At 53.1% G+C, this 57,191-nt stretch carries 51 protein-coding genes and 1 pseudogene (2 of these 52 running past the window's edge); 30 read left to right on the top strand and 22 right to left on the bottom strand.

Annotation, left to right across the window (positions count from 1 at the left end; all coding sequences use genetic code 11):
• Positions 1–702 carry the 3' portion of a transporter substrate-binding domain-containing protein gene (locus MWU62_RS01070; protein ID WP_247113018.1) on the top strand. It extends 123 nt beyond the left edge of the window, so 702 of the gene's 825 nt are visible here — the last part of the coding sequence; the start codon falls outside the window, past its left edge; it ends in the stop codon at positions 700–702.
• 45 nt (positions 703–747) lie between these two features.
• A complete protein-coding gene (locus MWU62_RS01065; protein ID WP_247113017.1) occupies positions 748–1,173 on the top strand; it encodes a hotdog fold thioesterase in 426 nt (141 codons plus the stop codon).
• 90 nt (positions 1,174–1,263) lie between these two features.
• Here the strand turns inward: MWU62_RS01065 and MWU62_RS01060 are convergent, their stop codons facing one another.
• Together MWU62_RS01060 and MWU62_RS01055 are read right to left on the bottom strand one after the other, a co-directional pair.
• Complete coding sequence (locus tag MWU62_RS01060; RefSeq protein ID WP_247113016.1) at positions 1,264–2,250, bottom strand: GGDEF domain-containing protein; 987 nt, start codon at positions 2,248–2,250, stop codon at positions 1,264–1,266.
• A 42-nt stretch (positions 2,251–2,292) separates the two neighbouring features.
• Positions 2,293–2,673: a rhodanese-like domain-containing protein gene (locus MWU62_RS01055; RefSeq protein ID WP_247113015.1), complete on the bottom strand. Its 381-nt coding sequence runs from the start codon at positions 2,671–2,673 to the stop codon at positions 2,293–2,295.
• Between the two features lie 113 nt (positions 2,674–2,786).
• On the opposite strand from MWU62_RS01055, the gene rarD reads away from it, so the two are divergent.
• Positions 2,787–3,677 (top strand): EamA family transporter RarD, encoded by an 891-nt coding sequence (rarD, locus tag MWU62_RS01050; protein WP_247113014.1) that lies wholly within the window; start codon positions 2,787–2,789, stop codon positions 3,675–3,677.
• A gap of 3 nt (positions 3,678–3,680) precedes the next feature.
• Here the strand turns inward: rarD and MWU62_RS01045 are convergent, their stop codons facing one another.
• Complete coding sequence (locus MWU62_RS01045; protein ID WP_247113013.1) at positions 3,681–4,562, bottom strand: LysR family transcriptional regulator; 882 nt, start codon at positions 4,560–4,562, stop codon at positions 3,681–3,683.
• A 95-nt stretch (positions 4,563–4,657) separates the two neighbouring features.
• Here MWU62_RS01045 and MWU62_RS01040 point away from each other — a divergent pair, with 95 nt between their 5' ends.
• The 9 genes from MWU62_RS01040 (at position 4,658) to MWU62_RS01000 (ending at position 15,074) form a co-directional block, all read left to right on the top strand.
• A complete protein-coding gene (locus tag MWU62_RS01040; RefSeq protein WP_247113012.1) occupies positions 4,658–5,527 on the top strand; it encodes a cation diffusion facilitator family transporter in 870 nt (289 codons plus the stop codon).
• 10 nt (positions 5,528–5,537) lie between these two features.
• Positions 5,538–5,744, top strand: coding sequence for a DUF3565 domain-containing protein (locus tag MWU62_RS01035; RefSeq protein WP_247113011.1), 207 nt, complete (start codon positions 5,538–5,540; stop codon positions 5,742–5,744).
• An 81-nt stretch (positions 5,745–5,825) separates the two neighbouring features.
• Positions 5,826–7,502 carry a methyl-accepting chemotaxis protein gene (locus MWU62_RS01030; protein WP_247113010.1) on the top strand — a complete coding sequence of 559 codons (1,677 nt, stop codon included), beginning with the start codon at positions 5,826–5,828 and terminating at the stop codon, positions 7,500–7,502.
• A gap of 129 nt (positions 7,503–7,631) precedes the next feature.
• Positions 7,632–8,696, top strand: coding sequence for a TRAP transporter substrate-binding protein (locus tag MWU62_RS01025; RefSeq protein ID WP_247113289.1), 1,065 nt, complete (start codon positions 7,632–7,634; stop codon positions 8,694–8,696).
• 175 nt (positions 8,697–8,871) lie between these two features.
• Positions 8,872–10,008 (top strand): spermidine/putrescine ABC transporter ATP-binding protein PotA, encoded by a 1,137-nt coding sequence (gene potA / locus MWU62_RS01020; protein WP_247113009.1) that lies wholly within the window; start codon positions 8,872–8,874, stop codon positions 10,006–10,008.
• Positions 9,992–10,852, top strand: coding sequence for a spermidine/putrescine ABC transporter permease PotB (potB, locus tag MWU62_RS01015; RefSeq protein WP_247113008.1), 861 nt, complete (start codon positions 9,992–9,994; stop codon positions 10,850–10,852). Before potA ends, potB begins: the two co-directional genes overlap by 17 nt.
• Positions 10,852–11,619 (top strand): spermidine/putrescine ABC transporter permease PotC, encoded by a 768-nt coding sequence (gene potC / locus MWU62_RS01010; protein ID WP_247113007.1) that lies wholly within the window; start codon positions 10,852–10,854, stop codon positions 11,617–11,619. The genes potB and potC overlap by 1 nt, the downstream gene beginning before the upstream one ends.
• Positions 11,616–12,656 carry an extracellular solute-binding protein gene (locus tag MWU62_RS01005; protein WP_247113006.1) on the top strand — a complete coding sequence of 347 codons (1,041 nt, stop codon included), beginning with the start codon at positions 11,616–11,618 and terminating at the stop codon, positions 12,654–12,656. Before potC ends, MWU62_RS01005 begins: the two co-directional genes overlap by 4 nt.
• A 153-nt stretch (positions 12,657–12,809) precedes the next feature.
• Positions 12,810–15,074, top strand: coding sequence for a GGDEF domain-containing protein (locus MWU62_RS01000; protein WP_247113005.1), 2,265 nt, complete (start codon positions 12,810–12,812; stop codon positions 15,072–15,074).
• Between the two features lie 39 nt (positions 15,075–15,113).
• Here MWU62_RS01000 and MWU62_RS00995 read toward each other — a convergent pair whose 3' ends face one another.
• From MWU62_RS00995 to MWU62_RS00970, 6 genes are all read right to left on the bottom strand, one after another.
• On the bottom strand, positions 15,114–15,557 hold the full coding sequence (locus tag MWU62_RS00995) for a universal stress protein (RefSeq protein ID WP_247113004.1): 444 nt from the start codon (positions 15,555–15,557) through the stop codon (positions 15,114–15,116).
• 35 nt (positions 15,558–15,592) lie between these two features.
• Positions 15,593–16,879: a TRAP transporter large permease gene (locus MWU62_RS00990; RefSeq protein ID WP_247113003.1), complete on the bottom strand. Its 1,287-nt coding sequence runs from the start codon at positions 16,877–16,879 to the stop codon at positions 15,593–15,595.
• A gap of 40 nt (positions 16,880–16,919) precedes the next feature.
• Entirely contained in the window at positions 16,920–17,513 is a 594-nt protein-coding gene (locus MWU62_RS00985) for a TRAP transporter small permease (RefSeq protein ID WP_247113002.1), read from the bottom strand.
• A 118-nt stretch (positions 17,514–17,631) separates the two neighbouring features.
• A complete protein-coding gene (gene dctP / locus MWU62_RS00980; protein WP_247113001.1) occupies positions 17,632–18,660 on the bottom strand; it encodes a TRAP transporter substrate-binding protein DctP in 1,029 nt (342 codons plus the stop codon).
• 103 nt (positions 18,661–18,763) lie between these two features.
• Positions 18,764–19,306, bottom strand: a complete 543-nt coding sequence (locus tag MWU62_RS00975; protein ID WP_247113000.1) for a YqiA/YcfP family alpha/beta fold hydrolase — start codon at positions 19,304–19,306, stop codon at positions 18,764–18,766.
• A 6-nt stretch (positions 19,307–19,312) separates the two neighbouring features.
• The gene (locus tag MWU62_RS00970; protein ID WP_247112999.1) at positions 19,313–20,305 is read right to left on the bottom strand and encodes an LLM class flavin-dependent oxidoreductase; all 993 of its coding nucleotides are present in this window, start codon (positions 20,303–20,305) and stop codon (positions 19,313–19,315) included.
• A gap of 78 nt (positions 20,306–20,383) precedes the next feature.
• Here MWU62_RS00970 and MWU62_RS00965 point away from each other — a divergent pair, with 78 nt between their 5' ends.
• A complete protein-coding gene (locus MWU62_RS00965) occupies positions 20,384–21,169 on the top strand; it encodes a putative 4-mercaptohistidine N1-methyltransferase (protein ID WP_247112998.1) in 786 nt (261 codons plus the stop codon).
• Positions 21,170–21,230: 61 nt separating this feature from the next.
• Here the strand turns inward: MWU62_RS00965 and MWU62_RS00960 are convergent, their stop codons facing one another.
• The gene (locus MWU62_RS00960; RefSeq protein WP_247112997.1) at positions 21,231–22,025 is read right to left on the bottom strand and encodes an enoyl-CoA hydratase-related protein; all 795 of its coding nucleotides are present in this window, start codon (positions 22,023–22,025) and stop codon (positions 21,231–21,233) included.
• A gap of 154 nt (positions 22,026–22,179) precedes the next feature.
• Here MWU62_RS00960 and MWU62_RS00955 point away from each other — a divergent pair, with 154 nt between their 5' ends.
• From MWU62_RS00955 to nhaD, 7 genes are all read left to right on the top strand, one after another.
• Positions 22,180–22,995 carry an ABC transporter ATP-binding protein gene (locus MWU62_RS00955; RefSeq protein WP_247112996.1) on the top strand — a complete coding sequence of 272 codons (816 nt, stop codon included), beginning with the start codon at positions 22,180–22,182 and terminating at the stop codon, positions 22,993–22,995.
• Positions 22,996–23,874: a branched-chain amino acid ABC transporter permease gene (locus MWU62_RS00950; RefSeq protein ID WP_200363163.1), complete on the top strand. Its 879-nt coding sequence runs from the start codon at positions 22,996–22,998 to the stop codon at positions 23,872–23,874.
• A gap of 1 nt (position 23,875) precedes the next feature.
• Complete coding sequence (locus tag MWU62_RS00945) at positions 23,876–24,919, top strand: branched-chain amino acid ABC transporter permease (protein WP_247112995.1); 1,044 nt, start codon at positions 23,876–23,878, stop codon at positions 24,917–24,919.
• Positions 24,920–24,955: 36 nt separating this feature from the next.
• Positions 24,956–26,164 carry an ABC transporter substrate-binding protein gene (locus tag MWU62_RS00940; RefSeq protein ID WP_247112994.1) on the top strand — a complete coding sequence of 403 codons (1,209 nt, stop codon included), beginning with the start codon at positions 24,956–24,958 and terminating at the stop codon, positions 26,162–26,164.
• Positions 26,165–26,172: 8 nt separating this feature from the next.
• The gene (locus tag MWU62_RS00935) at positions 26,173–26,982 is read left to right on the top strand and encodes an ABC transporter ATP-binding protein (protein ID WP_247112993.1); all 810 of its coding nucleotides are present in this window, start codon (positions 26,173–26,175) and stop codon (positions 26,980–26,982) included.
• The gene (locus tag MWU62_RS00930; RefSeq protein WP_247112992.1) at positions 26,979–28,781 is read left to right on the top strand and encodes an AMP-binding protein; all 1,803 of its coding nucleotides are present in this window, start codon (positions 26,979–26,981) and stop codon (positions 28,779–28,781) included. Before MWU62_RS00935 ends, MWU62_RS00930 begins: the two co-directional genes overlap by 4 nt.
• A gap of 141 nt (positions 28,782–28,922) precedes the next feature.
• A complete protein-coding gene (gene nhaD / locus MWU62_RS00925) occupies positions 28,923–30,431 on the top strand; it encodes a sodium:proton antiporter NhaD (protein ID WP_247112991.1) in 1,509 nt (502 codons plus the stop codon).
• 21 nt (positions 30,432–30,452) lie between these two features.
• On the opposite strand, the gene MWU62_RS00920 is transcribed toward nhaD, so the two are convergent.
• Positions 30,453–32,027 carry an EAL domain-containing protein gene (locus MWU62_RS00920; RefSeq protein ID WP_247112990.1) on the bottom strand — a complete coding sequence of 525 codons (1,575 nt, stop codon included), beginning with the start codon at positions 32,025–32,027 and terminating at the stop codon, positions 30,453–30,455.
• A gap of 363 nt (positions 32,028–32,390) precedes the next feature.
• Here MWU62_RS00920 and MWU62_RS00915 point away from each other — a divergent pair, with 363 nt between their 5' ends.
• Positions 32,391–33,959 (top strand): parallel beta-helix domain-containing protein, encoded by a 1,569-nt coding sequence (locus tag MWU62_RS00915; RefSeq protein ID WP_247112989.1) that lies wholly within the window; start codon positions 32,391–32,393, stop codon positions 33,957–33,959.
• Between the two features lie 101 nt (positions 33,960–34,060).
• Positions 34,061–35,356 (top strand): SO2930 family diheme c-type cytochrome, encoded by a 1,296-nt coding sequence (locus MWU62_RS00910; protein WP_247112988.1) that lies wholly within the window; start codon positions 34,061–34,063, stop codon positions 35,354–35,356.
• A 2-nt stretch (positions 35,357–35,358) separates the two neighbouring features.
• On the opposite strand, the gene MWU62_RS00905 is transcribed toward MWU62_RS00910, so the two are convergent.
• Complete coding sequence (locus tag MWU62_RS00905) at positions 35,359–36,384, bottom strand: helix-turn-helix domain-containing protein (protein ID WP_247112987.1); 1,026 nt, start codon at positions 36,382–36,384, stop codon at positions 35,359–35,361.
• Between the two features lie 140 nt (positions 36,385–36,524).
• Positions 36,525–36,851, bottom strand: coding sequence for a GreA/GreB family elongation factor (locus MWU62_RS00900; protein ID WP_247112986.1), 327 nt, complete (start codon positions 36,849–36,851; stop codon positions 36,525–36,527).
• A gap of 312 nt (positions 36,852–37,163) precedes the next feature.
• Here MWU62_RS00900 and MWU62_RS00895 point away from each other — a divergent pair, with 312 nt between their 5' ends.
• On the top strand, positions 37,164–38,210 hold the full coding sequence (locus tag MWU62_RS00895) for a tellurite resistance/C4-dicarboxylate transporter family protein (protein ID WP_247112985.1): 1,047 nt from the start codon (positions 37,164–37,166) through the stop codon (positions 38,208–38,210).
• On the opposite strand, the gene MWU62_RS00890 is transcribed toward MWU62_RS00895, so the two are convergent.
• The 5 genes from MWU62_RS00890 to MWU62_RS00870 form a co-directional block, all read right to left on the bottom strand.
• Positions 38,185–40,425: a cation-translocating P-type ATPase gene (locus tag MWU62_RS00890; protein ID WP_247112984.1), complete on the bottom strand. Its 2,241-nt coding sequence runs from the start codon at positions 40,423–40,425 to the stop codon at positions 38,185–38,187. The genes MWU62_RS00895 and MWU62_RS00890 overlap by 26 nt on opposite strands.
• 1 nt (position 40,426) lies before the next feature.
• Complete coding sequence (locus MWU62_RS00885; RefSeq protein WP_247112983.1) at positions 40,427–41,083, bottom strand: cytochrome c; 657 nt, start codon at positions 41,081–41,083, stop codon at positions 40,427–40,429.
• Positions 41,080–41,709 (bottom strand): cbb3-type cytochrome c oxidase subunit II, encoded by a 630-nt coding sequence (locus tag MWU62_RS00880; RefSeq protein ID WP_247112982.1) that lies wholly within the window; start codon positions 41,707–41,709, stop codon positions 41,080–41,082. Before MWU62_RS00880 ends, MWU62_RS00885 begins: the two co-directional genes overlap by 4 nt.
• A complete protein-coding gene (locus MWU62_RS00875) occupies positions 41,706–43,322 on the bottom strand; it encodes a cbb3-type cytochrome c oxidase subunit I (RefSeq protein WP_247112981.1) in 1,617 nt (538 codons plus the stop codon). The genes MWU62_RS00880 and MWU62_RS00875 overlap by 4 nt, the downstream gene beginning before the upstream one ends.
• Positions 43,323–43,567: 245 nt before the next feature.
• Positions 43,568–45,355, bottom strand: a complete 1,788-nt coding sequence (locus MWU62_RS00870; protein WP_247112980.1) for a hypothetical protein — start codon at positions 45,353–45,355, stop codon at positions 43,568–43,570.
• A gap of 130 nt (positions 45,356–45,485) precedes the next feature.
• Here MWU62_RS00870 and MWU62_RS00865 point away from each other — a divergent pair, with 130 nt between their 5' ends.
• Positions 45,486–46,544: an AraC family transcriptional regulator gene (locus MWU62_RS00865; RefSeq protein ID WP_281494725.1), complete on the top strand. Its 1,059-nt coding sequence runs from the start codon at positions 45,486–45,488 to the stop codon at positions 46,542–46,544.
• Here the strand turns inward: MWU62_RS00865 and MWU62_RS00860 are convergent.
• A complete protein-coding gene (locus MWU62_RS00860) occupies positions 46,534–47,349 on the bottom strand; it encodes an SDR family NAD(P)-dependent oxidoreductase (protein ID WP_247112978.1) in 816 nt (271 codons plus the stop codon). The two genes, MWU62_RS00865 and MWU62_RS00860, sit on opposite strands and share 11 nt — an antisense overlap.
• 141 nt (positions 47,350–47,490) lie before the next feature.
• Positions 47,491–48,465: a phenylacetic acid degradation operon negative regulatory protein PaaX gene (gene paaX / locus MWU62_RS00855; protein ID WP_247112977.1), complete on the bottom strand. Its 975-nt coding sequence runs from the start codon at positions 48,463–48,465 to the stop codon at positions 47,491–47,493.
• A gap of 515 nt (positions 48,466–48,980) precedes the next feature.
• On the opposite strand from paaX, the gene MWU62_RS00850 reads away from it, so the two are divergent.
• From MWU62_RS00850 to MWU62_RS00825, 6 genes and pseudogenes are all read left to right on the top strand, one after another.
• Positions 48,981–50,141 carry an ABC transporter substrate-binding protein gene (locus tag MWU62_RS00850; RefSeq protein WP_247112976.1) on the top strand — a complete coding sequence of 387 codons (1,161 nt, stop codon included), beginning with the start codon at positions 48,981–48,983 and terminating at the stop codon, positions 50,139–50,141.
• 75 nt (positions 50,142–50,216) lie between these two features.
• Positions 50,217–51,092 carry a branched-chain amino acid ABC transporter permease gene (locus MWU62_RS00845; protein ID WP_200363127.1) on the top strand — a complete coding sequence of 292 codons (876 nt, stop codon included), beginning with the start codon at positions 50,217–50,219 and terminating at the stop codon, positions 51,090–51,092.
• Positions 51,092–52,099, top strand: coding sequence for a branched-chain amino acid ABC transporter permease (locus MWU62_RS00840; protein WP_247112975.1), 1,008 nt, complete (start codon positions 51,092–51,094; stop codon positions 52,097–52,099). The genes MWU62_RS00845 and MWU62_RS00840 overlap by 1 nt, the downstream gene beginning before the upstream one ends.
• Positions 52,096–52,854, top strand: coding sequence for an ABC transporter ATP-binding protein (locus tag MWU62_RS00835; protein WP_200363123.1), 759 nt, complete (start codon positions 52,096–52,098; stop codon positions 52,852–52,854). The genes MWU62_RS00840 and MWU62_RS00835 overlap by 4 nt, the downstream gene beginning before the upstream one ends.
• Before the next feature lie 21 nt (positions 52,855–52,875).
• A pseudogene (locus MWU62_RS00830) lies at positions 52,876–53,325 on the top strand (hemerythrin domain-containing protein); the annotation flags it as partial.
• Positions 53,326–53,535: 210 nt separating this feature from the next.
• Positions 53,536–54,240: an ABC transporter ATP-binding protein gene (locus MWU62_RS00825; RefSeq protein ID WP_247113288.1), complete on the top strand. Its 705-nt coding sequence runs from the start codon at positions 53,536–53,538 to the stop codon at positions 54,238–54,240.
• Positions 54,241–54,350: 110 nt separating this feature from the next.
• Here MWU62_RS00825 and paaZ read toward each other — a convergent pair whose 3' ends face one another.
• Both paaZ and paaE read right to left on the bottom strand, forming a co-directional pair.
• Positions 54,351–56,399, bottom strand: coding sequence for a phenylacetic acid degradation bifunctional protein PaaZ (paaZ, locus tag MWU62_RS00820; RefSeq protein ID WP_247112974.1), 2,049 nt, complete (start codon positions 56,397–56,399; stop codon positions 54,351–54,353).
• 20 nt (positions 56,400–56,419) lie between these two features.
• On the bottom strand, positions 56,420–57,191 hold the 3' portion of the coding sequence (paaE, locus tag MWU62_RS00815) for a 1,2-phenylacetyl-CoA epoxidase subunit PaaE (RefSeq protein ID WP_247112973.1). Its footprint extends 305 nt past the window's final position; the window shows 772 of its 1,077 coding nt (coding positions 306–1,077); its start codon lies beyond the right edge, outside the window; it ends in the stop codon at positions 56,420–56,422.

Genomic DNA, 57,191 nt, shown 5'->3' with positions numbered 1-57,191 from the left:
AGTGGTAACCCCGAGTATCCGCCGCTACTTTGGGAAGACCCCCGGGAGCCGGGGACGCTTACGGGCGTTGCCACGGCATTACTGGCGGAAATACTTGAACCCCTTGGGCTCAAGCTTGAGGTTAAGAGCCTCGGCTCTTGGGCTCGGGTGCAGCGCCATGCCAGATATGGTGAGCTGGATATGATTGCCGGGGCTTTCATCACCCCTGAGCGCATCCAGTACATGGATTACCTATTGCCGCCGTTTACCCAACTTACGGTATCCGTGTGGGTACCTAAAGATAGAGCGTTCGAATATCGCCACTGGGCGGATCTGCAAGGCAAGCACGGAGGTACACTGATCAATAACAGCTTTGGGCAAGAGTTTGACAGCTTCGCCCAAAAGAGTTTGGATATAGTCGGTGTGCGGACAATCGAACAGTCGTTTGAAATGGCGCTTGCTAGGCGTGTTGATTACGTTTTGTATGAGCGGCTGCAAGGGCAAGTAAAACTGCAACGTTTGGGGTTTGCAGACGAGTTTGTCGCTCTGGATGTTCCCGTCAGTACCGAAGGATTGTTCTACACGTTTTCCAAAAAATCGCCGTGCAATACGTTTGAACTCCGTGAGCGAATTGCTGACCGCTTGTATACACTACTCAATTCTGGCCGCTTGGACTCGCTTATCAGCGAGTATACGGCCCGCTACATGTCCCTTCAGCCATAGGGCGACAGGGGTAATCTATCAAACTAGCTAGAGAGTTCTATCAGTATGGCAATCTGGACCCGTACACCGGATCTTGAGCAGTTGGCGAAAGCCAGTGCTAATACGGCAGTTTCCCACATGGGTATTGAGTACACGGAAATTGGGGATGACTACGTAACAGGCCGCATTCCCGTTGATGAGCGCACGGTTCAGCCGTTTGGTATTTTGCATGGCGGCTCATCAGTGGTTTTAGCGGAAACGCTTGGCAGCATGGCAGCAAACTGCTGCCTGAAAGACCCGTCCACTGTTGCGGTAGGGTTGGAAATTAACGCCAACCACATACGTCCTGTTACTAAGGGCTGGGTATATGGAACCGCCAGGCCTCTTCATATCGGCAGCTCTACCCAAGTATGGGAGATTCGTATGACCAACGAGGAAGGCAAAACCTCCTGCATTTCGCGTCTGACCATGGCAGTTACGCGTCGGCCCTAGTCCATAGACAGAGGAGTGAGTTCAAACATTCTTGCACTGACCCTTTTTAGCTAACCCCGCGGTTCTCTCAGGCCTTGCTTTGCGCTTGGCTTAGAATTGCGGGAAAAGGTGTACGCGGTTTCGACCATCGGACTTGGATAGATACATGGCTTCATCGGCGCGCGATAGCAACGACTCAAGCCGGTCATCGTCCGGCGTCAACATGGCAACACCGAAGCTTGCGGTTGGTCTAAGCTCCGTCTGCTTGTATCTTACCTTTAGGCTATCAAGTGCGTTGCGCAGCCGCTCAGCAAGTTCCATTGCGTGCTCCTGAGAAGACTCTGGCAGTAAGACGGCAAATTCTTCGCCCCCAATGCGCGCGGCGATATCCGACTCTCGCACTTCGGCTAGCAGCAAACTTCCCACTTCCCTGAGAACCGCATCCCCGGCTTCGTGGCCATAAGTATCGTTGATTAGTTTGAAGTGATCCAAATCAAACATGATCGCTGCGATAGGTGTGTTGCGCCGTTTTGCTTGCTTTAAGAACTGACCCCCAAGCTGAAAAAATGCTCGGCGGTTGTTCAGCTGTGTCAGTTCATCCTGCAGGGAAGTGGCTTCTGCCCTCTGTTGCGCATTCTGCAGGGCTATTTCCATGTTTTTGCGGTCAGTAATGTCGGTGGCAATTTCCAGGCGAACCAGGCGCCCGTCTGTCCATCTGATGGCCAGGTCCCGGCACTGGTACCAGTGTTTGTTTACCCTGTTTTGAAATTCCCATACATGGACACCGGTGGCGTTACCCGAGCTATCAACTAACAAGTGGTTTGTGCAGAAACTGCAGGGGCCATCGGCGTTTTGCAGCACTTGCCAGCACTTCTTCCCTTTCTCGACTTCATCCAGCATGTTTTTGCCATAACCATTCATATACAGCAACTCGTGGGTTTCGAAGTCTGCCACGTATACCAGAGCATCAAGACTATCGAGAATTTTCTGGAGCGCGGCACTGTCAGCACCAAGCCCTTTAGCAACCACAGGCTCCGCAGGGGCGGCGGGGCCAAGCTCCTTAACGGGAATCCTGTGATCGGCTTTATGAGTAGTCATTAGCGTCAGTTTGTGGCAATTTTGGGCGCAGTATAGCAATTATTAATCGAAGGAAGGCAGTTCCCGCTTGCTAACAGGCATACCGGCTTCTTGCCAGGCATCAAACCCGCCTTCGATAGATTGTACGTGCAGATAGCCCATTTCTTTCAGGGCTTTTGCACTCAAAGCCGAGCGACCCGAGGTTTTGCAATACAGCACAATTTTCATGTCCCGATTGGCAAGTGCCGGGTCGGCGCTGAACTTGAACTCCAGAGTTCCCCGGGATACGTGTGTGGCGTGGGGGATATGGCTATGCCGGTATTCATCTCCATCACGCACATCCAGTAGCAGATCTGCGGCTTGAATGGCGCTCTCGGCTCTTTCCAGAGGTATTTCTTCAATCTGCTGTTTTGCTTCTGCAACAAAATCCTGTGCGGTTTTCATAACAAGTTCTCTCTGCCAGGTGCGTGTTTGCCCAGACTAAGACATATTACCAAGGTGCGTAACCCTTCAGGTATGTTAAATTCGACACCAAAGCATGATAAGGAAGCTATTTAATGGCCCTGCCGGAAACCAGTAAAGGCGTCGCATACGGTTTGTCTGCCTACATTATGTGGGGCTGCTTTCCGTTGTATTTTGCGCTGTTCGACGGTGTGCCAGCCTGGGAAGTGGTGATTCACCGAGTGCTTTGGTCCTGCGTTTTTCTGGCGGTGGTTGTGACCTTCCTGAAGCGCTGGCCACCAGTAAAGGCAGCGTTGGCGCAACCCTCCAGGCTAGGGTATGTGCTTGGCTGTGCCGTGCTTATTGCGGTGAACTGGGGTGTGTACATTTATGCGGTCGAGAGCCGGCAGGTGCTGCAAGCCAGCCTTGGTTACTTTCTTACGCCTCTGGTGAATGTCGGGTTGGGCATGCTGGTGCTGAAGGAGAGTATTTCCCGGCTTCAGATAGTGGCTGTGGTGCTGGCAGCCATCGCGATTCTTTATCAGCTGTTTCTGCTCGGCGTGGTGCCTTGGATAACTCTGGTGCTAGCGTTCAGTTTCGGAACCTACGGCTTGCTCCGCAAGCAAGTGGCACTGGACGGGCTTTCCGGCCTGTTTGTGGAAACCCTTCTGCTTTTGCCGGTTGGCCTCCTTGCGCTTTCGGCACTCAGTTATGCCGGGATGTCTCACCTCGGGGAAAGTACCGCGACCACGCTCTTGCTGCTATCCAGTGGCATAGTGACAGCGGTACCTTTACTCGCCTTTGCCGGTGCGGCTCGCCGACTGCGGCTTTCGACGGTCGGCTTTCTTATGTACATCAACCCATCCATTCAGTTTCTGATTGCGCTGCTGGTGTTCAGCGAGCCGTTGAGCCCGGAAAAATTAATCAGCTTTGTGATGATCTGGATCGCACTGGGAATCTATTCCTGGTCGGCCTGGGCAGGGCGCGGCAAGCCTGCAGCAGCATGATGCCTATTCCATTGTTTCCAGATACTGCTCCAGTTCTTCCGCCAGCCAGCCTACAACGGCGCCGCCCTGAGCCTGTTCGGATTCCAGGGCGCTGAATACCTTCCACCAGCGTGCACTGCGGTGGTGAACAATCTTGAGTTTTTCCTGTTTCAGGGCATCCGCTATCAACGGTAGGGGTAGGTCTGCCCAGCCAGCACCATCAATCACTGCATCCCGGATCAGCTCGTACATGGTAAAGGCCAGGTAGTTGGCGGTTTCCGGCGACTCTGCCTCCAGCCGATCATTCTCCATAAACGCCAGGGTGACTTCGGTAAAACTGATGAGATCGTCCTGGGTGACTCGTTTCAGTTGGCTCAAGGGGTGGTCCGGTGCGGCAACGGTAAGCATGCGCACATCGGCGAGTTCCCGAAACCATTGGTAGCCCTCACTCGCCAGCGCAGGCATAAGTCCGTAGGCCACATCCACAGACTGGTTTTTTACCAGAGGCGGCAATTCCCTGGGGGTGGCCAGGTACACAGAAAGGCTGGTCTGGGGAAAGCGGATCTTGAGCCTGCGTAGCAAATCCCGCCATACCGGTTCTGGAATGGAATCGTCCCGGGCTATTCGCAAAACCGATTCGGCCCCGCTGAGGTGGTGCTGGCAGCGTGCGAAAATTTGCCCGGCGACCTGATCAAATCGGCGGCAGTCAGTCACTATGGCATGGCCGATGGTGGTCAGCTGCAGCTGGTTGCCGCTACGCTCGAAAAGTGCCACGCCAAGTTCGTCTTCCAGTGCCGCCAGGGCCGTGCTCACCGTGGTACGGCTTCGGCTCAGTTCCCGGGCCGCAGCGGCGATGGTGCCGTTGCGAACTACGGCCAGAAACACTCGTATTTGCGATGTTTTCAAAAGAAACCTCCTGCTCCGACGGTTTTTCCGTCGGTCACCGACTCACGCTGTCAGCTATGCAGCGATAATATGCCGGTAATTCACGGGAGATCAAAATGTTTAAGTTTATAGCGCGGGAAAACATGGCGCTGAGTTTGTCTGCGGTAGCCGCTGGCCTGTTTGCTCTGGCCGGTATTACTTGGGGTTTGTGGATTGATTCGCTGGTAATTCTGTTCGACGGCGCCTACTCACTGGTCAGCCTGTTGCTGTCGCTGTTGTCACTTTACGCTGCGCGCATTATTCGCCGCCCGGCCAGTAAGGAATACCCATTTGGCCGTGGCGCGGTTGAGCCGCTAGTGATTGCCATTAAAGGGTTGGTTATAACGCTCGTGTGTGTGCTGTCTTTGGCCTCTGCGGTTGCAGCGGTGCTTGATGGTGGCCGTGCGGTCAGTGCCGACAAGGCGTTGGTGTTTGCCGCTGTGAGTGTTCTTGGATGTGCTGCCGTTTGGGTTTATCTGAAGTGGGCCGAGCGTCGGGAACCTTCCGGGTTGCTTGTGGCCGAGCAGCGGCAATGGTTTATGGATTCTGTTCTCAGTGCCGCAGTGCTGATGGGGTTCGGAATTGCCTGGTGGTTGGAGCAGGGTAGCTTGTCGGCATGGTCGGTGTACGCAGATCCACTGATGATGATCGCAATATCCGCCTATTTCATACTGGTCCCGGTGAAAATGACTGTGGGTGCCGTGCGTGAGTTATTGCTGGCAGCGCCGCCGGCAGAGTTTGTTGAAGAGGTTCATGAAGCCATCAGTTCCGTTGGATTGGCTCCAGAGCAGGTAAAAATGGCGAAAGTTGGCCCCAACCTGATGATGGAAATCAGCCTGCCAGCGAATTGGTCAGGGCGCTCGGATCGCCTCAAGTGGCGGCTTTTAAGGAATCTTTCAGACCTTCCGGTACGCCCGGCGATTTTCATTCGCAGCCTGGTCAGTTAACTTGGGCGGTATGAAACAACCGATCACCGCCTACCACAAAGATGAAGAAGACCACTGGGTTGCCCGACTGGCCTGTGGTCACAATCAGCATGTACGCCACACTCCGCCCTGGGTGAATCGGCCTTGGGTAATCACCGAAGAGGGTCGTGCGTCCATGCTGGGTTTTGAGCTCGATTGCCGCAAGTGCGACGAGGGTGCACCTACAGACTTTGGATAAGCCGGTCGTTAAGTCGTATTCAAGATGTCGCAGTTTTGGTCGATAATAGGTGAACAAGAATTCATTATTAGGATCTGGCCAATGAAGTTTATGAACTCTCTGCGCATTCGCACCCGCTTACTTCTTGCTGTACTAATACCCGTGCTGGCTACCGCAGCCACAGTTTCATGGATTTCCATTAATCAAATTCAAGCTGGTGGTGCGGCCGAGTTAAAGCGGCTTGAGTTAAGCCTCATGGAGTCCCGAAAACAGGGGCTTAAAAACCTCGTTGATGCTGCGAAGACTATAGTGGATGAGGCTAGAAACAACCCCGGGCTGACAGAGCTGCAGGCGAAAAAAACAGCAGCAGACAGGCTTCGAGCCATCCAGTTTGAAAAAAATAACTATGTGTTTGCCTTCAGTCGCTCAGGGCAGGCAATCTCCTATTCGCCAAACCCATCTATCGAGGGAAAAAAAGCTGGCCCCACGTTCCTTAGCGTGTTGTCACAACTCTATAAAGCGCTAGAGTCCGATGGTTATTATGCATATGATTGGTCCAATCCGGCCTCGGGTAATGAAGAACACAAAATTAGTTATGCTGCCGAAGTACCGGAATGGGACTGGCTAATCGCGGCGGGTGTATATGTAACCGATATAGAGCGGCAAGTAGACTCCGCTCGTGTAGAGATTGAAGCAAGTATCGCTCGTACCATATGGTCTGGTATTTTGGTGACTCTGGCCGTTGTGGTTGTCTCATTATTGATCGGCGTATTTGTTGGTCGCACAGTCACGCGGCCCTTGAGAAACGTCAGCGATATAATGCAGGAAATTGCGGACGGTGATGGGGACCTCCGTCAGCGTTTGCCGGATGAAGGCGCTGACGAGCTGGCTGAGCTTGGCCGTCGCTTCAATGCGTTTGTTATCAAAATCCAAACAACCATTAAGGAAGTCGGATCTACCACTGATCAGGTCGCTTCTGCAGCTGAAGAGCTAAGCCGTGTCGCCCTTGAAACCCGATCATCAGTGCAGCAGCAGGGTGCAGAAACCGATCAAATAGCCTCTGCAATCAATGAAATGGCCGCCACCATCCAGCAGATTGCCGGTAATGCGAATGAAGTTGAGGGTGCGGCATCAGACGCTGATCGTATGGCTCGCGATGGCGGTGAAACAATTGCCAATGCACAGGTGGCCGTAACCAAGCTCTCCGAAGAAATTCAGGAAAGTGCTCAGAACATCAATGCTCTTGCTGAAAAATCGGATGATATTCAGCAGGTTCTAGATGTCATTCACGCAGTTACCGAGCAGACTAACCTTCTGGCCTTGAATGCTGCAATAGAAGCTGCCAGAGCAGGCGACCACGGCAGAGGGTTTTCTGTTGTTGCAGATGAGGTGCGTCAGCTGGCGAGGCGAAGCGCAGAATCTGCTGATCAAATACGGGAAATGATTGATGGCTTTGTTAGTGAGTCCTTGTCGGCTGTTGAACGGATGAACCGATCCCAGAGTCACTCAACCGAAACGGTCGAGCGTATCAACCATGCAACCGGTGCCCTGACCACTATCGAAAACTCAATTGGTCAGATTCACGATCAGGTTACACAGATAGCCACAGCCGCAGAGCAACAAAGCCAAGTAGCTGAGGAAATTAACCAGAATGTTGTGCGCATTGTCGAAGCAGCGCAGCGCAGCGATGCAGGCGTTAGCCAAACGAATGAAGCCAGTAGTGAGCTGGCGCGGTTGGGCGAGCGCTTGAGGGGGCTGGTTAGTCAGTTCAAAGTTTGACTGAGGTGGAGAAATTTAAAAGTATGGAGCGTTTTTGGTGCGCTCCCCATGGCGTAGAGATTGAACACGGGCTAGTATTGCGGATGTTCGAACGATAACAATGCAAAAATATAAATGGTGTTAATAATGATGACTCGCCTGTTCAGGATAGTAGCAGTAGCACTGCTAGTTTCTGTTAGTTCACTTGGCGTAGCTGCAGATAACTTCACGCTGCGACTCGCGCAAACCTGGGGTCCCAACTCTCCGATTCTTGGTGAAACTACCGAGAATATGGCCAAGATGGCTGAAGAAATGTCAGGCGGTCGCCTGAAAATCCGTATCGACAGTTCCAACAAGCATAAAGCGCCTTTTGGTATCTTTGATTTGGTGCGCAACGGCCAGTACGACATGGGCCATACAGCGTCTTATTACTATAAGGGCACGATTCCGAACGCCATGTACTTCACTACCGTACCCTTCGGTATGGTTGCTCCGGAAATGTATGCTTGGTTCTACCACGACCAAGGCATGGAGTTGATGCAGAAGGTTTACGAGCCATTCGGTTTATTGTCTTTCCCAGGCGGTAATACCGGTAACCAGATGGGCGGTTGGTTCAACAAAGAAATCAATTCCGTAGCCGATCTCAAAGGCCTGAAAATGCGTACCCCCGGATTTGCGGGCGAGGTTATGGCAGAGCTGGGTGTTGCTGTTACTAACCTGCCTCCCGGCGAGCTCTACACAGCGCTTGAGCGCGGCACGGTGGACGCTGTTGAATGGGTTGGCCCGGCTCTCGACTTCCCCATGGGCTTTCACCAAATCGCAAAATACTACTACTCGGGCTGGCAGGAGCCAGGCGCTGAAGTACAGTTCCTGATTAATGATAAAACATGGAACAAGCTGCCCAAGGATTTGCAGGCGATCTTGCGTATTGCCATGCGGACCGCAGCATACGATATGTACATTCAGACCACGCACGAAAGTGGCGTAGCCTGGGATCGCATGAAGGAAGATTACCCGAATGTGACCCACAAAACCTTCCCACCGGAAGTAATCGACGCGATGCGTGACGCCACCAACAAGTTGCTGGCTCAGGAAGCGGGGAAAGATGATTTGGCAAAGGAGATCATTAATTCCCAGCGCGATTACCTGAAGCAGGTTCGCCAGTGGACCAATATTTCAGATAAGGCCTACCTAAACAGTATTGCTACAGACTGATCTGACGCGTACACCCTGACTACTTCAGTGGTCAGGGTGCTTGCGTTGCGGGACTATTCTCGCATTTTCCTGCCTAAATTCTGCACAGTGCTTTTTATATCACCCACTTTCTGGAAAAATACGCCGCAACAGGGGCTTTTTCAGAGGCTCACTTACTTTATTTTGGGTAGGGTTGATGACTGAAACACTCCTATCGCTGAGCGGTATCAGCAAGCAGTTTGACGACAAAACCGTGTTGGATGAGCTGAGCCTCACTATTGATGATGGCGAGTTCATTACCCTTTTGGGGCCGTCTGGCTGTGGTAAAACCACGCTGCTGCGCATGATGGCTGGTTTTGAGCTTCCGGATCAGGGCACGGTTACGCTTTCCGGTGTCGATATCACTCAAACCCCACCGGAGAAGCGACCTCTTAATACGGTGTTCCAGAACTATGCGCTGTTTCCCCATATGTCGGTTTTCGACAATGTGGCCTATGGCCTAAAAATGGAAAAGCGGCCGAAAGCCGAAATACAGGAGCGAGTTGAAGAAGCCCTCGCCATGGTTCAGTTGGAGGATTTTGCTAAGCGCAAACCCCACCAGCTATCTGGTGGACAGCAGCAACGGGTTGCCATTGCTCGCGCCGTGGTGAAGCGCCCCAAAATGCTGCTATTGGACGAGCCTCTGTCTGCACTGGACTATAAATTGCGCCGTACCATGCAGGTAGAACTCAAACGCCTGCAGCGGGAGCTGGGTATAACCTTCGTATTTGTAACCCACGATCAGGAAGAGGCGCTGTCGATGTCTGATCGTATTGTGGTGCTCAAAGATGGCCGCATACAACAGCTCGGCACGCCCCGCGAAGTATACGAGCGTCCGGCAAATGTGTTTACCGCGCGCTTTGTGGGCCAGACGAATTTTTTCCCCGGGCGCGTGACTAAAATTGAGGGTGAGCGTATCAGCGTGGACGTGTTCGGCCTGAACCGGGATCTGAGCAAGCCTTCATTCCGTGTTGCTCTGAATCAGTCCTTGCACGTTTTGCTACGCCCGGAGGATATTCGGGTGCTTGCGCCGGATGATACCGAGGGCGTCGCAGGCAAGATTGTAGAGCGTAACTACAAAGGCAGTACTCTGGATTCGGTTATTGAGCTGGAAGACGGCAGCCATGTGATGGCCAGTGAATTCTTTGACGAGGACGACCCGGCATTCGACTACAGCATTGGCGAGCGGGTGCGCGTTAGCTGGGTAGATGGTTGGGAATGGTTGTTGGCGGAAGAGGGCGACGAGCCGTTGACCGACGAAGAGGAGCTGGCTGCCGATGATGCTGAGCATTAAGCAGCAGCCGTTCAGGGCGGCTGTTCTGGTGCTGGTGTGGGGGTGGCTTCTGTTCCTCGTGCTGGCGCCCAATATGCTGGTGGTGGGCGCGAGTGTGATGACCCGGAACCCCTCTACCTTTATCTCCTTTCCCTTAAATCTGGACGCTTACCGGCAACTGTTTAATCCGCTGTATTTGGAGGTGTTCCTTCACTCCTTGTATATGGCTGCCATAACCACACTGATTTGCCTGTTGATTGGTTATCCTTTTGCCTGGGCTTTGTCGCGAGTGGACAAGCGCCGACAGATGTTGCTGATCTTCCTGCTGATTGTGCCTTTCTGGACCAACTCGTTGGTACGTACTTACGCTCTGAAATTAATTCTGGCCACAAATGGGCTGCTCAACAGTGCACTTATATCCTTAGGCGTGCTCGATGAGCCAGCGCAGCTTTTGTACACCGAAGGTGCTGTTATTGTGGGTCTGGTGTATCTGCTTCTGCCCTTTATGGTTCTGCCTCTATACTCTGTGTTTGAGGACTTGCGGCAAGATGTTCTGCTTGCCTCTCACGATTTGGGCGCAGGCCGCTTGGCAACGTTTAAAAACATAATTGTACCCTTGACGCTGCCGGGGGTACTGGCGGGGGTTATGCTGGTATTGCTGCCTGCGATGGGGCTATTTTTTGTGCCTGATATTCTGGGTGGTTCACGCAATTTGCTAGTGGGCAACGTGATCAAAAACCAGTTTTTGGATGCCCGCAACTGGCCGTTCGGCGCGGCTGCCAGCATTGTATTGACCCTTACCATGGCATTGTTAATGTTTGCACATCGGCTGAGTAAGCGCCGCTTGGGCGAGGAGGGAGCCTAGTGCGTTGGCTTTCCCGTAGTTATTTGGCGTTGGTGTACTTGCTGCTGTACGTGCCGATTGTGGTGCTGATTGTGTTTTCTTTTAACGATTCGCGCACCGGGTTTAACTGGGGCGGCTTTAGCCTGCGCTGGTACGAATCACTATTCAACAACCACGCCATGGTGCAGGCCATGTGGAACTCGCTTTGGCTGGCGCTGACAGCGGCTACGGTTTCTACTTGTATTGGCGCGCTCACCGCACTGGCTTTGCACCGTTACCGCTTTCGTGGCAAAAAAGTTCTGAACGGCATGCTCTTTGTGGTCATGATGTCGCCTGAAATAGTGTTGGCCATTTCACTGCTCGGCCTGTTCCTGTTGCTCGGCCTGAAGCTTGGGTACGTATCGCTTCTGCTGGCGCACGTAACCTTCTGCTTACCGTTTGTAGTGATTACAGTTATGGCCCGGCTCAGTGGTTTCGATGAACGTTTGCCGGAAGCTGCCCGGGATCTTGGTGCCAGCGATTTCACAATGACTCGCACGGTTCTGATACCCGTTATTATGCCGGCGTTGATGGCTGGCTGGCTGCTCGGCTTCACGCTCTCCATGGACGACGTGGTAGTGAGCACGTTTGTGAGTGGCCCCAGTTACGAAATTCTTCCTCTGCGCATCTACTCCATGGTGCGTGTGGGGCTCAAACCCGAAGTAAATGCACTTGGCACTCTGCTACTGGTGTTCTCACTGGTCATGCTGATGTTGTCGCAATGGATTCTCTCAAGGAGCAAACAATGAAAAAACTCGCACTGGCTGGCCTGTTGGCCTTGAGCCTGACAGGCTGCAGTTCTGACGATCCGCAGGTACTGAACTTGTATAATTGGTCAGAGTACATGCCGCAGGAAGTGCTGACCCGCTTTGAGGAGGAAACCGGCGTTAAGGTGGTATACACAACCTACGACAGTAACGAAGCCATGTATGCCCGGCTGAAACTGCTAGATGAAAGCGCCGCTTACGATCTAGCGGTGCCATCGACCTATTATGTAAGCAAAATGCGTAATGAAGGCCTGCTTTTGCCTATAGATCACAGCAAAATCAGTGGCTTTGACCAGCTCGACCCCGAACTCACCGGCTTGAATATCGATCCTGAAAACCAGTATAGCGTGCCCTATTTGTGGGGAACGACGGGCATTGGCGTCGATACTGCCGATATTGAAGGTGAGCCAGTGACAGCTTGGGAAGATCTTTGGGATGAGCGCTTCAAAGGCCGGGTGAACCTGACCAACGATATGCGCGAAGTGTTTCACATGGGCCTGCGCGTTCTGGGGTACTCAGGCAACAGCACTGACCCGCAACAGATTGAAGAGGCTTATGAAAAGCTGACTGAGTTAATGCCCTCAGTGCGCACCTTTAACTCAGATGCGCCCCGTATGCCGTTCCTTGAGGGAGAGGCTGATGTAGGCATGATCTGGAACGGCGAGGCTGTTATGGGTAAGGGCAGCATGGAGGCGCTGGAGTATGTATATCCGAAAGAGGGCGTTATCGCCTGGTTGGACAGCTTTGTGATTCCCAAGAACGCTAAGAACCCGGAGGCTGCGCACCAGTTCATCAGCTTTGTTCTGCAGCCGGAAATCGCGGCGTTGATCAGCGAAGATATCGGGTACGCTACGCCGGTGTTATCAGCAAGAGAGCTTTTGGGTGATGAAGTCGCCGGGGATCGAGCCAGTTACCCTACGCCAGAAGACATGGTTAACGCTGAGTTTCAGACGGATATTGGTGACGAAGCTTTGCAGGTGTATGCCAAGTACTGGGAAAAACTGAAATCTGGTCTCTGATGCCGGACTCCCGATCTTGAAATGGCAGGGTCGCCCCCCCGACCCTGCTTATCGAACTATTTATTACTTTCAAGTGTCTTTGGTTTATACACGCGGAGGCGTTGGTGTTCTATACTCTTTGGTGTAGTTCCTAACGGCAGGATTCCAGTGTCAATGCCCGCACACTTTTTGAAAATCCTGATTGTCTTGCTTGGCGCTCTTTGTGGGTTTGGATCTTCTGCTGTTGCAGCACCACAGCCCGTGACTGAAGGCTGGGAATACCGCTGGGGAGACTTTCCTTACAAGGGCTCAGGCGTACTAGACTGGTCGGTTGCGCAGCAACCCGAGCAATGGCAGGTTATTGACTTCCCTTCTAATCCGCCCGGCCGCGATGGCCGAGACCAAGTGTGGTACCGGGTAACGCTTCCGGCCGGTGACTGGCAAAATCCTGTTCTATATATTCTCAGCGTCGATCTGATTGTTCAGGTTTGGCTGGATGGTGAAAAGATCTATCAGTACGGCACTTTCGACAAAGAGGGACGTGGCGAATTTGAAGGCTGGCCCTGGCATGAGATTGTGCTGCCGGAGGGTTACGAGAACACACCGTTATATTTCCGAGTGTTTTCTGATTACACGGATATTGGTCTCTGGGGCGAAATCAGTGTGATGGATCACTCCGAGCTTGTTCTTTATGTGCTCAAGAACTCTCTGGAAGCCTTGTTTGTTGCCGGGTTTACGCTACTGGTGGCCTTGCTTGCGCTGATGTTATCGCTGCTTCAGGGAGGCAGAAAAACCTTTTCCAGCATTGCCCTGTTCGCACTGGCTTCCTCGGTTATGCTTCTTGCCGAAAGTCAGGCTAGCCTGCTCGTTGTTCCTGCTCCTCTGCTTTGGGATTATTTGGCCGCTGGAAGCTACTATCTCCTGCCCGTAGCGCTGTGGCTTATGTTTGAACAATGGCTGGCGGATCAGCGGCTCCGGGCGATTGGCTGGGTTTGGCAACTACATCTCGTTTATGCGGTTGGTGCGATCAGCTTGGCTTTGGCAGGTGTTATAGACCTGTCGTCTACTTTCCCTCCTTTTGATGCTTTGTTCCTGCTATCTCTATGTTTGATGACACTCATTACAGTGCCCCATATTCGGACAATGACCAGAGAACAACAGGTTCTTGTGCTGGCGTCTGGTGTTTTTAGTGCGCTTTTGGTTGTTGATATGGCTGTGGCCCACGGGGTTCTACCTTGGGGGCAGGTGCCCGTGAGCTATGGTTTGCTGGTTTTTACCTTGGCCGTTGTGATCATTTCGCTAAGATATTATGCGATGACTCAGAGAGCCTTACATGAATTGACGGTGACACTAGAGCAACAGGTGGCCGAGCGAACTGCAAAGGCAGAAACACTTTTGCAGCGAGAACAGGCAAGGGCCAGCTTGTTGGCATTCGAAAATGAGAAAAGCCGAGTGTTTGCATCGGTTATTGCGGAACTGCAGACCTGTGTGAGCCTCGATCAGGCATTTCAGCTGCTCACTGAAGCTATGCCTCGCCTCTGTGATCCCATTAAAGGCATGATATATCGACGAACGGACAGCGGCCGTTACGAGCGACTTGCTCAATGGGGGTACGATGGTGTGCCTCCTAAGCTGGAATCAGAGCTGGCGACCCTCGACAGGTTCCCAGCTCCGGTTCGGCAACTGGCCAGTACTGTTGAAGAAGCGGAAGCGGCCTGCAAAACCTGTCAGGGGTTGGTGTGTTTCTCCATCAATGTAGAGTTTGTGAACCACGAAACGACGCAGGAAAGCTTATTACTTCTGGAAGCCGATAGCATCAACAATTCCGCGAGCACGGACGATGGCGCAGCAAGGCTCATATCCTCAATCAAGTTGGTAGCGGAGCGTATTGGAGTCACGCTCTCGGGCATTTCACTCAGGGAGAATTTGCAGCGATTCTCCTATGAAGATGCGTTAACGGGGCTAAACAATCGTCGATATTTCGACCAACTATTTGAACACGAGTCCTCCGTGGCTTTGCGCAAGAATTCGCCTCTGTCACTGTTGTTATTGGATATCGATTACTTTAAACGTTTTAACGACGCTCATGGTCATGAGGCCGGTGACGCGGCACTGCAAACCTTTGCTTCGCTTTTAGAGTCTCGTTTTCGTGGTAGCGATATTGTTTGCCGCTATGGTGGCGAAGAATTTGTGGTGATTCTGCCTGCTTCCGATTTGGCAGGTGCCAAAGAACGCGCTGAACAGCTGCGTGAGGCCGTACGAAATGAGCCGGTTGTCTATGAAGGGCAAAATCTGGGCTGTCTCACCATTTCCGTTGGTGTTGCTTCGTGGCCGGGCAGCACAGATAAACCTAGGCAACTGTTGCGGCTTGCAGACCAAATGCTTTACCGAGCGAAAACAGGCGGGCGAGATAGCGTTGAAGTGTTCTCTGAACTCTAGCCGACCTGCGCAGGGCTAAGCCAGCTAGAAACACACGACCTAGACCACCAATACAGGACATTTGGCGTGCGCGGCAACACGATGCGAAACACTGCCGAGGAACATACCGTCTTTGTCGCTGTGAGTGCCTCGAGTGCCCAAAACAATCAAGTCAGCTTCCTTATCCTGAGCAAATTTAATTATAACCTTCGAGGGACGTCCGGCTTTAACAAAGCCGCGAACGTTAGTCGCTCCATGCTCCTTGGCCATATCCTTGGCATGATTAACGACTTCTTTAGCGTACTCTGAAAGTACCTTATCTGGGATGTCCATATCATCGGGCCTACCGATAGACAGCGAAGCTTCAAACAGGCTGTGGTGCTTATAAACACAGAGAATAAAAATCTCTGCCTGCGGTAGAAGCTTCTGCAGCTCTATAGCCTTGTCCAACGCTCCAAGTGAAGTTTTGGAGCCGTCCACCGCTACCAGTATCCGTTTGAACATGGTTCTCTCCTTAAAAGTCCAGACCCGGTTGCGCGTTAGTCGGCAAACGCAATGTCACGCAAGAAAAGGGCAATCTGAGGAAACGCAATAATCAGACCGGCTGCAGCGATCAGCATGAAGATAAACGGTGGCGTACCCCGAATAACTTCCATATATGGCCGCTTAAAAATTGCAATGGCTGTGAAAATGTCGCAGCCGAAGGGCGGCGTTGCGGATCCAATCGCAACCTGCAGGGTAATAAGTACCCCCACCAGTACCGGGTCTAGTCCTGTTGCCTGAATGGCAGGAGCAAAAATTGGTGTTAGTACCAGAATGACGACAATAGGGTCAACAAACATACAGGCAACGAAGAAGGCAATGCAGATAGCGATAAGTACGCCTATTGGACCAGCTTCGTTTACACCAACAGATTCAAGAATAGCTTGGGGGATCTGGGCAAAGGAGATAATCCAGGAGAAACCGTTGCCCACAGCCACAAGGATAAATACCACAGCGGTAATCAGTCCAGTAGACTTGGCTATCTTGTAAACCTCACCAAGTTTCAGCGAGCGAAATACAACGAATTCCAGTAAGAAGGCATACAGCACGCAAACAGCTGCTGCTTCAGTTGGGCTAAAAATACCGCCATAGATACCGCCGACAATAATGACTGGAAAGAACAGTGGCCAGCTTGCATCTCGAATTGAGACTGCGCGCTCACGCCAGGTTGCCTTGGGTTCTGTGGGTACATTGTTTTTATAAGCGTAAAACAGGCAGTAGAGTGAGAACATAAACAGGATCAAGATACCTGGGCCAACACCTGCAATGAACAATTCCGCAATGGAAGTTTGCGAGATAACCCCGTAAATAATCATGCCGATACTGGGGGGAATCAGGAAGGCAATGTCACTGGAGTTGATGATAAGCGCCAGTGTAAAGGAGTCGGAATAACCGGCCTTGAGCATTTTAGGGCGCAAGGGCGAGCCAACGGCCACTACTGTTGCCTGAGTGGAGCCCGAAACTGCACCGAAGAGCGTGCAGGAGGTTGCGGTGCTGATAGCCAGCCCGCCTTTTATATGGCCGATAAAGGCCATAACCATATTAATGAGCCGGTCTGCAGATTGGCCGCGGGTCATGATGTCTGCGGCAAGGATGAACATGGGTACTGCAATGAGTGAGGCTGGTCGAATCCCACCCATCATCTGCTGAATGAAGGTGCCCATCTGGCCAAAGCCATCGAACATCATTACAAAGCCAACGACTGCGGCGGTCGTTAGCGGGATCATCATCGGGAAGCCAAGCAGCAGCAGCCCGATCATGATGAGCATTAATATAGTCGCCATAGGTATGCCCTTTTTTTATCGTTTCCGGAGTTAAACCGGATCAGACTTCCGATTCTGAATCTGCGTAACCATCGATAACACCGGTCGAGAGATAAACATCTTCACTGGTGAAGTTCTTAACAGCGGTAAGGAGGTATTGAATACCGGTCACTGCGAAACCCACGGGAACCCAGATATAAATCCACCAGATTTCAAACCCCAGTGCAGGCAAAATACGGCCCCGACTGTACAGTGTTTCTATGTAACCGTACGAGTGGTAGCAGAGGAAGAACATCACCGCTGACGTGAACAGGGCAATAAAAATCATAAGCACTTTGCGGCCCTTGGTTGGAAGCGCGTCGTAAACGGCAGACATACGTATGTGCCTTCCGTAGCGAGCGGCGTAGCCAATGCCGGCAAAGGTAACCAGAATAATCAGAATACGGTTTATCTCACCGGAGAAGAAGAACCCCTCTCCAAATACAAAACGCGCAACAACGTTAACGCAGGTGTTGATAGCCATGAGGATGATACCGGCAGCCAAAATCACGGCCTCGGCATTGGCAATCCACCCGTCTATGGTTCCCAGAAACCCGGGCAGACCGGACTCAAAAGTACCGGTGTCGTCTTCTAACTCCGGGATGTTTTCGGACATGGGTTCTGCTCCAGATCATGTCGCTCCCGACCGGACATTGAGGCTTGGCGGGGCGGGATTAGTTCATTGGAATACCCGCCGGTGGATACCGGCGGGCAGAAGACATGCAGTAGAAGTATTAGTTGCTCTGCACGTCTTTAAGGTCTTTCTTAAACTGGTTAAGCAGGTCTTTACCGCCTTGGCCAGTCATCTCAATGAACTTCTTCTCAACCTGCGGCGCCCGTGCCTTGAACGCTTTGATCTGCTCGTCATTCAGTCGCGTTACAGTAACTTCGTCACTGGCCGCTTGTATTTTTGCGAGAGCTTCGTCTGCTAAACCATCAATGTGAACGATGATTTTCTCAAAGGCATAATCTGCGGCGTCCTGAATAAGCTTTTTGTCTTTCTTAGGCAGACCGTCGTAGAAGTCTTTGTTGGCCATAGCCGCTGTAGTGAACCAGCCGTGACCGGTATAGACCAAATTCGGGGATACTTCATAGAGCCCGCCGGATTCGATCCAAAAAATTGGATTTTCCTGACCGTTGATCATGTTGGTTTGAAGTGCGCCGTAAACTTCACCCCAGGGCAGCGGCGTGGGTGTTGCGCCGAATGCGGAATAAGTTTCCGACAGCAATGGGTTGGTCATAACCCGAATTTTCTTATTCTTCATGCCCTCAGGAGTGGTGACTGGCTCGTCCAGAGTGATAACAAACTCACCCTCCGGGTACATCTGCAGAAGCTCAAGGCCGTTTTCAGCATAGAGCTTCGGAAAGTCTTCGTTGATGGCCTTACTTTCACGGAAGAATTCGATGACCGTATTTATGTCGGTGGGCATCAGATAAGGAATGAAGAAAATCTGTGCTTCGGGAATCAAGGCACCTGTGAAGCCAGGTGACTGGTTTACAAAGTTCAGGATACCGGCCTGAGTTTGCTCCATGATGTCATCAGACTCACCGAGTTCACCGAAACGATATATCTGTAGGGTGTGATCGGAATTGTCCTCGATATATTCCTTAAATTTGTATGCGTATACATCCTGTACGTCGCCTTCATATTCTTCGTGAGCATAGCGCCAGTTGGCGGCATTCACGGAGTTTGCTGCGGTCATAGCCGCGAAAGCGAACGCTGAAATTCCGGCCAGTTTCTTGAATTTACTCATGCTACTCATCGGGTTTTCTCCGTTCGTTTTTTTTCATACATTTATTGTTACATTACTAAAGACTGGCAAAACTTGTCGACTTTCGCAAGAAATTGACCGATTTGGTTTATTTTCAGACGGCTTCTGTTGAGCCAGAGCCAACCCTTAAAAGGAAGGTGCGGAACTCTTCCGTGATCCGCTCAAGGCTGCTTGCAAGGCGATGGCCATCGGGTAGCATCAGAATAGGGAGCGCCTGTTGCCGGGCCAGCTCTATCACTGGCATTGGCGGAACAACATCGTCATCCCATCCGTGGATAATCTGTACATGTTTGGCCTGAATACGAGGGCTGGATTGCGGGTAGTCAGGCATAGCCAAAGCGGGTGCGAGTAAAAAACATCCGAGAACAGCCCTCTGTGCACTGGTTTGGGCGCAGACCCAGCCACCCATGCTGGAGCCTGCAAGAATAATCCTGTCTGGATTCGCGCCACTGGCAGAAATCGCATCTTGCATTTGAGCAAGACGAATTTCCGGGTCTTTGCTACTGCGGTGATCAATGGCGTGGGCCTGAACCTGTTCAAAAGATTCAGCTACCGCTTTCAGGGCCTGAATTTTAGTGCCGCCAGGACCGCTCTCAAGGCCGTGAGACAGAAAAACGTGGGTGATGCTTGTTGGCATAGTGGCTTAACCCCTTCGGGTTTCATCAAGTATATCGAGCGCATGGCGGCGCTTTTCCGGATCATAAATGTCCACTGTGAACATCACCTCATCCACCGTTGCGCTCGCCAGCAATTCATCAAGCTGGCTCAGGATAGCTGTGGCATCGCCGAGCAGTTGAAGTGCCAGAAAATCCTTCACTCCAGCCCGCTCACCTGCATTCCACAATCCATCCATAGACTCAACTGGCGCCTTCATCCACAGAGGTTGTCCACGAAAAAGCGCGAGGATGCGCTGGTAACTGGTGGTTGCCAAGTGTCTTGCCTCTTCCACTGTGTCAGCAGGCACTGCGGGAACCGCCAGAATGGTGTAGGGGTGTTGCAGTTGTTCGGAGGGTTGGAAGTTGTCCCGGTACACCGCTAGGGCTTCGCGGTAAAGTCGCGGAGCAAAGTGCCCCGCAAAGGCATAGGGTAATCCCCGCATGGCCGCTAGCTGGGCGCTGTAAAGGCTGGAGCCGAGCAACCAAATGGGCACCTTGGTGCCAGCGCCGGGAATGGCTTTGACTGGTTGACCGGGCTTTAGAGGTCCCAGCAAAGATTGCAGCTGTGCCACATCTTCCGGAAACTGTTCGGCACCCAGACCGTCCCGGCGCAGGGCGCGCGCTGTAATCGGATCTGTGCCCGGGGCTCTGCCAAGCCCTAGGTCGATTCTGCCGGGGTACAGACTGTCCAGAGTTCCAAACTGCTCGGCAATCACCAGCGGTGGGTGGTTGGGCAACATCACACCGCCGGAACCGACTCGAATGGTTTGGGTTTTACCGGCAATATGGCCAATCAGTACCGAGGTGGCAGAACTGCTGATGCCCTCCATATTGTGGTGCTCAGCCAGCCAAAATCGTTTGAAACCCAGCTTTTCAGCGTGCTGGGCATAGGCCACGCTGTTCGCCAGCGTATTGCCCACGGAATCGCCTTCGCGAACCGAGGCAAGTTCGAGTAGTGAGTAGTCAGGTTGGTTGCTCATAATGCTAGGATAGCACTTGAAGCCGGTGCTACCCCAAACCATCTCAAATTGGGTGGGGCACTGATACCCGTGTAATGCATGCCCACTAATGTGAAGGAAGCGATCGTGCAGCAAAGCGCCTACTACGAAGACGACACTACGCTGGCCCAGTATCTGGAGTTCCACTTTGGTGAACAGTGGCACGGTGAGGCCAATTTCCCGAGGGGGCTGGCAAAAGTGGCGCTGGATGCCATGGATGGTCGCACTTTGGGTCGGGCTTTGGATATTGGCTGTGCCTGTGGGCGCACCACTTTTGAGCTGGCGCGGGCATTTGCCCATGTGGACGGTATCGATTTTTCCCACAAGTTCGTCGAGCAATGTCAGGTGATGGCCCGGGACAAGGTAGTTCGCTATGCCCGCCCGGAAGAAGGGGCGCTGGTGAGTTATCAGGAGCGCTCTTTGGCGTCACTCGGCCTTGAAGATACCGCAGGGAAAGTGGCCTTCCATCAGGGGGACGCCTGCGACCTGAATCCTGAATTCACCGGGTATGATCTGGTTCTGGCCGGTAACCTGATTGACCGGCTCTATGATCCCTCCCTTTTTCTGACCCGCATTCACGAGCGACTTAATGAGAACGGGCTACTGCTGATCGCCTCACCATACACCTGGCTGGAAGATCATACGCCAAAGGAAAAATGGGTGGGAGGCTTCGAGAAAGACGGGGAAGACTACACCACCCTCGACGGGCTCCGTGACATGCTGGCACCGCACTTCACGCTGGCACTGGAATCCAGAAGCCTGCCATTTGTTATCCGCGAGACGCGCAACAAGTTTCAGCACAGCTTTTCGGAGCTGACGCTTTGGCAGAAGGCTAGCTCCAGATAATACTTCTTCATGGTCTCGCCGAAGCGCGCAACCGCTTTGCTAACGCCCCAGAAAAGTGATTTTAGCTGCCGGAAAAAGCGGCGGGTCGCTTGGCGAGAAACGCCGATACACCTTCGTTAAAATCGCCTGTGTGCGCAATCTTGAGAAAGGCTTGCCTCTCAGCCTCAAGTTGTTCGGCCAGGGATCGACCACCGGCCTGATCAATGAGTTGGCGAAAGGCACCAAAAGCCTTGGTCGGGCCGCTGGCAACCTGCTTGATTGTGCTTGCCAGAACTTCGTCATAAGAATCTGAGGGCGCGACACGGGTTATCAAGCCCCAGCTTTGCGCCTCTTCAGCGGTAAGTTGTCGGCCAAGCATCATCATTTCAGCGGCCCGGGTAGCGCCTGCCTTGTGCGGCAGGAACCAGGTGCAGCCGCAGTCGGGCACCGCACCTATCCCGTTGTAGGCGATAAGAAACTTTGCCCGATCTTCCGCCACGATGATGTCTGCCATCAGCGCTAGGCTGAGCCCGGCGCCAGCCGCCGGGCCCCTCACTGCGGCAACCATCGGCGCATCGATGCTCCGCAATAAAAGAATCGCTTCGTTGAGGGGCACCAGCAACCCGTTAATAAAGTCTCTGTTCTGTTCCGGTGTGCCTACCATGCTGGCAACGTCGCCACCGGCCATAAAGGCTCTTCCGGCCCCTGTCAGTACGATGCAGCGTAACCCTGGCTGGCTGCGCAGTGTTTTTACTGCCGCCAAAAATGCCTCCGCCATGGGTATGCTGATCGCATTAAGTACTTCGGGGCGGTTAAAGGTCAGGGTTGCTACACCGGTTTGGGCGTCAAACTCAGAGATTAACGGGCTGATTGTCATGGTCCTGGATTCCGTCGTAAAGCCCGTTCAAAAATTCATTGAACAGACAGTCTTGGTTTTTATGTTGAAATTAGGCTACTTTATTCCTGCTCAGGAAGATAACCTGACGTTAACGTAAACAACAATAAACATAATCGCTCATGTGCGGGGAATAATGTCCAGTATCCTCGAAATAAGTAATCTTTCGCTTTCGTTCGGCGGTGTTAAGGCGCTGCAGGGTGTCAGTTTCCGCGTGCCAGAAAACACAGTAACAACTGTGATCGGGCCCAATGGCGCTGGCAAGACTTCTCTCTTTAACTGTATCTCCGGCTTCTATAAACCCCAGCAAGGCACTATCAGTTATCAGGGCAAGGCACTTACGGGGGTAAAACCACCGGTACGTGCTGCCATGGGTCTGGCTCGCACCTTCCAGAATATTGCACTATTTAGAGGCATGACGGTGCTCGATAACATCAAGCTGGGTGCTCATGTACACATGAAAAGCGGCCTGCTGGGCTCTCTGGCTTATTTCGGTGCTGCGCGCCGCGAGGAGATGGCGGTACGCGAGGAAGTGGAGCGCCATATCATCGATTTTCTGGAAATTGACCATATTAGGCGTCAGCCGGTTGCCAACTTGTCCTATGGCTTGCAAAAGCGCGTAGAGCTGGCCCGCGCTCTGGCTATGCGGCCCAAGGTGCTTTTGTTGGATGAGCCGGTTGCAGGAATGAACCGTGAAGAAAAAGAAGATATGGCCCGGTTTATTCTGGATATTCGAGAAGAGTGGGGTGTAACCGTGCTGATGGTGGAGCATGACATGGGCATGGTCATGGATATTTCCGATCACATCGCCGTGCTTAATTTCGGTCAAGTGATTGCAGAAGGCTTGCCTGCAGACGTGCAGAACAACCAGCAGGTTATCGAAGCCTATCTGGGCACTAGCGATATGGACAGCCTGCGTAAGAAACTGAACCCAGAACGCGAGGTAGCTTGAGTGGACTGGTTATTTTTCGGGGAAATCAGCCTCGCAGGCTTGGCGATGGGCGGTCTTTACGCCCTGATCGGGCTGGGTTTCGTAATCATTTATAAAGCGACTCGAGTCATCAACTTCGCCATTGGCGAGATCATGATGTTCGCGGCCTACCTGTTTCTAGCCTTTGCCGGAGGCATGGAAATGTCGCCTTGGGTCGCTCTGCCGCTGGCGGTTCTTGGCGGAAGCCTGCTCGGCGGCGTGATCGAAAAAGTTATGATCCGCCCGATGCTGGGGGAATCATCTATTTCCGTGGTTATGGTCACCATCGGAATCGCTAGTATTCTGGTGGGAGTGGTAGAGATGATCTGGGGGGCAGACCCCCAGCTCTTGCCAGACTTTCTGCCCCGCAAACCGGTTTTCATCGGTGAAATGTATCTGGCGCCAAAGATCGCCTACGGCTTTCTCATTGGTGCAGCAATGCTCATCATTTACCTGCTGTACTTCCGCTTTTCCCGGGGTGGCGTTGCGCTGCGCGCTACCGCTTCGGATCAGGCAGCCGCTTACTCCATGGGCATCAACGTGCGCAGGGTGTTTAATCTGGCGTGGGTGTTTGGTTCTCTCGCCGCGTCGCTGGCGGGTGTTCTGGTAGCGGCAACCGGTGGATTGAGCCCACAGTTTGGCGCCATCGGCCTGAGTGTTCTGGTGGTAGTGATTGTTGGAGGGCTCGACAGCATCGTTGGTGCTCTGGTTGCCGGTGTATTCATAGGTTGGCTGGAAACCGTTGCAGGCGCCTATTTGGGCGGCGAGTACCGTATGCCAGCAACTTTCGCGGTGCTGGCGGTCATTCTGGTTTTCCGTCCTTATGGCCTTTTCGGCACCCACGATATAGAGCGAGTATAAGATGCGCATTGGTGACGCAAAACAGAGCTATGAGGCCGATGAGGCTATCTGGAAGAGCTCTACCCAAAAAGTCTGGTTCGCTGTTTTACTGCTGGTGCTGGCAGTGTTCCCCTTTATGGCCGACGCCTATTTGTTGTATTTGGGCTGCATGGTGGGCATTGCGGTTATAAGCACCACGGGCCTTAACATCCTTACCGGTTTTACCGGCCTGATTTCTCTCGGGCAGGCGGGCTTTATGGGAGTGGGTGGCTATACGGTCGCTTGGTTGTCTGCGAACTCGGCCTTGCCTTTCCCTGTGACGCTTTTGCTCGCCGGGCTGCTTGCCGCAGCAGTAGGTATTCTCGTGGGACTTCCGTCTTTGCGTGTAAAGGGGCTTTATCTCGCGATTGCGACTCTGGCCGCCAGTGTATTTCTGCACTTTATCTTTGCCGAGTGGGAGTCTGTAACCGGCGGAATGGGCGGGTTAAGTCTGGAGCCTGCCCACTTGTTCGGGCTCAGCTTCCAAAGCGATTTTGAGATGTACTTCATCATTGTGCCGTTGGCGGTACTCATGGTTTTTGGTGCCACCAACATATTCCGAACCCGCACGGGCCGTGCTTTTATCGCAATCCGGGACCGGGATATTTCGGCGGAAATACTCGGCATTAACCTTTTGCGCTACAAGCTGATGTCTTTCGCTCTAAGCTCGTTTTATGCCGGTGTAGCGGGCGGCTTGTTTGCCTATTTTTACCGGGTGGTCACGCCAGAGAGCTTCCCGCTCTCGATGTCTATCTTTTATCTGGCCGCCGTGATTGTCGGCGGTATGGGCAATCTATTGGGCGGTATTCTGGGCGCGGCTTTTATGACGCTGATTCCTGAAGCTCTGAAACTGCTCACCGCAGCTTTAACGCCATTTTATCCGAACGCACCGATATTCATGTCACCCATGCTAGAGATCATTTTCGGTGTCCTGATTGTCGGTTTTCTTATTTTTGAACCGCATGGGCTGGCGGAGATTTGGCACCGCATTCGGCGCTTTTTCAGTTTATGGCCTTTTAAAAACTAGTGGATTAAACAACAAGAAGCCGCAAGGAGAAGTAACATGTTCAAAAGCATTCTCAACAAAAGCCGCAGGCTTGTAGGCATCGGTAGTATGGCCGCTGCTCTTGCAGCTGCGGCGCCTGTTATGGCTCAGGACAAAGAACCCATCGTGTTTGGTGGTTCCATACCTCTGTCTGGTGTGTTCGCCTTTGCTGGCGTGCATCTTCATGCAGGCCTTACGGATTACACAACCTGGGTCAACAGCGAAGGTGGGATTAACGGTCATCCGGTGAAGTATGTAATGGAAGATACCGGCTATGAGGTTGACCGTTCCGTAGCTGCCTTCAAGAAAATCACCGGCAGTAACAAAGTGCCGGTTTATTACGGTGACAGTACCGGGTTCATGAAAACCATTGCCTCCGAATTGAACAGCAGAGGCACTACGCTGATGAGCGGTGCGTCCTTTGCCACCGCGCTGACGGACAATGAGCAGTATCCGTATCAGTTCATCCCCGGCCCGAACTACAGCCAGATGTTCGGCATTATTCTTGAGTACATTGCTACCCAAGGAAAAGATGGCGACATGCCTACCGTTGCCTTTGTGTACAGCGATACCGAGTTCGGCAAAGACCCTGTTGAAAACGGCAAGGCCAAAGCTGCCGAGATGGGTATCAAAGTTGTAGAGGAAATCGTTACCAAGCCCGGCAGTGTGGATGTGTCTGCAGAAATCCTGAAGCTGCGCAGGGTGCGTCCGGACTTTGTGGTATTCCACGGCTATGTGTTGTCGCCCATAAACGAGTTCATGGTGCAGATGCGCCAGATGGGTCTGGATACCCAATTCATGGGTACCTTCTGGTCCAGTGACAAGCTGATTATCAACAAGATGGGCGCAGATGCTGACGGCTATATGGGCGTTATGCCTTACAACTATTATGACAGCGCCGAAAGCGGGCCAATGCTCGATGCACTGCGCGCTACGGCAGAAAAGAGTGATCCGGATGCGGGCTACCGTCCAACGGGTTATATGCAGGGCTGGTTCAACGCGATGGTCTGGACCGAAGTGGTCAAGCGCACCATGGACGCCGGTAAAGAGCTCACCGCTGAAAACATGGCTGAATCTCTAGCGTCTATCGAAAACTGGGATACCGGCGGCATTATCGGCATTCCGGTGACAGTGAAAGACATGTCCTTCCCGGTTGGCCGCATCTGGCGCGTAAACGCGAAAGAAGCTCGCTATGAGCCGGTATCTGACTGGATTCACCTCGACTGAGACGCTCTATGGAAGCCTTGCTGGAAATCGATAACATAGAAGTGGTTTACAACAAGGCGGTGCAGGTTCTCCGGGGCCTGTCACTGCGTGTTCCCCGTGGCGCCATTGTGGCGCTGCTGGGTTCCAACGGTGCTGGCAAGTCCACCACACTGAAAAGTGTGTCTGGGTTGCTTGCTTTGGAGGATGGCGAGGTGACTGCCGGAGAGATCCGCTTCAAGGGCCACCCATTGAAAGGAATGGCACCGGAAAAACTGGTACGTGATGGCCTTTTCCATGTTATGGAGGGGCGTCGCGTATTCGAAGATCTGTCCGTTGAAGAAAATCTCGTTGCAGCAACCTACGCCCTTAGCGGGCGTAAAACCTCGCTGAACGACTCTTATGAGCTGGTCTACGACTATTTCCCGCGCCTGAGAGAGCGCCGCAAGCAGCTAGCGGGCTATCTATCTGGTGGCGAGCAACAAATGCTGGCACTTGGTCGCGCACTGATTGCCCAGCCAGAGCTAATCATGCTGGACGAACCGTCGCTTGGTCTGGCGCCGCAGCTGGTGGAAGAAATATTCACTATTATCGCGCGAATAAACCGTGAGCAGGGTACGGCCATACTGCTAGTTGAGCAGAATGCGGCAGTGTCCCTAGCTATTGCTTCATACGGCTACATTATGGAAAACGGCAAAATCGTAATCGATGGCCCGGCAGACAAGCTTTCGTCCAATGAAGACGTTCAGGAGTTTTATCTGGGTGTTGGCGGCAAAGAAGGCGAAGCTCGAAGCTATCGGGACATCAAGCACTACAAACGTCGTAAGCGGTGGCTGTCATGAGCACACCGCAAATTCGTGATCTCACGCTGACACAAATGCTACGGGCCCATGCGAAAGAACGCCCTGACATGCTGGCGCTCAGGCAGAAAGATTTTGGTATTTGGCAGACCTGCTCCTGGCAGCACTATTATCAACGGGCGCGGCACTTTGGTTTGGGCCTACGAGCACTCGGTCTTTCAGAGGGTGGCCATGTTGCCATTATTTCCGAAAACAGGGTTGAGTGGGTTATCGCCCAGATGGGTATAGGTCTGGTGAAAGGGATCTGCGTGGGGGTTTATCCTACCAGTCCATGGAATGAAGTGGCCTATGTGCTTGAGCACAGTGATGCAGAAATGGTGGTGTGCGAAGATCAGGAGCAGACCGATAAGGTTCTGGAAGCCTGGCCCGAGCTACCTCAACTCAAGCACAATATTGTTATTGATCCGAAGGGGCTCCGGTCTTATCCGGAACCACCCTCATCCTTCGATGAGGTCGAGAAAATTGGGCGGGAATTCGAGAACAACCACCCTGGGTTGATTGATGAGTTGCTCGACAGCCAGCAGATGGACGAGATAGCCCTGATGATCTACACCTCGGGCTCTACCGGCCGGCCCAAAGGTGCGATGATCAGCTGGGGCAATCTGCATGCCGCTGCGCCCGGCCTAGTGGAGCTTTTAGGAGTGGACCAACACAGCACCAGCTTGTCCTATCTGCCATTGTGTCATGTGGCCGAACAGGCCCTGACTAATATAGCCCCTGTTTATGTGGGCAGCGCAGTGAGCTTTGGTGAAAGCCTGCGCACGATTCAAGAGGACCTTCGGGAAATTGCGCCGACATTTTTTCTGGGTGTTCCGCGAATTTGGGAAAAGCTCCATTCCTCCATCTACATCAAGATGCAGGAAACCGGACGCCTGCGGCAGGCTCTCTTTGCCCGCGCTATAAAAGCCTGTGAACCTATGGCAACCAAGCCCAAAACAAACTGGAGCCTTGGTGAACGGCTTACCTATAGCCTGTACTACTGGCTTGTATTCCGTGCTCTGCAGAACTTCATCGGTTTGCGCCGTTGCACCATCGCATTGACCGGCGCAGCCCCCATTTCAACGGGTATTCTGCAGTTCTTCCGCACTTTAGGAGTGCCTTTGGTTGAGGTTTTTGGCCAGACCGAAAGCACCGGTGTTGCAACCGCTCAACGCCTAGACAAAGTGTGCCTTGGCACGGTCGGTACGGCGGTTTCCGGGCTTGAGGTGGCATTGGGTGAGTACGATGAAATACTCATGCGGGGCGGCACAGTCTTTAAAGGCTACTACAAAAATGATGAAGCAACGGAGGCTACTCTGAGAGACGGCTGGCTGCACACGGGCGACGTGGGTGAGTGGCAGGATGGGCAGCTAAGAATTGTTGATCGCCTCAAAGACATCATGATTACCGCAGGAGGTAAGAACCTCTCGCCCACGGAGATTGAGAATACGATTAAGGCAAGCCCCTACATTAAGGAATGCATTGTCATCGGTGAGGCCCGGAAATATGTTTCAGCGTTAATTCAGGTAGATTTTGAAACTGCGGCAAAATGGGCGGAGCAGGAGCGGATTGCCTACACCACATTCCGCAGCCTAACCGAGCATGAGAAGGTGCAGGAACTGATTCAGGCAGAGGTGGATAAGGGTAACGGAAGACTACCACAAGTGGCCCAGATCAAGCGCTTCCACCTGCTGAGCAAAGAGCTGGATCACGACGATGACGAAGTGACTGCCACCATGAAAGTACGCCGTAGCAAAATCTTTGAGAAGTACGCGGAAGTGATTGAGTCGTTGTATAGCTGACCAAGCTTCAAATCAGTTTTGGGCAGAATAGGTAGGAGGGTAGCTGTAAACGACATTGATCAAGTCAACTTGACGGAAGCTATGGTTTGCCAGGTGCACTTTGATTGATAATGTGCGCCCCTAACTTTTGAGCCAGATGTCATGACCGAAAATCACAGTTCTGAAAAGCTTCCTGTCCGGCGTTGCTGCACGCAAGCAACCGCCTCCCGTAACCTCGTCGCGAAAATGACTTTGTTCATCTTCGCGATTTTTTCTTTTGGGTTTAGCGTATTTGCCAGTGCCGCCGAATCCGGCGCCCAGAGCCTGACCCACCATCCGGTGGGTTACATTGCGGTAGTTATCTTCGCTATTGCTTATGCGTTCGTTATGCTTGAAGAAAAGCTGCACCTACGCAAGTCCAAACCGGTGCTTCTGGCGGCGGGCTTAATCTGGTTTCTAGTTGCTGGCGCGGCTGCTATGAACGGCGATACCGAGAGCGCTAATGCGGCTTTGAAGCATAATTTGTTGGAATACTCTGAGTTGCTGCTATTTTTGCTAGTGGCTATGACGTACATAAATGCCATGGAGGAACGCCAGCTTTTCGACGCATTGCGTGGCTGGTTGGTTAGCAAAGGCTTTAGCTATCTCAGCCTATTCTGGATTACCGGTGTGTTGGCATTCTTCATCTCGCCCATTGCCGACAACCTAACTACAGCATTACTGATGTGTGCAGTGTTGATGAAAGTGGGTGAGGACAGCCCGCGTTTTATCGGCCTTGGTTGTATTAATATCGTAGTGGCGGCGAATGCTGGTGGAGCTTTTTCACCGTTTGGAGATATCACTACACTGATGGTCTGGCAGAAAGGCGTCGTGGAGTTTACTGAGTTTTTCCGATTGTTCATTCCTTCTGCTGTCAACTTTCTGGTGCCAGCCGTGATCATGAGTTTTGCCATTCCCAATGAGCCACCAAAAGATACATCAGACCCTGTGATCATGAAGCGCGGTGCCCGTCGCACCGTGGTGCTATTTCTCCTCACCATCACGACTGCGGTGCTGGGCCACAACTTCCTCCACCTCCCTGCGGTGGTTGGTATGATGATGGGTTTGGCTTACCTGCAGTTCCTGAGCTACTACCTGCAACTAAGCTTCAAGCGGGGTGTGGCCCGCGAACGGGTTTGGGCTGAAAACCACAAGAATACTCGTCTTCTTGAGCGGCTCGACAAAGCGGTACCCTTCGACATTTTCAACCCGATGGCGCGCACAGAGTGGGATACACTGCTGTTTTTCTACGGTGTGGTGCTTTGTGTAGGCGGGCTTGGTTACATTGGATATCTCGCCGAGGTATCCCAGATTCTGTATAGCGACTGGAACGCCACGGGCGCCAACATTGCGGTGGGTGTTATGTCTGCCATCGTGGACAACATTCCGGTGATGTTCGCCGTGCTCTCGATGGAACCTGACATGTCGCATGGGCAGTGGCTACTAGTTACGCTTACGGCTGGCGTTGGTGGCTCTATGCTGTCCATTGGCTCTGCCGCTGGCGTAGCGCTGATGGGGCAGGCGCGGGGCTACTACACTCTCATGTCGCACCTGCGGTGGACACCGGTTATTGCACTGGGGTACGCCGCGTCGATTGTCACGCACATGTGGTTGAACGCTAACCTGTTTTGATTGTTCTCATACGGAGCCCGCTTAGGGCTCCGCTGTTGACGCTGTTGACGCTGTTGCGTACACGCGCTGCTCTAAATCTGCTGCTGTCATGGGCTTGCCAAACGCCCAGCCCTGCGCGAATCTGGCTCCCATTCTACGAACAATGGCGGCATGAGCTTCCGTCTCGACCCCTTCGGCGACGACCTCCATGCCCAACTCGCTGGCAATACGGACCATCAACGGCACCAGCACTGCGCCAAGGCCTCCAGAGTCGATATCAAACACAAAACTGCGGTCGATTTTTAAGGTGTTGCAGCCCAGATCACGCACTTTGGATAGGTTGGAGTAACCAGTGCCAAAGTCATCTACAGCCAGCTCAAATTTCTGCTGCTTGATCCAGTCAAGGCAGGCTCTGGCTGTTGCCGAGTCGAGCTGCTCATCCTCGGTGATTTCAAATGTAATATGAAAGCGAGATGCAGCAAGTGCCAATGAAATATCCGCGCCTTGTACCCGGCTTTGAGCGATATCGGAAGGGAATAGATTGATGTTTACTTTGAAACCTTCGGGTAAGCCCGGTCTAAGGCTCAAATCCTCTAAGGTCTTTTGCATGATCAATTGGGTAAACGGCCAACTAAGCTTGGCTCGGGCCAGTGCAGGGATAAACTCATCTGGATATATAGCGCCGTAGGCGTCTTTGAACCGGGCTAGAACTTCACACCCGATAACCTCTCCGCTCTCCAAATCAACAATCGGCTGATACAGTGGGAAGTAGGCGCTTTGCTTTACGCCTCTAATTATTCGATTCTCAGTGCCCAGTCGTTTTTTAAGAAAGGGCCTGATTAAGAGGCTGGCCCCGACACTCAAAGCGATACCAATCAATAAAGCATAGGCCGCAAAAGCTTGATTGCGCTTGATAACGTCTTGGTGCTTCGTTTCCATGCCTGCACAGTAGGGGATGGTCGTGCTGCAGGCTTCCGAATAGGTGGATGTGAGAGTCACAGCCTGCGCTGATTTTTCAGCCAAATTTCGAAATAGCCCCGTGTCACCATAGGTGTGCATAGTTTCGGATCGATTGTTGCGGTATACAAGCTCCCAATGGGTGCTTATGGCTGCCTGTTGTTCCAACCATCGAGTGTCAAAAACAACGTTGAACTGGCCTCTTTCTGCAACTGTGGCGGTAATCTCGCCATCAAAAAGAACAAGGCGAGCGTTTGGCCAATGTTTGATTCCTCGCTCGTTAATGAAATCCCACGGAGCTTGCTTGACCGGTGTTTCAAGAACTCCCTGACCCGTTGTGCAAACTAAAAGGTCGTCTTTGATAAACCCGATGTCTCTTATGCGGCTGGCGAAAAACAGTTCCTTTCGCATAATGCTAAGCAGCTCATCTGTGCAGCTATCGACAGCAAGAGCATTCAGTCGATCGATGATTTCGATACTCTCGGCCCCGATTTTTTCAGCTTCGGAAATCAGAGCGTTCAGCTTTTCATAGTGCGATGTCAGCAGGCCTTGAACCACCAAGGCGAGAATTAAAACGAAATAGACAAAAAAGGTGCCGATGCCGACTAATATACTGATGAGGGCGTTGGCCCAGCGAGTTTTTTTAGCAGCATCGAACATCTGGCAGCGAATTCCTTGCAGACTTTCCAACACTATAACTGATCGCTTTTGCTTGTCACATGCCTCTCTCCGCTAACGCTCCAGGGCACTACCTTCGACGAGTTTCAATAACGTAAACCTACCCTCGAAAACCTAAACAAAAACTTAAAAAGCCCTCATTTAAAGAATTCGTCAGTGAAAAAAGTTGCCGTGAAAGCCATGTGGCACAGTGCATTGAAGGAATTGCACAGAGGCTTGGTGTTTCTGATTGTCGTTTGTCCTCGCTTTGCTTACTGCTCATGAATAATGTTGGTGTGGCGCGTTGTTCATTTTTATCAAGAACGCGCCTGCGAAAAACTAACAATAAGCAAGAAGGGGACACCTATGCGTCATAGAACGAAGCTCTCAAAAATTTTCACGATCTCAGCATTAGCCAGCGGGTTACTGTTGGCAGGTTGTGGGGATGACGGCAAAGACGGTAAAGATGGCGAAGATGCCCAAAGCGTTGTTGGAACAACCACCTCCGGATTTGCAATTCCGGACGGTGCCATCTTCGTAGCCCCGGATGCGGCAGATGGCGAGAATATTACCGAAGCGCTTTCTTTAGCTTTGTTTGAGGCCCCGGAAGATGCATTGGTAGTGCTGCCGAAGGGCCGGTTTGTTGTGACTGAAAGTATTGTTGTGAACAGCGCAAGAGGCCTTACGATTGCTGGCCACGGTATGAATGAGACGATTCTCGATTTCAGTACATCCAATGGCGACGACGCGTTTCGTTTTCAGGGCGGTAACGGCATTACCGTTCGCGATTTAGCTGTTTACGAGGCGCCCAAAAATGGCATCAAAACGACCAACGTAAACGGTATTCACATCACCAACACCGCGACCGTTTGGGAAGGCGAGCTGGAATCAGATAACGGCGCCTATGGCCTGTACCCCCTTAAAAGCCAGAACGTGCTGATGGAAAACAACTACGCATATGGCTCGGCGGATGCGGGCATTTATGTTGGCCAGTCAGAGAACATCGTGGTGCGTAACAATACGGCGAAAAATAACGTTGCCGGTATTGAAATTGAAAACTCCAGCATGGCCGATGTTTACAACAATATTGCCGTTGGAAACTCTGGCGGTATTTTATCATTCGATCTGCCGGGGCTGGACAAGGCCTATGGCAGCAATGTGCGGATTTTCAATAACCAGATTTACGCAAACAACGCCGATAACGTAGGTGCCGGTGTGGTTGGCGCTGTGCCGCCGGGTACGGGGGTGATTATCCTAGCCTCCAGTGATGTGGAAGTTTACAACAACCAGATTACGGACAACGACACCACCGCAGTTGCTATCACCAGCTACTTCTTAATTGAGGATGATGTGGCGAGCTACCCGACGAGCTTCGGCGCTACCATAGTTGATGGTTGGAGCCCAATACTGAAGAACGTCTATCTGCACGACAACACGATCGCTCGTAATGGCGGAGCCCCGCGTGGGGACCTGCTAGCACCTATTATTGGTGGCTACACCTCTGATCAGAACAGCACAGGCATGGCGCAGACCTTCCCGGCTATCCTCTATGATGGTATTGGCGAGTTGCTGTCAAACACCACTGATCTTGCCGGGTTCAATATGATTGTGGGGGCAGATGCCGCTGCCGACGGCGTGAACTACGATCCTTATGGTCCTGAAGACCGGATTTGTGCGAACCGCAATATCAACGGTAATCCGGCGCCTCAGTATGAGGAAGTTAACACTGGTCTGGTTTATCCAACCAACCCTGCGGACCTGACACAGTTTGATGCTGAGGGTAATCCGCTGCCTCACTTGTTGATTGATCAGATGGTCAATAATACCTACCTCAACTGCACCCAGCCGCGCCTGTCGCCTGCGGTGGTGAACTTCAGAAATAATATCTACGGTTGTACTGGGGATGATTTGGCGGAAGCGGCCTGCGCACTTTAATCAGGCCCTTTGAGCATTAATCGACCTTGTAAGAGAGTCAACACGGCGTATGACCGGGGAGCTTTGCCCCGGTCATACGCTGCGGCACGAGAGCATTACCTATGAGAAGTAACAATAAAACGACAATAGCAATTATGGCAGCCTCTCTGTTTTTAGCAGCGTGTGGCGGCAGCAGCAGTGACAGTAGCGGCGGTGCTCCCGATGGTGGTGGCACACCTCCACCTGCCAGCAGCGCACTGAATGCCGGAGCGGGCGCGCCGACGGGGGCAGATGGAAGCTGCGATGCGACCATCTCCGGAGTTAATTGGAACGCGCTGATGAGTGAGGCGTGTCCCAAGCTTTCGGACTACAACCTGTTTACCAATGCCAGTGACCCAACTGCGGCACCAACTCAGGGCGGTGTCCCTTATGACTTGTCTACGGCTTTGTTCTCTGACTACACCAGCAAGTACCGTTTTATATTTGTGCCTGAAGGCAAAACGGTTAGCTACAACGCTTCGGAAGTGCTCGATTTCCCGGTAGGAACGGTCATCACCAAAACCTTTGCGCTACCTGAAAACACCGCCTTTCGTGATGGCGATGAACAAGTCATTGAAACTCGGTTGCTGATCCATCGCACCAGTGGTTGGGTTGCGCTGCCTTATTACTGGTCGTCAGAATCCGACGCCACTCTGGCCATCGCCGGTAAGCGCCTGAACGGCCTCACAACCATTAACAATCAGGGGCAAGAGATTACGTTTGATTATTCGGTGCCAAATGCTGCAGATTGCAGTTCGTGTCACTCTATTGTGCCCAATCTGGCAGGTTCGGGTGACGACCGCGGGCAGATTTTCCTACCTATTGGCCCGAAAGCACGCTATCTGAACAAAGACTTTACCTATGCAGATGGAACCGTATACAACCAGCTGCAATATTTAGCGGAAGGTGAGCTGTTAACGGGCTTGCCGTTTGATCTGCAGAGTGTGGAGAAAGCGCCAGTGTTCAATGATCAGGTGCCCGTTGCTTCGCTCAGTGGCGATGAATTAAACAGCGCTGCGCGTGCCTACCTCGACATTAACTGTGCCCACTGCCACCGGGCAGACCTAACATTGCCAGCCGATTACGCTGGGCCTGCTGGTAGCAGTGGTGTACAACTGGAGTACAACCGAGTTTATGCAGACTCTCCTAGCAAGTTTGGCGTTTGCAAAGAGCCGGTCGCTGGCGGAAAAGTGGGATACCCATACGATGTCATTCCGGGCAGCCCCGATAATTCTTACTTGCTGTTCCGTATGTCGACGGACGATAACCGCCATAAAATGCCAGAACTTGCACGCAATACTGTGCATCAAGAAGGCGTGGCGCTTGTAAGCAGCTGGATTAACCAACTGCCTTCGGCAAGTTGTTCTCCCGCACCGTAATGCTATGAAACCGTGTTATTCCGACGAAATTCGGTAGGCGTAGACTGCTTGATTTCTCGGAATGCACGGTTGAATGAGCTGAGAGTTCTGTATCCGACATCCAGCGCAATGTTGAGTACCGGCGTATCCGGGTCCGAGACCAAGCGTTTTGAAGCTTCTGCAATTCGTAGTTGGTTGATGTAATCGTTGAAGTTGCGATAACCCAATTGCTTATTAATGAGTGCCCGGGTGCGGTACTCCGGGAGCTCCAGCTGTTCGGCCAGCATTTTTAGGGTCAGATGCTCTGTTCGGTAATAGCCTTGCTGCATCAGGCTGGAAAGGCGCTCTGCGTGTTCGAGTTGGACATCTGTTTGAGGAGGGCTGTCGTCGACCGGATCACAATGCTCGGGCTCAACGGGCGGCGTGGGCCCATGGCGCAATGACAGTTCGTTGAACCTGCCTTGCAACAGGAACGTAGCTATTGCAACACCGGCAATGGAGACCACCAGCGCCCGGTTTATCGCGTAAGCCGTACCCAAGTTGAATGCCAGCGCAACCAAGAGCACGGCAGTACCTGCGATAAATAAAACAAGAGCCCTAAGCTTTCGGCGTGGCTCTACAAGGTCGGCAGGCCAGTCTGCGAGTACAACCCAGAAACCGTTGGCGATGATAAAAAATTCAAATAACTCGCCCAGTTCCCAGCCGAAAAACAGCAGCATGCCTTCGGCGCTCTGGTGGCTGGTGAACAGTCTTGCCGTCCAAGGGGCAATCACGCTGTAAAGCGCCATCGCGCCCCAGCCTGACCGTAGATTGATACGCTGGCGGAATGTAGCCTGGCAAAGCAGCCAAAATAAAGCCGGAACCATCACTTCCAGATTCAGGGTGAGCCATTGCCAACTAGGGGGTGTGAGTGGGTGGAGCAAGAACCCGGCGCTTGCGATGAGAAAAACCGCAAACACCCGCGCAGCGGATGAATGGTGTAATTCGTGGGTTGTGGTAATCAGTAGAATGACCAGACAAGCCAGACCAAAACCGGTCAAAATCAACATGCTTGGGGTACTCGGCGCTGTTATTGTTGTTTGCACTAAACGGATGCAAACATGTCACTCGGGCGCGCCAGTGTCAATTACGGGTGACAAGGGAGTCCCGGAATGCTATGCCCGAGTGACCGGATTTCAGCTCGATAGAGTCAGCTTGATACTTTTAGCACTACAGCATGGCCTTCTTCGTTGGACAACCCTAACTTAACCACGCTTCCCGGCTTGGTGCCTAGTAGTGCAAGGCCGAAGGGGGAGCCAATGCATACGTCATCTTTGTCGCCGTCATGGCCGGTACTGGAATCTGTTAAGCGGAAGGTGAGTACCGAAGAGTCCAAGCAGTTAATCAGCGTGACTGTGCTGCCAATCAAAGCCGTATTTTTAGGCGATGTGATGGGGTTGCTGTAGATCCTTCCCAGCTTTGCGTTAAGTGTTTTGATATCACGTGAACCCAGGTTAAAACCTACATTCATCATCATGTCAGTATCTCTGCCTGCTAAAAAATTCTGTTGTTACGGGTGCCACAAACGTGTTGTCGATTGTGTTCTACAAAAACATAGGAAAGCTCGCGAGCACCGAGTGGCGGGGCTCGCCGACTAATGGAAGGTAATCGAAAGTGGGATTAAAGAAACCATAGAAAGCTCCTTCATTGAGGTTGACGGCACCATAGCAGCTTTGGAATTAAAGGCAAGGATGTGCCAGATCACCCCGGTTTAGTTGAACCAACCCAACCCTGAACTAAACTGCAAACTTGATGACAGGCGCGCACCAAAGAGGGAGTGTTCTGGTAAATGAAAGCAGGCGGGCGGGGTATAGCAAAGGATTTGAAAGACCTGTCACCGGCCTATTTTGGCATGGTGATGGCCACGGGGATTATCTCTTTGGCAGCGCACATGCTGGAATTTCATGTAATTGCCAAAGGCTTGTTCTATTTGAACCTGTGTTTTTACGCAGCATTATGGGCTGCCACGGTTGCACGCTTTGTGCTCTATCGGCAGGCCTTTCTACTTGATGTAATAGACCACCTGCGTGGCCCCGGTTTTTTTACCTTGCCTGCGGGCTCCAGTGTTCTGGGCAGCCAATTTATCATGCTGACGGATTTTACTCTGGCCGGGCGGGTGCTTTGGGTTCTTGCGATCCTGCTTTGGCTGGCACTGACTTACACCATATTTACGGCCTTTACGGTAAAAGAAGAAAAGCCGTCGCTGGACAAAGGCATTACTGGTGGATGGTTGTTGGCAGTGGTGGCAACCCAATCCATTGCGGTGCTCAGTGCCTTGATTGCTGTGGAGATGCCTCAGCCTTATAAGCTGGGGGTCAACTTTCTCGCGCTATCTATGTGGCTTTGGGGCGGCATGCTGTACATCTGGATGATGTCGCTGATTTTTTACCGTTATACCTTTTTCAAATTCTCACCGGGGGATCTTGCGCCGCCATACTGGATCAACATGGGTGCCATGGCGATCTCGACGCTGGCCGGCTCCCTGCTGATTGTCAATGTGAAAGACGCGCCGTTTCTGGACTCACTGCTGCCTTTTCTGAAGGGCTTCTCGGTGTTCTATTGGGCCACAGGAACCTGGTGGATACCCATGCTGTTTATTCTGGGTATCTGGCGCCATGTATACAAAATGTTCCCGCTGGAATACGACCCTTTGTATTGGGGAGCGGTGTTCCCATTAGGGATGTATGCAGCCAGCACCTATGAGATGGCGGCTGCTCTGGGCTTTCACTTTCTGGATTTTATCCCCATCAGCTTTTTTTACCTTGCCCTGACTGCCTGGGCCATTACCTTTATTGGGCTGGTGCGATCATTCAGGCCGGAGAAGTTACGTGGCTGACGGCAGGCGTTGTGGCTGGCGCATCACCGGCTAGCTGCTTTTGCATGCGCAGGCTGTTGAGCAGAACACAGAAGCTGCTGAGGGACATGGCAATGGCGGCAATCACCGGCTGAATCCAGCCCGCAACCGCCAACGGTATCACCAGAGCGTTGTAGCCCACTGCCCAGAAGAGATTCTGGTACATGAGTTTGCGCGCTCGCTGTGCCAATTGCAGGGTGGCGGGCACCCTGCCGATGCTTTCTGTGAGGTAAATCGCTGCTGCGGCACCCGTGGCGGAAGCGGCGTTACCTACGGCGATACCCAACCTTGCACCGGCCAGAGCCAAGCCATCGTTGAGGCCGTCACCCACAAATACGGTGGGAGTCTGTTTTTCCAGATTGTCGATAAAGCTGTGTTTCTGCTCGGGTGAGTACTCTGAGAGTACGTGCTCGGGGGCAATGCCAAGGCGCTTAGCCAGATCGAGACAAGCCTTGCGGGTATCTCCACTGAGCAAATATGTGGCGTAGCCCTGATGCACAAGTTGGCGGATCGTTGCTATCGACTCCGGTCTGAGGGTTTCGTGAAATCCAATCTTGCCTGCATAAAGCCCATTACAGGCCAAATGAACGCTCATTCCGGTATCTTCGCTGGGAGGTACCTCGACACCCTGTTCCCTTAGCCAGCTCGCGCGACCCGCCAGAATGACACTTGCATCGCTCACCCAGCGCGTACCCGCACCGGTAATGCTTTCTCGTGTGCCCTCTGGAGCTGCGGCAAGTGGCGAGGCCAATTCCGTCATTAGACCTCGGGCAACCGGGTGCATGGATTCCCTGAGCGTATCCTGCGCCAACTGCAATAGCTGCCTTTGGGTCCATTGGCCGAACGGCGTGATGCTGTCTACGCTGGGCTCGCCTGTAGTTAATGTGCCGGTTTTGTCGAATACAATCGCACCTACTTCGGCGGCAGCCTCAAGAGCCGCTGGATCCTGCAGCACAATGCCGTGGTTGATCATATTGGCATGGCCCATGGTGATCACCAGAGGGATGGCCAAGCTGAGTGCGCAGGGGCAGCTGATGATCATAACCGCCAGCCCACGGGCCGCTGCCTCTGGCACCGGAACGCCTTGAGCAAGAGCAAGGCCAACCGCCAGTGCTGCGGCAATTAGGATAACCGGTAAAAGAATGCGGGCAATGCGATCAGTGAGTCGCTGCAGAGTGGTTTTGCGGCTGAGCAGGGCGCTGATGGAGCGGGATAACCGGTCGATGCGGCGCTGGCCGGTGCTGGCGGTTATGACCAGTTCAAGCTCACCTTCAAGCAACTGGCAGCCTGCTAGCAATTCGGCGCCCGGGCTAAGTAGCTGAGGCATGTGCTCGCCTGTCAGCATGGCGAGATCGGCTTGCCCTTGCCCTTGCACAACCTGACCATCCAGCGCCAATTGTTCACCGGCCCGGAGAACAATACGTTCGCCGATTTTAATATCTTCGGCTGGCCGGGTTTCCAGTTTTCCTGTCGCAGTTTTGAGGGTGACCTGTTCGGGTACGTGCTGAAGATAGCGGCGGATGATTTCCGAGGCGCGCCGACGCACGCTGGTATCCAGTAATCTCGCGATTAGTTGGAAAGTGATCAGCATAACCGCGGCGTCGAAGTACACGTGGTAGCTGCCGGCGGCGAGCTGCCAAGCCGAGATAATGCAGGCCGCGAATACCGCCAGAAAGATCAGGCTATCTAGGCCCGGCGCACCTGCAATAAGGGTTCGCCAGCCCACCCGGTAGAAATGGGAGCCGGAATAGAGCACAACGGGCGCTGCGAACAGGCCGCTGGCCAGCGCAAGTGGCCATAAAGCTTCCGGCTCTACCGCACCCAGTGGAGCCAGATAAATCAGCAGGGCTGGCATCATGCTCCACATGCCGAAAACCACTGCAACGGCCAGGCGCCTTTGTAGATGCTTGCGCACCGACTCTGCTTGCAGCTTGCTGCGGTCTGGGTCAACCGAACTGTGCAAACGGTAGCCCAGACGGGCAACAGCTTGCTGGAGCTTAGCCAAGGGCGGCCTCTCTCCATCCCAGCAAACCATAGCAACGTCTGCTGCGAAGTTAACAGCGGCGTCACTAACGCCAGGCTGTTTCTTCAATAGAGCTTCAACAGCAATAGCACAGCTGCCACAGCGCATCCCCTCAATCATCAGGATGGCCTGGTTTTGCTCTTTTTTTGCTGTGCTACTGTTGCTGGTGACCATCTCAGGGCTCCCCGAAAACCTCCTTCAGTTCCTCGGCAGACCAATCCCCGCGCTCGCCGAAGCGTTCCACATGTTCAGCTACTGCCGCCGGGTCTATCTCGTTGGCGCTATTGCCCCACTCGCTGCGGGCATAGCTCAGAACAGCAGCCAGCTCTGCATTGGAGAGAGTGCCGCCAAATTTAGGCATGACACCTTGAAAACTGTTGCCTGCAACCTCGATCTTGCCTTGCAAACCGTCGTGCACGATAGCCACTGGAATAGCCGCATCGGCTACCAGCCATTCACTTCCAGCCAGTGGTGGAAAGGCGCCCGGTACACCTTGCCCGTTGGCTTGGTGGCAAGCACTGCACTGAGCACTGTAGATGGCTTTGCCGTCGGGTTTTGCGGCTGCTGTACTGCTGTCGGCACCGGCGCTCGCCGGGGCTTCCGCGCTGCTATCGATATTTGAGCCAGCGGATTTGGGTGCCTGCTGCACAGTGGCTACCGGTGAGCGGCTATCACCACCCAGCATGGGCTTGCCAATCTGCCAGGCGTAATAGCCCACCCCCCACACAATCAGTATGGCAATCCAGGCCAATACGATCTTTGGCGTGGCGCGTGTGCCTTCTTCCGGTTCGGGCGCTTCACGAAATTGAGCGCGATGATCATGCTGGTTCATGGCGCACGGTTCTCCTTGGGCTCATCGGAATTCGACTGCTTTTTCGGCAAAGTGGGCGCCGGGTAAGTGTGGTCAAGGGCGAGCATGTACTCCGCCAATGCCAGCGCATCTTCGGTGGCGACGATTTTGCCGGTTTCAGGACCATAGGGCGGTGGTATGTTCACCACTTTGTCCCCCTCTACCGGTTCTTCCACATGGCGGAACAGGAAAGGGTAGGACGGCATGATGCTGCCTTTGATGATTGCTCTGGGGTTGTACAGGTGCATTAGCTGCCAGTCGATGCTGGGCTGGCGGGCGCCAATGTTGAACAGGTCCGGGCCGGTACGCATGGTGCCCAGCAAGTGAGGCTCATCGTAAGCATAGTCTCCGGGCACCGATGGGCGGCCCCAACCCCGCGCTTTATCGCCAGGCGCAAAACTTGGATCGCGCGGTTGCTGGCTGTGGCAGTAAACACAGCCATTGGCGATATATACTTGCCGACCACGCTGTTGTTGTTCTGTGTATGGCTTAAGGTCTGGCGGTATCTGCTCAGCAGACATTTGCAGGTAAGGCATAACCACCAGAGTAAGCGTGGCCAGCAACAGAATCAGAGCTGCGCCGACCATTATTGCGAGAGCACGTTTCATTGGGCGTTCTCCTTGGTGGCTGGGCGGAAGAGAGTCGGTTGCTCAGTGGCGGCCCCACTGCGCAGTAACATGGCGATGAAATGAAACGCGAATACTAGATGCCCGAGGGTCATCAGAGCGCCACCGACTGTGCGAGCTTGAAGACCGGGCAGTGTCATTTTTACAATGTCCATAAAAGGCATGGCCGCATCGAGCAGTGCAACACCCTGCTTCCAACCTGCAACGGTGAGCGATACCACGTAGATCAGAATGCCGGCGCTGACCAGCCAGAAATGCAGGCTGATCAATTTGCGCCAAGGCCACTCCCAGTTGGTGAGGCGGGGCATAATGAAATACACCGCACCGAACAGAATAAAACTCAGGAAGGCATACATGCCAAGGTGGGCATGGGCAACGGTGTAGTGGGTGAAGTGAGTAATCACGTTAATGCTGCGCAGTGCTTCCATGGAGCCCTGAAGCGATGCCACGGTGTACATGAGCGCGCCGATCCATACAAAACGCAGAGTTGGCGAGTCTTTGAGGCGCCCGAAGTTGCCCATCATGGTGCCGTGGTGGTTGATAGCAACGGTAATCACCGGAATCGACATCATCACACTGTGGACAATCGAAAGCGTGACCAGCCACGTAGGAATGGGACCGCCAATGAGGTGGTGAATGCCAACCTGACTATAAAACAGCGCCAGCGACCAGAAGCCGATAAGCGATAATTGATACGAAATGATTGGCCTACCGAGAATCTTCGGAATCATGTAATACGCAATGCCAATGCCGATGGGCGTTACCCAGAGGCCAAGCACGTTGTGAGCGAACCACCAGTTAACCGTGGCGCCAGAGGCACCGGGAAAGGCGAAAGGCAGGTTGGCAATGAGGAACAGGAAGGGAAACCACACCAGCGCCGCCATCAGGTACCAGCTTGTAACATAGAGATGTTCCACTTTCCGGTTGGCGGCGGTGAGTAGCAATGGCACGGCACACAAGGCGCCGCCGACGACAAACAGAATGTCGATCTGCCAGGGGAACTCCAGCCACTCCTCGCCATCGGACAGGCCCAGCGTGATGGCGCTCAAGCCCAAAATCAGACCGATATTCCAGATAAAACCGCCGATAACGGCGTACTTGCCGCCCACCAGTGAGGTTTTAAACAGCCGTGGAATCAAGAACAGTGCCACACCAATGCCCGCCATGGACGCCCAGCCGTAGGTAACCGCATTAAGGTGAACGGGACGAATTCGGCCAAAGGTAAGAAACTCACTGGCTGTCAAAAACTCCGGTAGGTGCATCTTTATGGAAGAAGCTAGGCCGAAAAACGAGCCTAAAAGTAGCCAGAAAACCGATGAGCTGAGCCAGGTCAGTACCGCGGTTCTGGAGGATTGATCGGCAGACCAGCGGGCTTCGATGGCTTCGGTCTGCTCGCTGGTGTCACCGGTGAAAGGTTCGTCAGCGGCCCGTGCCGGGTCTTCACTGTGACCTTCTTCACCCGGTGAGAAGATGGTGCGGGCCGCGGCCTGACCGTGACTGAACTGATTGTTGGCAATAGACCAGATCAGTAGCAGCAAACCCACCGTGGAGAGCACGAAGGTAATGATCAGGAGAATGGCGATGGTAGGCGTCATAGTCTTTCCTGTTGATGCATTACAAATACATCTTAAATAGATCCACTATTCTTTTTCAACAGAATGCAGGTTTTTTAAGCAGTATTTGTATTCGCTTAGTAGGTAACGAAGAGTTGCAATACAGTAACGCGGCTGGCTCTCTTGAACGATGGTTGCAGTTGTTCTAAGTCAAGTATGGCGGCTAGAAGGTAAAGGCTCTGGGCTGAAAATGCAGCCCAGACTTCTGTGTAAACCGATGATTGAGATTAGTTACGAGCTGGCGTAAGGCACATAAACTTTGCGCGGCCGCCCTCAATGGCACCAGCGGGAAGGTTAGCGTTACTCGTGCAGACATCGCCCTCTGGAGTGAAAGTAAAGTCCCGTAGGAAGGTCACTCGAGTCGGGCTTGGGTAGGCCTGAAAGATCTCGGCTTTTGGATCAAAGCGCAGTATGCGGTCCGACATGTTCGCGGCGATCCAGACATGTTGGGTACTCGGCTCAACTGCAACGGCGTAAGGCGTTTCATATTCTCCCTTGGCCAATACCGGGAGCTCGTAGCTTTTAACAAAGTTCTCCGTGGCGGTATCAAACTTCATCAGAACGCCGCTTTCAAATGATGGAATCCAGAGCGTGCCGTCTTTGGCGAAGCGCAAGCGTCTGGGTGCCGGGTAGGGTGTCTCGAATTCCGTCACTGCAAGGGTTTGAGGATCTATTTTGCCAATACGGCCCGCATAAAGTTTGGAGTACCAAATCATGCCATCAACTGGATTCACATCGATACCGTAAGGCAGGTTCAGCACATCACGGCCTTCACCGGTTACCTTGTGGTGTGACAGTGCCACGTGCATGTCCTTTTTGCCGAACCAAGAAGCCACCTTGAGTATGGTTGGCAGCATGGCATCGGCTACCCAGCGCCAAGCGCCATTGGAAGGCAGGTCGATAATGGTGAGTTCGCGGGTTTCAGGGTCCATTCGGCCAACCTGATTGGACAGGGCAAGGGTAAACCACAAGGTGCCCTGCTTATCGAACCTTAACGTGTGTGGGTAGACCGTATCGCCCCCGAGAGAGACAAACTCGGTATTGCGGGTTTTTGGATCAAAAATGCCGATTTCAGACGCCAGTGAGTTGGTGGTGTACAGTTTGCCGTTTGGCCCTTCAATAATAGAGTGCGGCCCATGGTGAGCGGCAAAGGTTCCCAGTGGTGCCACGGCACCTGAAAACATACCGCCCAGAGGTAGATCGTTTGCTGGCCATTGGACATTATCGATCTCGTTTTTGGCGCGATCGAGTATCCAAAGTTTATCGGCACTCATGTCCACGCCGTATATCAGGCCATCCTCTTTGCTGATTTCAATGTCGTGCACGTAGTTGATTGGCCCGCCAAAAGGCCATTCCCGAATCACTGACCCCGGTAGGTTGTTGTGCATTTCGAGGGTGCGCACGGCAGAAACCGGTTCGCCGTTGAAGTTGGCTGATAGGGTTTTGGCGAAGTCTTCCTCATTTTGCCACGTCAGCATGGCGCCATAGCCCTGCATGCGATCAAGGGTATCGCGCCACTGCTCTTCTGTTTTCTCCACGCGGGTGGTGGCATTGCCGATCTGGTGGCAGAAGTGGCACTGGCTAATAAAATCCTGTTTTGTGTCTGCATTCTGCCAATCCACTGCCGAGGCGTGGGCACTGGCAGTGAGGCGCTCCGAGATGTCCTTGGGATCGGTAAGTTTTTGCAGTTGTAGCCTTATGGCCGACTGAGCACCGGGCTCGATGGTCAGCAGTGTGTCAGCGTAGGCCGCTCCCGCCCGGGCCCGGAGGGTGAGTGGCGGTTGCAGTGAATCCTCATCAAGTGCCCAGTTACCATCTGCTCCGGAATAAGTAGTGGCAGACACGCCTCGGCTATCGATTACCGTAACCATCGCACCGCCAACCACAATGTCGTCTGGCGTGGTATCTGCCAGAACCACCTGACCTGAGAACTGTACAGAGGCGGCATATAACGGGCTGGCCAGCATTGCCAGTGCGGCTGATATCGCCCGTGCGGAGCACTTTCTTATTATCATCGTCAGGTTCCTCGGGAACATAGAGTGAATACAGGATTATGCTCCTATCCTCGTTCAGATCTTTTGTAGCAATACTGCTTTCCGTGCCATAAACTTGATTTTTTACGCCAACACGGTAAATGCTCGCCCTATGACCCAGTTTTCCCGCGCCTCATCCCTAGCTCGTTTCGATGAATTTGCGACAAAGAATGGGCTGGAATATCAGAAGATGCTTAAGCTCGTAGGCTTGCCAGCAGATGTGTTGCAGCATCCCGAAAGTCTGATTTCTTACCAGCGAATTGAGCTACTGATGGAGCTATCCGCCAGCGAATCGGGTAATCCATTGTTTGGCTTAGAGTATGGGCTGTTTCAGGGCGTCGATATATTCGGGCCTTTGCTGTATTTGCTGAAAAACGCCCAAACGGTTCTCGAGTCCCTGATTGAGCTAACAGACTTCTACCATCTGCACTCCAGTGGAGCCTTGGTGACTATTGAGCAACACGGTAATTTGGTGATTTTGAGTTATAAGCCAACTCTTGGGAGCGAAACCACGGGTCGGCAGGCCATTGAGTTGGCGATCGGTGTAGGTAAGCAATTACTGCACGCACTGCTGGGCAAGCGTTGGCAGCCCAGTGCGGTGTATTTGCAAAGTGCTCCCGGGGCGGATGTTGCCGATTATCGGCGGTTACTGGGTCAAGTTCCGCGATTTAATAGCGAGACCAACGGTTGCGTGTTTGATGCGTCTTTGCTGCGATCACCCCTGAGTGAGTCTGATCCGGTTCTTCACAACCTTATGCGACAGCATATGGAGAAGTTAGACAGCATGCCACTGAAGGAGTTGCCTGCCTACGTGCAGCATCTGATCAGCAGTTTTTTGCCGAATGGGCGGGTAACCGTCGAGCAAGTTGCAGATTACATGATGCTTAGCCGTCGCACTCTACAGCGGTATCTAGCAGATGAAGGAACCAGCTTTCAGCAGTTGCTGGAAAACACCCGCAAAACAATGGCAACGCGTTATTTGAGGGAGTCTGAAGTTAGCCTCACACAGCTCTCGGGCATGCTTGGCTATGGCGACCTTGTAGCATTCTCGCGGGCGTTTCACCGGTGGTACGGCAAAAGCCCGAGACAGTGGCGTAAGGATGAAGGTATTGGTGGGGCATCCCGCCGATTAGTCTCTCGGCGTGCAATGCCAGCTTGGGTTAAGGCCTAGAACTATGCTTACGCAGTGCACGTGCAATCAGTTTAAGCATGATGGCATTGAATGGCCCGGGCAGGTAGCGTGCGGCAAAGGCGGTAAGCTTGCCGGAAAACCCCGGAATAATCTGCCAGCGCCCGGCATCCAGCCCGGTAACAATCTGGTCGCAGGCGCTGTCAGGCTCTAGCGAACCGGCCAGTGCTTTCAGTTCCAAAGATACCGGGTTAGCGTCCGTACGCTCCTTTTCCACCATAGGCGTTGTGACTTCTGGCGGGCAGATGCAACTGATGTGAATGCCCTGCGGTTCATATTCGTAACGCAAAGTAGTGGCAAGCCCGACCACGCCAAACTTTGACGCTCCATAGGCGGCATACGCGTAGTTGCTGGTAAGACCTGCGATAGAAGCCACGAGCGCCAGACGACTGCCGGGTTTCATGGTTGGAAGCACAGCCTTGGCAAAGTGACAGCTGCCATTGAGGTTAATGTCGACTACCCGTCGAAATTCGCTTGGCTGCATATCGGAAAAAGCTTTGTTAATTACCACGCCTGCTGAATTAATGGCGAGATCGGGTGCGCCATAGGTGTCAATGGCGGCCATAATAGACGTTTGAGTTCGGCCATAGTCGGTAAGGTCTGATACGTGAAACTGCCAGCTTGTTTGTCCAACACCGGCAGAGACATCTAACTGACCACGACTTTCGTTCGACAGGGTTATATCCAGCACAGACACCCGACAGCCTCGCTGTAGATATCTTGAGGCGATACCCAAGCCTAGACCGCTGCCGCCACCAGTGATGATTACGTGGTTGTAGATTGTCATTGCATCGCACTCCGGGCAGCCAGACCTATTGGATTATTGTTGAGCGATGCTACGATACAAAACGTGACAAAAGTTGATAAAGTGTGCCGCATAGTTGATGAAGCGTGACGGCTAGAGACTAGTGAAGCGGCGCGTCCGGTGTCAGGCTGAGGTTTCTATAACGGGTCGCGAGCTCGCCTCCACCGTGTGCCCTTCCGTTAGTCCGCCGAAGCGGCGATAGAATCCGGCGGTCGGGCCGGGCAGGGGGCCTGAAGCGTTTTCGAGAACGTCAGCCAGATATGCATCAGAACGGCTGTAAATCGCGCGGTACAGGTTGCGGCAGAGCTGTTTGGCACTGCGCCCTTCCCAGTCCCCCGGTAAGAGCTCATCTGGCAATAGAGGGTCTCTAAGCAGCACTTTGCGATACTCATGAATCAGTAGAATGCGCGCGGTGACACAGTCTTCCGGACTCAGGTTGTCGTTTGTGCTTAGCTCGCGCCAGAGTGGACGGAATTTTTCAAGAAACCGCTTATATCGAAACCCTAGTTCGTCGAGGTTCCAGCTTTCTTTTACCTGTCTACGTAGGGCCTTTGGGCTTCGCTGCTCCAGTGGCTGGGTCTGCATAACAATGGTGTCTTCCAGAGCACCCCATTCCTGCAATAGCGGCACCAGTTCATGACGCGTGAAGCGCGGATGCTCCATAACGCCGGAAGCCATATTGCCGAAGCTTAGCCACTTCAGTTCCTCGCGCACTTTGGCGCGGGTTTCCGGCTCTAGTTGGTTAAGAAAAACCAGACACCAGCTGCCGTTCCAGTCGTCTGTGCCAAGGGTATAAACGTGTTCGAAGGCCTGCTGGAACCTCCGAAGCCCAGCTCCGGTAACGCTGTAATAGCTGCAGCGGCCTACTTTTTCGGTTTGTAGCCAGCTTTCCTGAACCAACCGGTAAACTGAGGTGCGAACCAGTCGTTCACTCACGCCCATTGGGGTGAGCAGTTTCATTAGGCTGCCCAGCCACACATTGCCGCCGCGGGGATGAATGATATCGCCATAGATTGTAATGATCAGTGAGCCTGCCCTCAAAGGGCGTTTTTTCTGAAAATCTAGAATAAGGCTTTCAAGCTGTTGTTTTGCTGACATAGTCTCTTATCTCTTCAAAACTTTTGGCCCGGCGGTATTGGCAGGCTTGGCGATGCTCCGGCGCCATTATCCTGTTTAAAGTCACCGCGTAAAGCCGCTTGCATTCCCCGAAGCGAGCAACACTATTGATTCGTGTGTCAGTTTCACTTGGGCTTTCAGTATTAGCCGCGCGAGGCCTAGGCGATCGAGCTACACGTCGTCCTGCCGGTAAGCGCGCAGCAACTCATACATTGGTCTATAGCTGCCGCGTTTGGCCTGTTCTCTGGTTGACAGGAATGTAGTGATACAATATTTTCCATTGATATTCGTCAACGGTATCGTATTATTGGGATGGCGAATAGAAGATTATTGTGATGATAGACCAATGTCTGTCGCGCTGCGCTGAAATCAGACTATTGTGAAAGGGTACGTGATACAAAAACGTACCCATTCTGCATGAAATACCGTTCTGTTTTCGGAAACTCTAGGGCATATAAAACCAAAACGCCCTGATAACATTCGGGAGAACAACAACAATGTTTAAGAAAATAACGCGTCGAGCAAGTAAGGTTGCGGCTATTGCAGCAGCCGGTCTATTAGCGATGAACGTTCAGGCTGCGGATCCCATCCGCATAGGTTCTTTTCTATCCGTAACTGGCCCTGCTTCCTTTCTGGGTGATCCGGAGCTGAAAACTCTGGAAATGTACGTTGAAAAAATCAACAAAGAAGGCGGTGTTCTGGGTCGTCAACTGGAGCTTATCCATTACGACGATGCAGGCAACGCGTCAAAAGCCCGTAATTTCGCAAGCCGTCTGATCCGTTCAGACCGGGTAGATATTATCGTTGGCGGCAGCACCACGGGCGCCACTATGGCGGCTGTGCCCATGGTCGAGCAGGCCGGTATTCCATTCATATCTCTGGCGGGTGCGGTTGTTATCACCAACCCTGTTAAGAAGTGGGTTTTCAAAACTCCGCAAACCGATCGTATGGCGGCAGAGCGCGTGCTGATGGATATGAGAGAGCGTGGCCTAAATAAAGTTGGGCTAATCTCAGGTACCGGTGGCTTCGGTAGCTCGGGACGTGAGCAAACGCTTGCTGCAGCCAAGGCGATGGGCGGTATTGAAATTGTTGCGGATGAAACCTACGGCGGTTCCGATACCGACATGACGGCTCAGCTTACTAATATCCGCGGCACCGACGGTGTTCAGACTGTTCTGAACTTCGGCTTCGGGCAAGGCCCGGCTATCGTTACCCGTAACTACGCCCAGTTGGGTGTCGAGCTACCTTTTTACCAGTCCCACGGTGTTGCTTCCGATGGATTTCTGGAATTGGCCGGTAACAGCGCCGAGGGTCTGAGATTGCCCGCGTCGCCTTTGCTTGTGCCAGAATCCCTGCCGGAGTCTGATCCGCAAAAGCCGGTGGTTGAAGCCTACAAAAGTGAGTACGAAGCCCGTTGGAACACCAAAGTGTCCACCTTCGGCGCCTACGCTTACGATGGCTTGATGCTGGCGGTTGAAGCCATCGAGAAAGCCGGATCTACCGATAAGGCAGCCGTGCGTGATGCGCTTGAAAACATCAAGGGCCACGTGGGTGTAACCGGTACGTTCAACATGACACCTGACGACCACAACGGTTTGCAGGCGAATTCCTTCCGCATCCTTGAAGTTCGGGATGGTGGTTGGAAGTTGATTGATTAAGCCTTTCTTTATCCGTACCACAGGCTGCCAGCTATTCCCCTGAAGCTGGCAGCCGCTGCGCGAGCGGACCCGATTATGTTCTCTGAATTCCTGCAGTACCTGTTTACGGGTATCACCATTGGTGCTACCTACGCCCTGATTGCTCTGGGCTTTACCCTGATATATAACGCCAGCCACGTTATTAACTTCGCTCAAGGCGAGTTTCTGATGATCGGCGGAATGGCGACCGTTTCCCTGACCGCCATGGGTGTACCCATGCTCCTAGCGATCGTGCTGGCCGTAGTGCTTGCGGGCGTTTTGGGTGTTGCGCTGCAGCGTCTGGCTATTGCACCCGCAAAAAATGCGGATGTGGTTACGCTAATTATCATCACCATTGGCGCGTCTATCTTTATTCGTGGCCTTGCCCAGTTGGTATGGGGTAAGGAATACCACGTTATGCCCAACTTCAGCGGCGATGAGCCGATTCAGATTTTTGGCGCTGTACTGAATAGCCAGAGCCTTTGGGTGCTGGGTGTTGGCTCGGTTCTTGTGGCGGTACTGGTGTACTTCTTTACCCGTACATTGACTGGCAAGGCCATTCTGGCGACATCAATGAACAAAGACGCCGCGCGACTGGTGGGTATTCGTACCCAAGTTGTGTTGATGCTGGCGTTCATGGTGTCTGCGCTGCTGGGCTCCGTAGCCGGTATTGTCGTGGCGCCGATTACGTTTACCTCCTATGACATCGGCATCATTTTAGGGCTGAAAGGCTTTGTGGCGGCAGCCATCGGTGGGCTCGGCAGCGGCATGGGTGCCGTTGTAGGTGGCTTGGCGCTGGGTGTGGTTGAAGCCATGGCCGCGGGCTATTTGTCGTCTGATTACAAAGATGCCGTCGCCTTCTCGATGATTCTTTTGGTGTTGTTCTTCATGCCCCGGGGCCTGTTTGGCGCCAAAGTTGTGGAGCGGGTGTGATGATGGCTCAATTCTCGCAGTTCCGTCTCAAGGGTCTGGTATTTCTGGCCATCGTGGTGTTTGCGTTACCACTGTTCATTTCCAACCCGTTTCATTACAGCCTGGCAACGCAGATTGCGTTGATTGCTGGCGCGGTGGTTGGCCTTAACCTATTGGTGGGCTTTGCTGGCCAAATCAGTCTGGGCCATGCCGGGTTTTTCGGCATAGGTGCGTACTTCAGTGGCATCATGACCAGCAATTACGGTTGGTCTGCCATTCCCGCTTTAATTGTGGGCGCCGTTGGAGTGGCCGTTATTGCGTGGGTTGTCGGTCGCCCCATTCTGCGCCTCAAAGGCCATTATCTCTCTATGGCGACCCTCGCTGTTGGCTTCATTATTGCGATTATCCTGAACAACGAACGGGAACTAACCGGCGGGCCGGATGGCATGCCAGTGCCCTCCTTCGACGTGTTCGGCTGGGAACTCAGCGTTTTTGGCCAGTATTCGTTGTTCGGTATGGAGATTAGTGGTGATCTGGCCTGGTATCTGTTTGCTGGGGTGGTATTGCTGGCTGCGGTTTGGTTGGCACAGAACCTTATCGATTCACCCATAGGCCGCGCCTTGCGCTCTGTACATGGCTCTGAGGTTGCTGCCAGCGTGGTCGGAGTAAACACCGCCAAGTATAAGAGCCTAGTGTTTGTGATCTCTGCGGTCTACGCAAGTGTGATGGGTGCACTTTACGGGCATTTTCAAGGCTTTATTACGCCGTCGGTGGCAAGTTTCGACTTCTCGATTCTGTTGATCACCATGGTGGTTTTGGGCGGCATGGGCTCAACCATTGGTGTGATTATCGGTGCTGTGGTGCTGGAACTACTGCCGCAACTGTTGGCCGATTTTCAGGAGATGGAGATGGTGTTGTTTGGTCTGATATTGATGTTGACCATGATCTTTATGCCCAAGGGATTGCTGCCGACTGCTGCAAATTTCTTGGCCAAACGCCGCGCGAAGTCTGCCGGAGGTGACGCATGACGGCTCTGGTAGAAGTCAATAATTTGTCCAAGGCGTTTGGCGGCGTACACGCTGTTGAAGGTGTTAGTTTTTCAGTGGAGGCTGGGCAGGTGTATTCGGTGATCGGCCCCAACGGAGCCGGTAAAACCACACTGTTTAACCTGATTACAGGCTTGTATACACCCACCAGTGGTGAGGTGAAGCTTAATGGTGAAAGCATTGCCAAGCTGCAGCCAAACCAGTTGGCTGAGCGTGGTATGTGCCGAACCTTCCAGCAGATGCAGATTTGCATGAATATGACGGCCATTGAAAACGTAATGCTGGGCCGACATCTGACATTAAAAAGCAATTTGTTGACCACGCTATTCCGCTTGCCTGCGCTCACCCGTGGTGAGAAGGCCGCGCGCAAGACCTCCGCAGAACTGATGGAGTTTGTGGGTTGTGGTGAATACCTCGATACCGAGGCTTCTGCCATGTCTTACGGGGCGCTAAAGCGTCTTGAGATTGCCCGGGCTCTAGCGGCCGAGCCAAAGGTTGTGTTGCTGGATGAGCCAGCGGCAGGCCTGAACGCTGTGGAGACCGCCGCACTGGAAGATCTGATCCGCAAGATAGCAGAGCAGGGTATTACCGTAATGCTGGTTGAGCACGACATGAAGCTGGTGATGGGAATTTCCGACCGTTTACTGGTGCTTAACTATGGGCGCGTACTGGCTGAAGGCACACCGGAACAGATCCGCACGAATCCGGATGTGATTGCAGCCTACCTGGGCGGTTAAACGGAGCGAGGAATAATTACAATGACACAGACACCGACCAACGTCGCGCCTGAAGACAGCTACAGCCTGCAAGCCATAAGCACGATTGTTCAGGAACATCAGGCCCTGTGGCGCATACTGGATTTGCTGGATCAGCTTCAGCACGACATGAACATTAATGAACAGAAGCCCGATGAAACGCTGTTCAGCACCATCTTTGATTACATTCAGCACTTTGCACGACGAGTACACAGCTCCCCCGAAGAAATTGTTCTGTATCGTGTTCTGGGTGAAAAGTCGCCGGACACCAAGCCGCTGTTGGATAAGCTGGCTCACGGGTATGTGATTGGTGATCAAAAGATCAATGAGTTGCGCCATCTGCTGATGGTGTGCATGGAAAAGTGGCCGGATGGCAGGGAAGACTTCAGCCACGCGTTGGCACGGTTTACTGAGGCCCTGCGCAAGCACATCAAGAAAGAAGAAGGTGTGGTTATTCCCCGGGCGCGAAAACTCCTGACTGAAGACGATTGGCGCCTGATTACGGAATCTCGGGACCAATCCAATGATCCGCTGTTTGGCGAACGGGTGCGGGACGAATTCCGCGAGTTACGCCACCGCATTGTGAGTTACACGCCGGAACGCCTTGGTGGTCTTGGGCTGCATCATGCCCCGCGCAGAACCGCTAAGCACGCGACGGAGGAAATGCTTTCTATTCAAGGCCTGAAGACCTCTTATGGCCAGATAGAAGCTCTCCACGGCATTGATATCCGCATAAACAGCGGTGAAATTGTATCTCTGGTCGGCGCCAACGGCGCGGGCAAGTCGACGTTGCTGATGACGATCTCCGGACTGCAGGCGACAGACAGCGGTAGTATTAATTTTGAAGGAAAAGACCTGCTGAAAATGAGCACGGACCAGCGGGTTGCCAATGGCATTGTGCAGGTTCCTGAGGGCCGTCAGGTGTTCAAGGATCTGAGCGTTGAAGACAACTTGCTGTTAGGCGCCTACACCCGTGGGCGCAGCCCAGAAGTGGAAGACGACATTGAACGCATGTATGAGAAGTTCCCCATACTGCGCCAGAAACGTCGCAACTTGGCGGGTGAGTTGTCTGGCGGGCAGCAACAGATGCTGGCGATGGGCCGCGCGCTCATGGCTAAGCCCAGACTCTTGTTATTAGACGAACCCAGTATGGGACTGGCGCCGCTGATCATTGAAGAGATCTTCAACATTGTTAAAGAGCTTAAAAATGAAGGCATGACCATCTTCCTGGTAGAGCAGAATGCCTCTCAGGCGCTTGCACTTGCCGACCGGGGTTATGTGCTGGAAACCGGCCGAGTGGTTATCGAGGGCACTGGCCGCGAGTTGCTGAGCAACGAAAAAGTGCGTGAGGCTTATTTGGGTATGTGATGGAACGCTAGGCACAAAAAAACCGCCAGAGCATTTAGCTGCTGGCGGTTTTTTTTGGCCGGAGAAATAACTCCGGCTCTTTGGCACATTCCTTTTTAGCCCCTTCCTTTTTAGAGACCAGCCTTTTTAGCAACTAGCGTCAGAATGTCATAGCTGGCAACCAGCTCATCATTCTGATTGGTTACCTGAACATCCCAAACTACCACACCTTGCGGGTGGCCATCCGGTGAGGTTCGGCCTTGATCAATCTTACGCTTGCACGTCAGGCGGGCGCGAATGGTATCGCCTGGTGCGACCGGCTCGATAAAGCGCAGGGTATCCAGACCGTAGTTAGCCAGTACCGGGCCTTCGGCCGGGTGAACGAACATGCCTGCAGCTGCCGACAACACAAAGTAACCATGGGCAATACGCTTGCCGAACTGGCTGTTTTTGGCTGCAATCTCATCAAAGTGCATGTAGAAGTGGTCGCCAGACAGGCAACCGAAGTTCACCAGATCTGCTTCCGTTACCGTGCGGCGATGGGTCAGCAGCGACTGGTTAATCTGCAGGTCTTCAAAGTGATAGCGGAACGGATGTATGTCGTTCTCGATTACCTTGGCGCCACGGATGTACTCGCCGGTAACGGCGGCCAGCATGGTGGGCGAACCCTGTATAGCGGTGCGTTGCAGATAGTGATATACGGCGCGGATACCGCCTAGTTCTTCGCCACCACCGGCGCGTCCAGGGCCACCGTGTTTTAGCATGGGTAGTGGAGAGCCGTGGCCCGTGGATTCCTTCGCTGCTTCTGCATCCAACAAGTGTAGGCGGCCATGGTAGGCAGCCAGCGCCGGTGCCAGCTTGGCAATCGTAGCCGCATCGCGAGTGGTAACCGTGGTAACCAATGAGCCGCGGCCCTTGGCAACCAGCTCAACGACATCGTCTAGCGAGTTATAGGGAATAACCGTGGCAACCGGGCCGAACGCCTCTATGTCGTGAGCGCCACAGCCGTTCTCTGGATTGCGGCACAACAGCAGGTGTGGTTCGATGAACGCGCCTTTTTCCGTGCCTTCGCCCGTGGGCTTGAAGCTGCCGTCGCCACCAACAACCAGCTCACTGGTTTTCAGCAATTCCTGAATGTTGGCTTTTACATCTTCCAGCTGATCGATGGAGGCCAGAGCACCCATGCGCACGCCTTCCACCGAGGGGTCGCCCACGGTGATTTTCGACAGGCGCTCTTTGAGCTTGTCGCACACAGCCTGTACGTGTTCCTGAGGCACCATTACACGGCGGATTGCCGTGCATTTCTGGCCAGCCTTAGCCACCACTTCACGACCGATTTCCCGTACGAATAGATCAAACTCTTCGTGTTCGGGTGTTACATCCGGAGCCAGAACGGCGCTGTTAAGCGAATCGGCCTCGGCATTGAACGGAATGGAGCGGTTGATGATGTTTGGGTGGTTGCGCAGCATGCGGGCGGTTTTCGCCGAACCGGTAAAGGTAACCACATCCTGCTCTTCCAGGTGCTCGAACAAATCGCCCGTGCTGCCGATGATCAACTGCAGGCTGCCTTCAGGCAGGGCGCCGGATTCATGCATTAGGCGCACCGCTAGTTCGGTGACATAACAGGTGGATGTTGCTGGCTTCACAATGGAAGGCATGCCCGCCAAAAAGGTAGGTGCAAACTTTTCCAGCATGCCCCAAACAGGGAAGTTGTAGGCATCGATATGAATGGCTACACCACCACGGGGCACCAAAATGTGTGTGCCCGCGAAGTGGTTGTTCTTGCCGAGTTGGGTAACCGGGCCTTCGTGAACCACATTACCTGAGGGCAGCTCGCGCCGACCCATGCTGGCGTAGGAAAACAGGGTACCGAACCCGCCATCGATATCGATGCCGTTGTCGGATTTGCTGGAGCCGGTGTGCATGGATAGAGCATAGAGTTCCTTTTTATGCTCCTGCAGGTAAAGCGCCATGGCTTTAAGCGCCAAAGCGCGTTCCTGAAAGTCCATGGCCATCAGGTTTTTGCCACCAACTTTGCGGCCATACTCAACCGCTTTTTTGAAGTCCAGCGTGTCGTTGTGAGTATGCGCAACAATTTCGCCGTTGATGGCGCTGGGCAGGGCTTTCGCCTGTTGCCCACCAATCCATTCGCCGGCAATAAAACTTTTAAGAACTGACATGTACAAAAACTCCAGAATGTCTATTCGTCGTAGTCGAGAGTGACCTTGTCACTCACGGGGTAGCACTGACAGGACAGCACATAGCCTGCGGCTACTTCGTAGTCTTCAAGGGCAAAGTTCTGGTCCATTTCTACTTCGCCTTCTACTACCTTGGCGCGGCAGGTTGAGCACACACCAGCCTGACACGAGTAGGGCAGGTCGGCGCCTTCGTCGATGCCAGCCTGAAGAACGCTCTTGGTGTCGCGTACCAGATCAAAGGTGAGGGAGCGACCGTCTGCTTTAACGGTGACAACGCTAACGGCGTCCGGATTGATGTTGGTGTCTGCGCGGTCTTTGCGTGCCTGAGGTACACCGCCGGCTGGAGTAAAGAGTTCGTAGTGAACTTTCGACTTGTCCAGACCATGACGCTCTAGGGATTCCCGTACCACTTCTGTCAACATCTGGGGACCGCAAAGGAATGCGCCGGTTAGGTTTTTAGCGTCAATCCAGTGGTCGAATAACTGATCACACTTGTCGCCATCAATGCGCCCGTTGTACAGGTCTATGTCCTGCTCTTCCCGGGTGAAGATGTACACCAAGTTAAAGCGGGTCATGTATTCGTTTTTCAGATCCTGCAGCTGGTCGCGGAACATAGTGCTGCTGGTACCTTTGTTGCCGTAGAACAAAGTGAACTGGCTCTTGGGCTCGGTTTCCAGCGTAGTTTTTATGATGGACAGAATCGGGGTGATACCACTGCCAGCCGCAACTGCCAGATAGTTGCCTTCCCGCTCGGGATCCAGATCGATACCAAAA

It is taken from the genome of Marinobacter sp. S6332 (assembly GCF_023016045.1).
Taxonomy (GTDB): domain Bacteria; phylum Pseudomonadota; class Gammaproteobacteria; order Pseudomonadales; family Oleiphilaceae; genus Marinobacter.
Note: the sequence above shows the minus strand (reverse complement) of the source record. Positions and strands in the feature narration are given on the sequence as shown.

Excerpts from the sequence above, each read along its gene's own strand:
- MWU62_RS01000 (WP_247113005.1), top strand. The coding sequence starts at position 12,810 with ATGCCCGCACACTTTTTGAAAATCCTGATTGTCTTGCTTGGCGCTCTT.
- MWU62_RS00835 (WP_200363123.1), top strand. The coding sequence starts at position 52,096 with ATGACGGCTCTGGTAGAAGTCAATAATTTGTCCAAGGCGTTTGGCGGC.
- paaX (WP_247112977.1), bottom strand. The coding sequence starts at position 48,465 with ATGTCAGCAAAACAACAGCTTGAAAGCCTTATTCTAGATTTTCAGAAA.
- MWU62_RS00945 (WP_247112995.1), top strand. The coding sequence starts at position 23,876 with ATGCGCATTGGTGACGCAAAACAGAGCTATGAGGCCGATGAGGCTATC.
- MWU62_RS00880 (WP_247112982.1), bottom strand. The coding sequence starts at position 41,709 with ATGAAACGTGCTCTCGCAATAATGGTCGGCGCAGCTCTGATTCTGTTG.
- MWU62_RS00850 (WP_247112976.1), top strand. The coding sequence starts at position 48,981 with ATGTTTAAGAAAATAACGCGTCGAGCAAGTAAGGTTGCGGCTATTGCA.
- MWU62_RS01055 (WP_247113015.1), bottom strand. The coding sequence starts at position 2,673 with ATGAAAACCGCACAGGATTTTGTTGCAGAAGCAAAACAGCAGATTGAA.
- MWU62_RS00975 (WP_247113000.1), bottom strand. The coding sequence starts at position 19,306 with ATGCCAACAAGCATCACCCACGTTTTTCTGTCTCACGGCCTTGAGAGC.
- MWU62_RS00965 (WP_247112998.1), top strand. The coding sequence starts at position 20,384 with ATGCCCACTAATGTGAAGGAAGCGATCGTGCAGCAAAGCGCCTACTAC.
- MWU62_RS01035 (WP_247113011.1), top strand. The coding sequence starts at position 5,538 with ATGAAACAACCGATCACCGCCTACCACAAAGATGAAGAAGACCACTGG.
- MWU62_RS00935 (WP_247112993.1), top strand. The coding sequence starts at position 26,173 with ATGGAAGCCTTGCTGGAAATCGATAACATAGAAGTGGTTTACAACAAG.
- MWU62_RS00985 (WP_247113002.1), bottom strand. The coding sequence starts at position 17,513 with ATGTCCGAAAACATCCCGGAGTTAGAAGACGACACCGGTACTTTTGAG.
- MWU62_RS00840 (WP_247112975.1), top strand. The coding sequence starts at position 51,092 with ATGATGGCTCAATTCTCGCAGTTCCGTCTCAAGGGTCTGGTATTTCTG.
- MWU62_RS00960 (WP_247112997.1), bottom strand. The coding sequence starts at position 22,025 with ATGACAATCAGCCCGTTAATCTCTGAGTTTGACGCCCAAACCGGTGTA.
- nhaD (WP_247112991.1), top strand. The coding sequence starts at position 28,923 with ATGACCGAAAATCACAGTTCTGAAAAGCTTCCTGTCCGGCGTTGCTGC.
- MWU62_RS00885 (WP_247112983.1), bottom strand. The coding sequence starts at position 41,083 with ATGAACCAGCATGATCATCGCGCTCAATTTCGTGAAGCGCCCGAACCG.
- MWU62_RS01040 (WP_247113012.1), top strand. The coding sequence starts at position 4,658 with ATGTTTAAGTTTATAGCGCGGGAAAACATGGCGCTGAGTTTGTCTGCG.
- paaZ (WP_247112974.1), bottom strand. The coding sequence starts at position 56,399 with ATGTCAGTTCTTAAAAGTTTTATTGCCGGCGAATGGATTGGTGGGCAA.
- MWU62_RS00905 (WP_247112987.1), bottom strand. The coding sequence starts at position 36,384 with ATGTTGATTTTGACCGGTTTTGGTCTGGCTTGTCTGGTCATTCTACTG.
- MWU62_RS00915 (WP_247112989.1), top strand. The coding sequence starts at position 32,391 with ATGCGTCATAGAACGAAGCTCTCAAAAATTTTCACGATCTCAGCATTA.
- MWU62_RS00920 (WP_247112990.1), bottom strand. The coding sequence starts at position 32,027 with ATGTTCGATGCTGCTAAAAAAACTCGCTGGGCCAACGCCCTCATCAGT.
- MWU62_RS00865 (WP_281494725.1), top strand. The coding sequence starts at position 45,486 with ATGACCCAGTTTTCCCGCGCCTCATCCCTAGCTCGTTTCGATGAATTT.
- potA (WP_247113009.1), top strand. The coding sequence starts at position 8,872 with ATGACTGAAACACTCCTATCGCTGAGCGGTATCAGCAAGCAGTTTGAC.
- MWU62_RS00930 (WP_247112992.1), top strand. The coding sequence starts at position 26,979 with ATGAGCACACCGCAAATTCGTGATCTCACGCTGACACAAATGCTACGG.
- MWU62_RS00940 (WP_247112994.1), top strand. The coding sequence starts at position 24,956 with ATGTTCAAAAGCATTCTCAACAAAAGCCGCAGGCTTGTAGGCATCGGT.
- MWU62_RS00995 (WP_247113004.1), bottom strand. The coding sequence starts at position 15,557 with ATGTTCAAACGGATACTGGTAGCGGTGGACGGCTCCAAAACTTCACTT.
- dctP (WP_247113001.1), bottom strand. The coding sequence starts at position 18,660 with ATGAGTAGCATGAGTAAATTCAAGAAACTGGCCGGAATTTCAGCGTTC.
- MWU62_RS00875 (WP_247112981.1), bottom strand. The coding sequence starts at position 43,322 with ATGACGCCTACCATCGCCATTCTCCTGATCATTACCTTCGTGCTCTCC.
- MWU62_RS01060 (WP_247113016.1), bottom strand. The coding sequence starts at position 2,250 with ATGACTACTCATAAAGCCGATCACAGGATTCCCGTTAAGGAGCTTGGC.
- rarD (WP_247113014.1), top strand. The coding sequence starts at position 2,787 with ATGGCCCTGCCGGAAACCAGTAAAGGCGTCGCATACGGTTTGTCTGCC.
- potB (WP_247113008.1), top strand. The coding sequence starts at position 9,992 with ATGATGCTGAGCATTAAGCAGCAGCCGTTCAGGGCGGCTGTTCTGGTG.
- MWU62_RS01065 (WP_247113017.1), top strand. The coding sequence starts at position 748 with ATGGCAATCTGGACCCGTACACCGGATCTTGAGCAGTTGGCGAAAGCC.
- MWU62_RS00890 (WP_247112984.1), bottom strand. The coding sequence starts at position 40,425 with ATGGTCACCAGCAACAGTAGCACAGCAAAAAAAGAGCAAAACCAGGCC.
- MWU62_RS00955 (WP_247112996.1), top strand. The coding sequence starts at position 22,180 with ATGTCCAGTATCCTCGAAATAAGTAATCTTTCGCTTTCGTTCGGCGGT.
- MWU62_RS00845 (WP_200363127.1), top strand. The coding sequence starts at position 50,217 with ATGTTCTCTGAATTCCTGCAGTACCTGTTTACGGGTATCACCATTGGT.
- MWU62_RS01005 (WP_247113006.1), top strand. The coding sequence starts at position 11,616 with ATGAAAAAACTCGCACTGGCTGGCCTGTTGGCCTTGAGCCTGACAGGC.
- MWU62_RS00895 (WP_247112985.1), top strand. The coding sequence starts at position 37,164 with ATGAAAGCAGGCGGGCGGGGTATAGCAAAGGATTTGAAAGACCTGTCA.
- MWU62_RS01030 (WP_247113010.1), top strand. The coding sequence starts at position 5,826 with ATGAAGTTTATGAACTCTCTGCGCATTCGCACCCGCTTACTTCTTGCT.
- MWU62_RS00970 (WP_247112999.1), bottom strand. The coding sequence starts at position 20,305 with ATGAGCAACCAACCTGACTACTCACTACTCGAACTTGCCTCGGTTCGC.
- MWU62_RS00990 (WP_247113003.1), bottom strand. The coding sequence starts at position 16,879 with ATGGCGACTATATTAATGCTCATCATGATCGGGCTGCTGCTGCTTGGC.
- MWU62_RS00910 (WP_247112988.1), top strand. The coding sequence starts at position 34,061 with ATGAGAAGTAACAATAAAACGACAATAGCAATTATGGCAGCCTCTCTG.
- MWU62_RS01025 (WP_247113289.1), top strand. The coding sequence starts at position 7,632 with ATGACTCGCCTGTTCAGGATAGTAGCAGTAGCACTGCTAGTTTCTGTT.
- MWU62_RS00900 (WP_247112986.1), bottom strand. The coding sequence starts at position 36,851 with ATGATGATGAATGTAGGTTTTAACCTGGGTTCACGTGATATCAAAACA.
- MWU62_RS00825 (WP_247113288.1), top strand. The coding sequence starts at position 53,536 with ATGCTTTCTATTCAAGGCCTGAAGACCTCTTATGGCCAGATAGAAGCT.
- MWU62_RS00870 (WP_247112980.1), bottom strand. The coding sequence starts at position 45,355 with ATGATAATAAGAAAGTGCTCCGCACGGGCGATATCAGCCGCACTGGCA.
- MWU62_RS00860 (WP_247112978.1), bottom strand. The coding sequence starts at position 47,349 with ATGACAATCTACAACCACGTAATCATCACTGGTGGCGGCAGCGGTCTA.